This window comes from Paenibacillus sp. GYB003 (assembly GCF_036577625.1).
Taxonomy (GTDB): Bacteria; Bacillota; Bacilli; order Paenibacillales; family NBRC-103111; genus Paenibacillus_AB.
On record NZ_JARBDC010000023.1, the window covers coordinates 1 to 49,704 of the forward strand.

General features: G+C 61.2%; 39 protein-coding genes and 1 riboswitch. Of the genes, 29 read left to right on the forward strand and 10 right to left on the reverse strand.

Features of this window, described 5'->3' with window-relative positions:
* The 8 genes from PV407_RS09485 to PV407_RS09520 form a co-directional block, all read left to right on the forward strand.
* A partial coding sequence (locus tag PV407_RS09485; protein WP_332089676.1) for a 5'-nucleotidase C-terminal domain-containing protein occupies nt 1-1,399 on the forward strand: 1,399 nt, incomplete at its 5' end.
* A gap of 183 nt (nt 1,400-1,582) precedes the next feature.
* Nucleotides 1,583-2,074: a hypothetical protein gene (locus PV407_RS09490; protein WP_332089677.1), complete on the forward strand. Its 492-nt coding sequence runs from the start codon at nt 1,583-1,585 to the stop codon at nt 2,072-2,074.
* A complete protein-coding gene (locus PV407_RS09495; protein WP_332089678.1) occupies nt 2,058-2,213 on the forward strand; it encodes a hypothetical protein in 156 nt (51 codons plus the stop codon). The genes PV407_RS09490 and PV407_RS09495 overlap by 17 nt, the downstream gene beginning before the upstream one ends.
* Before the next feature lie 52 nt (nt 2,214-2,265).
* A riboswitch (ZMP/ZTP riboswitch) is annotated at nt 2,266-2,346 on the forward strand.
* Between the two features lie 84 nt (nt 2,347-2,430).
* Complete coding sequence (gene purT, locus PV407_RS09500; protein ID WP_332089679.1) at nt 2,431-3,591, forward strand: formate-dependent phosphoribosylglycinamide formyltransferase; 1,161 nt, start codon at nt 2,431-2,433, stop codon at nt 3,589-3,591.
* Nucleotides 3,592-4,356: 765 nt separating this feature from the next.
* Nucleotides 4,357-4,797 (forward strand): acetyltransferase, encoded by a 441-nt coding sequence (locus tag PV407_RS09505; RefSeq protein WP_332089680.1) that lies wholly within the window; start codon nt 4,357-4,359, stop codon nt 4,795-4,797.
* 35 nt (nt 4,798-4,832) lie between these two features.
* Nucleotides 4,833-5,384, forward strand: coding sequence for a QcrA and Rieske domain-containing protein (locus tag PV407_RS09510; RefSeq protein WP_332089681.1), 552 nt, complete (start codon nt 4,833-4,835; stop codon nt 5,382-5,384).
* Between the two features lie 165 nt (nt 5,385-5,549).
* Nucleotides 5,550-6,008 carry a GreA/GreB family elongation factor gene (locus tag PV407_RS09515; RefSeq protein WP_332089682.1) on the forward strand — a complete coding sequence of 153 codons (459 nt, stop codon included), beginning with the start codon at nt 5,550-5,552 and terminating at the stop codon, nt 6,006-6,008.
* A 774-nt stretch (nt 6,009-6,782) separates the two neighbouring features.
* Nucleotides 6,783-7,250 carry a hypothetical protein gene (locus PV407_RS09520; RefSeq protein ID WP_332089683.1) on the forward strand — a complete coding sequence of 156 codons (468 nt, stop codon included), beginning with the start codon at nt 6,783-6,785 and terminating at the stop codon, nt 7,248-7,250.
* Nucleotides 7,251-7,284: 34 nt separating this feature from the next.
* Here PV407_RS09520 and PV407_RS09525 read toward each other — a convergent pair whose 3' ends face one another.
* On the reverse strand, nt 7,285-8,097 hold the full coding sequence (locus PV407_RS09525) for a serine/threonine protein kinase (RefSeq protein WP_332089684.1): 813 nt from the start codon (nt 8,095-8,097) through the stop codon (nt 7,285-7,287).
* A 275-nt stretch (nt 8,098-8,372) separates the two neighbouring features.
* On the opposite strand from PV407_RS09525, the gene PV407_RS09530 reads away from it, so the two are divergent.
* Complete coding sequence (locus PV407_RS09530; RefSeq protein WP_332089685.1) at nt 8,373-10,196, forward strand: FAD-dependent oxidoreductase; 1,824 nt, start codon at nt 8,373-8,375, stop codon at nt 10,194-10,196.
* A gap of 34 nt (nt 10,197-10,230) precedes the next feature.
* Complete coding sequence (locus PV407_RS09535) at nt 10,231-11,457, forward strand: Gfo/Idh/MocA family protein (protein WP_332089686.1); 1,227 nt, start codon at nt 10,231-10,233, stop codon at nt 11,455-11,457.
* A gap of 145 nt (nt 11,458-11,602) precedes the next feature.
* Here PV407_RS09535 and PV407_RS09540 read toward each other — a convergent pair whose 3' ends face one another.
* Complete coding sequence (locus tag PV407_RS09540) at nt 11,603-12,958, reverse strand: esterase/lipase family protein (RefSeq protein WP_332089687.1); 1,356 nt, start codon at nt 12,956-12,958, stop codon at nt 11,603-11,605.
* Between the two features lie 273 nt (nt 12,959-13,231).
* Between PV407_RS09540 and PV407_RS09545 the strand changes: the two genes are divergently transcribed.
* The 4 genes from PV407_RS09545 to PV407_RS09560 are packed head-to-tail and all read left to right on the forward strand — an operon-like array spanning nt 13,232 to nt 24,955.
* Nucleotides 13,232-14,326 (forward strand): radical SAM protein, encoded by a 1,095-nt coding sequence (locus PV407_RS09545; protein WP_332089688.1) that lies wholly within the window; start codon nt 13,232-13,234, stop codon nt 14,324-14,326.
* A gap of 33 nt (nt 14,327-14,359) precedes the next feature.
* Nucleotides 14,360-24,241, forward strand: coding sequence for a carboxypeptidase regulatory-like domain-containing protein (locus PV407_RS09550; RefSeq protein WP_332089689.1), 9,882 nt, complete (start codon nt 14,360-14,362; stop codon nt 24,239-24,241).
* Between the two features lie 58 nt (nt 24,242-24,299).
* The gene (locus PV407_RS09555) at nt 24,300-24,785 is read left to right on the forward strand and encodes a hypothetical protein (RefSeq protein ID WP_332089690.1); all 486 of its coding nucleotides are present in this window, start codon (nt 24,300-24,302) and stop codon (nt 24,783-24,785) included.
* On the forward strand, nt 24,740-24,955 hold the full coding sequence (locus PV407_RS09560) for a hypothetical protein (RefSeq protein WP_332089691.1): 216 nt from the start codon (nt 24,740-24,742) through the stop codon (nt 24,953-24,955). The genes PV407_RS09555 and PV407_RS09560 overlap by 46 nt, the downstream gene beginning before the upstream one ends.
* 45 nt (nt 24,956-25,000) lie before the next feature.
* Here the strand turns inward: PV407_RS09560 and PV407_RS09565 are convergent, their stop codons facing one another.
* From PV407_RS09565 to PV407_RS09580, 4 genes are all read right to left on the reverse strand, one after another.
* A complete protein-coding gene (locus tag PV407_RS09565) occupies nt 25,001-25,975 on the reverse strand; it encodes a phytanoyl-CoA dioxygenase family protein (RefSeq protein ID WP_332089692.1) in 975 nt (324 codons plus the stop codon).
* A 139-nt stretch (nt 25,976-26,114) separates the two neighbouring features.
* A complete protein-coding gene (locus PV407_RS09570) occupies nt 26,115-27,014 on the reverse strand; it encodes an AraC family transcriptional regulator (RefSeq protein WP_332089693.1) in 900 nt (299 codons plus the stop codon).
* 98 nt (nt 27,015-27,112) lie between these two features.
* The gene (locus PV407_RS09575; RefSeq protein ID WP_332089694.1) at nt 27,113-27,259 is read right to left on the reverse strand and encodes a hypothetical protein; all 147 of its coding nucleotides are present in this window, start codon (nt 27,257-27,259) and stop codon (nt 27,113-27,115) included.
* A gap of 32 nt (nt 27,260-27,291) precedes the next feature.
* The gene (locus tag PV407_RS09580; RefSeq protein ID WP_332089695.1) at nt 27,292-28,368 is read right to left on the reverse strand and encodes a LacI family DNA-binding transcriptional regulator; all 1,077 of its coding nucleotides are present in this window, start codon (nt 28,366-28,368) and stop codon (nt 27,292-27,294) included.
* Nucleotides 28,369-28,522: 154 nt separating this feature from the next.
* Between PV407_RS09580 and PV407_RS09585 the strand changes: the two genes are divergently transcribed.
* The 6 genes from PV407_RS09585 (at nt 28,523) to PV407_RS09610 (ending at nt 36,242) form a co-directional block, all read left to right on the forward strand.
* Complete coding sequence (locus PV407_RS09585) at nt 28,523-30,082, forward strand: FAD-dependent oxidoreductase (protein ID WP_332089696.1); 1,560 nt, start codon at nt 28,523-28,525, stop codon at nt 30,080-30,082.
* A gap of 20 nt (nt 30,083-30,102) precedes the next feature.
* Nucleotides 30,103-31,401, forward strand: a complete 1,299-nt coding sequence (locus PV407_RS09590) for an ABC transporter substrate-binding protein (protein ID WP_332089697.1) — start codon at nt 30,103-30,105, stop codon at nt 31,399-31,401.
* A gap of 93 nt (nt 31,402-31,494) precedes the next feature.
* Nucleotides 31,495-32,556 carry an alpha/beta hydrolase family protein gene (locus PV407_RS09595; RefSeq protein ID WP_332089698.1) on the forward strand — a complete coding sequence of 354 codons (1,062 nt, stop codon included), beginning with the start codon at nt 31,495-31,497 and terminating at the stop codon, nt 32,554-32,556.
* Nucleotides 32,557-32,640: 84 nt separating this feature from the next.
* Nucleotides 32,641-34,506, forward strand: a complete 1,866-nt coding sequence (locus tag PV407_RS09600; protein WP_332089699.1) for a right-handed parallel beta-helix repeat-containing protein — start codon at nt 32,641-32,643, stop codon at nt 34,504-34,506.
* 333 nt (nt 34,507-34,839) lie between these two features.
* Nucleotides 34,840-35,199 (forward strand): VOC family protein, encoded by a 360-nt coding sequence (locus PV407_RS09605; protein WP_332089700.1) that lies wholly within the window; start codon nt 34,840-34,842, stop codon nt 35,197-35,199.
* Between the two features lie 155 nt (nt 35,200-35,354).
* A complete protein-coding gene (locus PV407_RS09610) occupies nt 35,355-36,242 on the forward strand; it encodes a S1C family serine protease (RefSeq protein WP_332089701.1) in 888 nt (295 codons plus the stop codon).
* 244 nt (nt 36,243-36,486) lie between these two features.
* Here PV407_RS09610 and PV407_RS09615 read toward each other — a convergent pair whose 3' ends face one another.
* The 3 genes from PV407_RS09615 to PV407_RS09625 form a co-directional block, all read right to left on the reverse strand.
* Nucleotides 36,487-37,074: a TetR/AcrR family transcriptional regulator gene (locus PV407_RS09615; protein ID WP_332089702.1), complete on the reverse strand. Its 588-nt coding sequence runs from the start codon at nt 37,072-37,074 to the stop codon at nt 36,487-36,489.
* 37 nt (nt 37,075-37,111) lie between these two features.
* Complete coding sequence (locus PV407_RS09620; protein WP_332089703.1) at nt 37,112-37,567, reverse strand: VOC family protein; 456 nt, start codon at nt 37,565-37,567, stop codon at nt 37,112-37,114.
* A gap of 906 nt (nt 37,568-38,473) precedes the next feature.
* The gene (locus tag PV407_RS09625) at nt 38,474-39,265 is read right to left on the reverse strand and encodes a hypothetical protein (RefSeq protein WP_332089704.1); all 792 of its coding nucleotides are present in this window, start codon (nt 39,263-39,265) and stop codon (nt 38,474-38,476) included.
* Nucleotides 39,266-39,469: 204 nt separating this feature from the next.
* On the opposite strand from PV407_RS09625, the gene PV407_RS09630 reads away from it, so the two are divergent.
* From PV407_RS09630 to PV407_RS09640, 3 genes are all read left to right on the forward strand, one after another.
* A complete protein-coding gene (locus tag PV407_RS09630) occupies nt 39,470-40,192 on the forward strand; it encodes a TioE family transcriptional regulator (protein ID WP_332089705.1) in 723 nt (240 codons plus the stop codon).
* 394 nt (nt 40,193-40,586) lie between these two features.
* Nucleotides 40,587-42,146, forward strand: coding sequence for a lysine--tRNA ligase (gene lysS / locus PV407_RS09635; RefSeq protein WP_332089706.1), 1,560 nt, complete (start codon nt 40,587-40,589; stop codon nt 42,144-42,146).
* Nucleotides 42,147-42,232: 86 nt separating this feature from the next.
* A complete protein-coding gene (locus tag PV407_RS09640; protein WP_332089707.1) occupies nt 42,233-42,775 on the forward strand; it encodes a GNAT family N-acetyltransferase in 543 nt (180 codons plus the stop codon).
* A gap of 18 nt (nt 42,776-42,793) precedes the next feature.
* Here the strand turns inward: PV407_RS09640 and PV407_RS09645 are convergent, their stop codons facing one another.
* Entirely contained in the window at nt 42,794-43,564 is a 771-nt protein-coding gene (locus PV407_RS09645; protein ID WP_332089708.1) for a M55 family metallopeptidase, read from the reverse strand.
* 124 nt (nt 43,565-43,688) lie between these two features.
* Between PV407_RS09645 and PV407_RS09650 the strand changes: the two genes are divergently transcribed.
* The 6 genes from PV407_RS09650 to PV407_RS09675 form a co-directional block, all read left to right on the forward strand.
* Nucleotides 43,689-44,594 (forward strand): AraC family transcriptional regulator, encoded by a 906-nt coding sequence (locus PV407_RS09650; RefSeq protein ID WP_332089709.1) that lies wholly within the window; start codon nt 43,689-43,691, stop codon nt 44,592-44,594.
* Between the two features lie 478 nt (nt 44,595-45,072).
* The gene (locus PV407_RS09655; protein WP_332089710.1) at nt 45,073-46,098 is read left to right on the forward strand and encodes an ABC transporter substrate-binding protein; all 1,026 of its coding nucleotides are present in this window, start codon (nt 45,073-45,075) and stop codon (nt 46,096-46,098) included.
* Nucleotides 46,088-47,128 carry a FecCD family ABC transporter permease gene (locus PV407_RS09660; RefSeq protein WP_332089711.1) on the forward strand — a complete coding sequence of 347 codons (1,041 nt, stop codon included), beginning with the start codon at nt 46,088-46,090 and terminating at the stop codon, nt 47,126-47,128. Before PV407_RS09655 ends, PV407_RS09660 begins: the two co-directional genes overlap by 11 nt.
* A complete protein-coding gene (locus PV407_RS09665; protein WP_332089712.1) occupies nt 47,125-47,934 on the forward strand; it encodes an ABC transporter ATP-binding protein in 810 nt (269 codons plus the stop codon). Before PV407_RS09660 ends, PV407_RS09665 begins: the two co-directional genes overlap by 4 nt.
* Complete coding sequence (locus PV407_RS09670; RefSeq protein WP_332089713.1) at nt 47,931-48,869, forward strand: ATP-binding protein; 939 nt, start codon at nt 47,931-47,933, stop codon at nt 48,867-48,869. Before PV407_RS09665 ends, PV407_RS09670 begins: the two co-directional genes overlap by 4 nt.
* On the forward strand, nt 48,859-49,704 hold an 846-nt coding region (locus PV407_RS09675; RefSeq protein ID WP_332089714.1), incomplete at its 3' end, for an AAA family ATPase. The genes PV407_RS09670 and PV407_RS09675, both read left to right, overlap by 11 nt.

Genomic DNA, 49,704 nt, shown 5'->3' on the forward strand with positions numbered 1-49,704 from the left:
CGACCGGCTGCTGGAGCTCGGCAAGCTGGCCCGATTCCCGATCGTCAGCGCCAACGTGAAGCGGTCGGACGGATCTCGCCTGCTTCCGCCTTATGTCATTAAAGAGGTCGACGGCTTGAAGCTGGGCATCTTCGGGCTGACGACGCCGGAAACCGCGTTCAAGACGCATCCGAACAATGTGAAGGGGCTCGCGTTCGCGAACCCGGCCGAGGAAGCGAAAGCGATCGTCGCCGAGCTGAAAGGCAAAGTCGATGCGATCGTCGCGATCGCCCATCTCGGCGTGGACGCCTCCAGTGCGGACACGAGCCTGAAGCTGGCGCAGGCGGTCCCCGACATCGACGTCATTCTCGACGGCCACAGCCATACGACGATGGAGAAAGGGATGCTGGAAAACGGCGTACTGATCGCGCAAACGGGCGAATATTTGAAAAACGTCGGCCGGGTCGATTTGACGTTCGCAAACGGCAAGCTGACCGGCAAGACGGCGAGCCTGATGACGAAGCAGCTGTTTGTCGATCAGGCGATTGCGCCGGATCGAGAGGTTTCGAGCATCGTCGACGAAGTGAAGAAACGCCAGGAAAGCGTGCTGCAGGAAGTCGTGGGCTACACCGGGGTGAAGCTGAACGGCGAACGCGAAGTCGTCCGCAAGGGCGAATCCAATCTCGGCAGCTTGATCGCGGACGCGATGCTCAGCGAGACGGGCGCCGACGTCGCGATCACGAACGGCGGAGGCATCCGCGCCTCGATCGAGGCGGGACCGATTACGAAAGGCCAAGTGATCACGGTGCTGCCTTTCGGTAATTACATTCAGACGAAGCAAGTAAAAGGCTCCGACATCCGGAGCGCGCTTGAGCTCGGCGTGTCCGCTTATCCGGAATCGCTCGGCGGCTTCCCGCAAGTGGCCGGCGTCGAATTCGAATTCGACCCGTCGCTTCCGAAGGGCGAACGCATCACCTCGATCGCGGTCAAAGGCGAGCCGCTCGACCCGCAGCGGACGTACGTGCTCGCCACCAACGATTTTATGGCGGCCGGCGGCGACAATTATACGATGTTCCAGCCTTACCCGATCGCCAACGATTTTTCGTCCCTGGAAGAATCGCTGATCGCCTACATTCGCCAGACCGGCGAGCTGCAGGCGAGTGCGGCGGGACGAATCCGGGTCAAAGCCGCCGAAACGGCGTCCGCTCCGGCTCCTGCTCCGGCTCCTGCTCCGGCTCCTGCACCGGCACCGGCACAAGACGCCGCGCCGCAGACGGGGGGCGTCTATGTCGTGAAACCGGGCGATACGTTGACGAAAATCGCCAAGCTGTACCAAACGACTTGGCGCGAGCTGCACCGTCTGAACCCGATTCCGAATCCGAATCTGATTTTCCCCGGGCAAACGATCGAGCTGCCTTGAGGGCAGCGCTACTCGATTCGCCATTCTCGTTAAAAGTCGCCCTGTAGCTGGCGGAGCGAAAGCTCCGCGCTATGGGGCGTTTTCTATTTCGACCGCTTCGCCGTTGCGCCGGCGCTCAGATCGGGTTATGCTTGTACAGGAAGGGTAGCAACTATTTTCCATTTATGGAATGGGAGGGTGCCGATGAAGAGCGAACGATTTGCAAGGATCGACGCGGAAAGCTTGAACATCGTCGATCGGGACGGGACAATCCGAATGACCTTGTTCAACAATGCCAACATCCCGCCGGCCATGATGGACGGGAAAGACTTTCTACCCGGGCACCGGCAGGATTGGCCGATTTCGGGCATCATGTTTTACAACGGCGAAGGGGACGAATGCGGCGGGCTTATTTTCGGCAGCGAGCGAAGGGAGGACGGAACGTATACGTCGACCGCGTCGTTAACGTTCGACCAATACAAGCAGGATGAAGTCGTCTCCTTGTCGTACGACAACGAAAATGGTGTGCTGAATTACGGCATTACGCAAAGACAGGCCCCATATCCCGCTTACGGAGCAAATCGCCGCGGTGAAGCGAATCGACGAATCGGATATGGACGAGGCCGGGAAGAAGAAGGCGATCGCGAAGGTGTGGGAAGGGAGCACGCGGCGCGCGTTCATGGGGAAGAACGATAAAGGCGAAGTGACCGTTTGCTTGATGGACCGGAAAGGGAAGCAGCGAATCCGCATGAAGGTGGACGAGGACGACAATGCCGTCATGGAATTTTTGGACGGGAGCGGCAACGTGATCTATAAGCTGCCCCCGGAGCAGTAGCTTTGTGTTGCATTTCTCCGCATCATTCAGTATGATCGTATCTAGCAGAACAACGTTTGCGTGTAACTGGCGGAACATGGGGAACCATGAGGGAGCACGCGGATAAACGCAGCCGTACGCCTGGGCGGAGGAAGTAAGGATCGCAAGCGCTCCTTGCTTCCTTTTCTTTTGTCGCGAACGGATCCGTACGATTAACGATGAAGCGGGGGACGAAACGATGTGGAAATCGACGAAAATGATGCTGCTCGGCTCTGGGGAATTGGGGAAGGAAGTGATCATCGAGGCGCAGCGATTGGGGGTGGAAACGATCGCCGTCGACCGGTACGCCGATGCGCCTGCGATGCACGTAGCCGATCGCAGCTACGTGATCGATATGCTCGATGCGAAGCGGCTGCGCGAAGTCGTCGAACGGGAAAAGCCGGACCTGATCGTCCCTGAAATTGAGGCGCTCGCCACCTCCGAGCTGGTCGAGCTGGAGGCGGAAGGGTATCGCGTCATACCGACGGCCCGGGCGGCGAAGCTCACGATGGACCGCGAAGGAATCCGCAGGCTCGCCTCGGAGAAGCTCGGACTGCCGACGGCCGGCTATACGTTCGCCGAAACGTTCGAGCAGTTCGAGCGCGCGGTGAAGGAAACCGGCTTTCCTTGCGTCGTCAAGCCGCTCATGAGCTCGTCCGGCAAAGGACAAAGCGTTTGCCGGGGAGAGAACGATATCGAGCGCAGCTGGAATATCGCCATGGAAGGCGGACGGGTGAAAAACGGGCGGGTCATCGTCGAGCAGTTTATCCGGTTCCAGTCGGAAATTACGCTGCTTACGGTCCGTTCGGTAAACGGGACAAGCTTCTGCGCTCCGATCGGGCACATTCAGGAGAACGGGGACTATATCGAATCGTGGCAGCCGCACGCCATGTCCGAGCGTCAGCTGGAGGAAGCGAAGCGCATCGCCAGGACGATTACGGACGAGCTGGGCGGCTACGGCTTGTTCGGCGTAGAGCTGTTTTTGACGGAAGATACCGTCTACTTCAGCGAAGTATCGCCGAGGCCGCACGATACGGGACTGGTGACGCTCGTAACGCAAAATTTGTCCGAATTCGCGCTCCACGTACGCGCCATTCTCGGCTACCCGATTCCGGAAATCGAGCTCGTAACGCCCGGAGCGAGCCGGCCGCTGAAAGCGGATCGCGAACTGGAGCATTACCGCATCGACGGCGCAGGCGAAGCGCTGGCCGTCCCGAATACGCAGCTTCGCCTGTTCGGCAAGCCCGTAACGAAGGAAGGCCGTCGCATGGCGGTCGCTCTGTCGTCGGCGGCAACGGTGGACGAAGCGCGGGCACGCGCGAAGCGGGCGTTGGACGCGCTGTCGATCGAAGAGGCATAAACGATAAGACGACGAGATGGTCGGTCCCGTCCAGGGCCGGCCTTTTTAATATTAAAGCGAGCGGCGCCTTTCGTATCCACGTCCGGGGTATCCTTATCCTGCCGGACCGCTGGAGTAGAACGAACTGGAAAACCTCCAGTTAATTCGCTCTCCTATAGGCGTCGTTTCGAAATACCGGGAGAAGCTCCGGTTATAATGGCGCTGTATCGGCGAAATGCACGGTATGGGCGAATATATCGGGAGGTTTTCCCGTTGTTTTGTCCAGAAACGGGAAACAACCGAAAATAGCGGGAACATTTCCATCTCGTTTCCCGCTTCGCTGCCGTTTCGGCATGCAATAGGTTCGGTTTGCGCCGAAAAGACCGTCAGTTCCGACGGTTTTTTTATACCGGATGTTAAAAATCCGGACGCTCTCAGACAACCGAGCGGAGCCGGGTAGACGGCTAACGAATCGTATCGTTCTTATGTGCGGAAAAATGATCGTTTTTCCAATCTAACGAATTCAGGTATCGTTATCGAGCCGAAAGTGGAAGTAAAGATCCGATTTGCCGCAAATAACGATACTGGAGTTCATCACAATTTTAAACCTCCGCATTCGGCTCCCATAGCGATAACAGAGTTCGTTAGGCGTATGTCGGAAGCCACCCGTGCGCTGATTTGATTCAACGAACCTTGCATGAAGACGAATCGGCGCGTTTTTGCTATAATCGATTTACGGATATGTAAATAGTTGGCAGGTTTCACGTTGACAGGGAGGAACAAACGGTGGCGAACAACATTGTCGCGTACGAGGAAAAGGATCACGACGCATTGGTAAGCATATGGCACAGAGCCGTTCGCGGCACCCACGACTTTTTGTCGGAGGACGATATCGCGTTTTACTATGACATCGTGAAAAACGGAGCGCTGCGCGATGTCGAACTTTGGGTCGAACGAAACGGGGAGGGCGTTCCGATCGGATTTATCGGTCTTCAAGACGACAAAATCGAGATGCTGTTCGTCGATCCCGAGTACCACGGGAGAGGGGCCGGCAGTCGGCTGATCCGGCACGCCGAATCGTTGAAAGGCTCCAAGCTGAAAGTCGACGTCAATGAGCAAAACGAGAAGGCTTACGCTTTTTACGTTCGGCAAGGCTTCGTCAAGACCGGACGTTCCGAATTGGACGGTTCGGGGCGGCCGTTTCCGCTCGTGCATATGGAACGGTAAGCGGACCCATGTTCGCCAAGCCAAGGAGGCATGCAATGAACGAACGGTTTCCGAAAAAAGTAACGAGAAGAACGTTCTTCGGCACATCCGGCAAGCTGTTGCTCGGGGCGGGAGCGGTGCTGGCGGGCAGCGCCGGACTGTTTTATGCCGGCGCCCGAAGCGAAAAAGAGCGCAAACTCCACGATCGCGAACGGCCCGGCAATTTTGTGGAAATCGGCGAGCTCGAGCGATTGGCGTCGATCCGGGACGTCGAAAAAGTGAGCTATAAAACGACGATCCGCGACGCATGGGTCGAGAAATCGGTCGAGGGCTTCGTTTACGCCAGAGGCGGGCCGGACGGAAAGCCGTTGATTATGTCCCCGTTGTGCACCCATTTGGGCTGCACGGTCGAGCCGGCTCCGGAAGCGGAACGGTCTTCGGGGAAAGAGCTGTATTTCCGATGTCCGTGCCACGGCGCCGAATTCGACGGCCGAGGCAATTCGATCGGCAAAGCCTCGCTGCCGGGACTTGCGACGTATAAACCGATGATCGCCGACGGCAAAGTGTACATCGATCTATTGTCGCCGTTGAAGCGCGCGCCCATTTGAAAAAACCGTCCGGCGGAACGGCTGGACTTTCGGCACACATTTGATACAATGGCTGTAACGGCCTCCTTTGCGGGAGGCCTCTATTTTCATAAGGAGTGATTCGGATGAATGCGGTTCAGCTGATGGTGAAACTCGGTGCTGTACGGGAAGGCGGGGTGATCTACCATGAACCGTAGTTATTTGCAGACGTGCCGGGATCAGTTGGTGAATCAGCTCGTGTTTTTTGACGAAGAAAAGACGAATTTCCTCAATCAATATTTTCCGGTCATTACGCCGGAACGAAACAAAATCGATCGCACGATAACCGCGTATGCGGCGGCCGTCGAGAAGCTGTTCGAGGATTACACGGACGAAACGTTACATTCCGTCGTGCTGATCGGCAGTCAGGTCGACTTGCTGTATACGGACGACGGGTCGACCGAGTCATATACGATCGTTTTTCCGCATCAAGCCGATGCGAATCAAAATCGGGTCTCTTTTTTATCCCCGGTTGGGTCCCAGTTGCTGCTGACGCCCGTGAACGAAACCCGCCGGCTCGGCACGCCGTCGGGGGCGATCGAGGTGAAGCTGGAGCGAATCCGGTACACCTTGTGCGGCGACGTCCATTCCGCCCACCATCTGTAGCGAATACGACGCAGCCCGTTCGAAAGAGGGGCTGCTTTTTAAGTTTATAGCGCGCTGCGCGGAGGAGGCGCCGTTCGTCACGAGGGCGAGCTTCGTGCCGACGCTTTTCAGCCCGGTCAGCGTTTCGATCGCCCCGGGAATCAGATGTACCGCCCGATCGCGTTCGATCCCGTAATCGATGGCGATACGCCGGCATAGATCGGGGGCCGCCGGAAGGGACGGGCCGAGAGCGGCCGTCACGATCCCGGTTCTCGCCCGATCCAGGTCGAGCCTGCCGACGCGGTGCCGTTCCGGATCGCTCCAATACCGGCCGGCCGTTTCGCGTATCGAGGCGATCGCTTCTTCAATGCGGGCATCGTCCCAATGCGGGAGATGCTTCGAGCATACCCGGGTCCAGCACCCGTTCAGATCGAGACCGTGATCGAAAGCGACTATCGTATCGTCCAAATCGATCAGCATCGCTTCAAGCAACATCCATGTGTCACTCTCCCGTCCTTATATACGAACCATTTTATTAATGCAGTTAAATATTTAACGCATTAACCAAATAGGCAAATGACCCCAGTCAAACATCTTTTGAAACCTTCCGACCGCTTTTCCGTAGAAGAAGGTAAAGTCAAAGGAGGAATGATGACATGCTCAAACATTTGATTCACAAATTGTTAGGGTCCCTTTCGCATTCCAAACATCGACACCACCGCTACAGTTCCGATGCGCCCATGCATCATTACGGTCGCCGCCATTCGTCCGACCGGGGCTACGGGCACAACCGTCATGGCCACGGTTATTACAAAAATAAATATAAAAGCTCCTCCTAGACCAAAAGCCGCTGCCAGCGGCTTTTTTTCTGCGGTGGCGCGATCGGTCACTGAAACGTATTTGATGGAAGCGGAGGCAGTCGTTGTGAGGAGCATGTTTCGTTATATATTCGGTTATTCGGTTTATTTGGCCGTTCTATCAGCTGCATCGTTCCTGTTCTACCAAGTTCTAAAGATATGGATACAGATGGGGCGTTTTACCGCGGCTGACGCTCCTCCGGGCGACATTAGTATAGCGGAAAAGGTCGTATACAGTTATGTTGTCCCTATTGGCTTCGGTATTATCATGATCGTTTTTTCATTGGTGTTTCGTCGGTTATTAATGAATTATTCGGTTCATCTGAGCGCAATAGCGATATTCGCAATCATAGTACCGGTAATTGTATATTTCATTACACAATTCAGAGTTTTAGCGTTTCCTTGATTTAGATGCTTTTTTCTTCCGATGCGACGCCGCATCAACCGTTCAACGATAGGTCCACATCGCGCGCGAACTGCCGCGTATTCGAATACGGCGAATCGATCCGCAGCAGCTTGCGGAGCATGCGTCTCGTCGCCGGAGATAACGTCAGCTCGTTCTCCCAGCTCGCATCCCGAACGGCTTCGGAGCTGCGCGGCTCGAAACCGGAGTACAGCATGAACAGCATAAAATGGCCGATCGCATACAGATCGTCGGCAGGCTCCGCGGACTTGTTCGGGGCGGCCGCCGACGAGTCGAATGCGGTTTTCCGCAAAGCGGGCTCCCCGATTCGGCAGGCCAGGCCGAAATCGATCAGATGGATCCGGTCGTCGTTCAATATGACGTTCGGAATCCGGATATCCGAATGTACGAATCCTTGTTCATGGACATAAGCGACAATATCGACAAGCCGGCGCACGAAACGAAGCGTCTCGAGCTCCGAAAAGACGACCCCGCGCTCGAAAATGAAATCTTCCACCGTCTGCCCCCGCACAAGCTCGGTTGCCATATACGCCCCGTTGTTATATTCGAACGACGCCAGCCATTGCGGAATCGACGGATGCCGCAGCCGGGTCAAAACGTCGGCTTCCCGGCGCAACGCTTGCCGTCCGGCCGCCCGCTTGCTCGGCTTCGCTTGTTTCAGGACGACCTCGCGACCCGAATCCGCGTCGACGCATACGTAGGTCAGGCCGTAGCTGCCGATGCCGAGAAACCGCAGGATCCGGTATTGGCCGGCGATGACGGCGCCTTCCCGTTTCGGATAATCGATCCACGCTTCATATACGCTTCTCCAATAAGCGAACAGCTTCATACCGCCTCCCGAACTCCGTCTTGGCCTCTCTTTCAGTTTACCAGCCGCCCGCTGCAATTGGCAGTAAAAAAATGCGTGCAGCCGCCGCCGTTTTGTTCGATCGATGACGGCGATGCGGATATTGACGAGCTTCGGCGAGACGGCGAATGCCGCCGCGGCACAGAAAAAACGGATATATCGCCGTAAAAAATATGCATTTTAAAACGGATGCCGATCCTCTATGATGAAACTCGAAACAAACCGATTTCAGAATGGAATACGAGGGAGAAGCCGAGATGATCAACGGTTCGAAAGCAGATCGCAAGAAGCTGAAAACGGACGTGCTCGTTGCGGGAGGCGGTCCTTCCGGCGTTATGGCGGCGCTGGCCGCGGCGCGCAACGGAGCGAAAGTCATTTTGTGCCAAGACCGTCCCGTCCTGGGCGGCAACGCGTCGTCGGAAATTCGCATGCACATTATGGGGGCGGCGCCGCGCGGCAAGGAGCTGGCGACCGAGGCGAGGGAAACCGGCCTGTTGGAAGAAATCATGCTGGAGTGCGCGGTACGCAATCCGCAGCGTTCCGCCAGCATGCTCGATTTTGTGCTGTACGAAAAATGCCGCGAGGAACCGAATTTGACGCTGCTGCTCAATACGACCGTCGTCGGGGCGAAAATGGACGGCGACCGCATCGCGGCCGCATACGCCGTCCGGGAAAGCACGGAAGATCATTTCGAGATCGAAGCGGACATTTTCGCCGACTGCAGCGGCGACGGCCGTCTCGGCTACGAGGCGGGCGCGCTGTTTACGGAAGGGCGGGAATCGACGGAGCAGTATAACGAATCGGCGGCGATGGCGAATCGCGACGCTTACCGGCTCGGCTCGTCGCTGCTGTTCACGGCGCGCGACATGGGGCGGCCGATGCCGTTCATTGCGCCGAAGTGGGCACGCAAATTCAGCGAGGAAGATTTGAAGTTCCGCAGCCATAATTCGTGGGAATACGGTTACTGGTGGATCGAATTCGGCGGCATGTTGAACACGATCAAAGACAACGAAACGATTCGCGACGAGCTGCTGGCGATAATGATGGGCGTCTGGGATCATATCAAAAACAGCGGCAACCATCCCGAATCGGCGAACTGGGCGCTCGATTGGTTCGGTTTCGTTCCGGGCAAGCGCGAGTCGCGCCGGTTCATCGGCCAGCACGTGCTGACGCAAAACGACATCGAGCAGGCCGTCGACTTCGACGACGTCATCGCCTACGGCGGCTGGTCGATGGACACGCATCCGCCGGGAGGCATCGACGCGAAGGACGAGAAGCCGTGCAATCAGCCTTACACGCCGTACATTTACGGCATTCCGCTGCGCTCGCTGATCAGCAAAAACGTCGCCAACCTGATGTTCGCCGGCCGCAATATGTCGGCGACCCATATCGCGTTTTCGAGCACGCGGGTTATGGCGACCTGCGCCGTCATGGGCGAAGGGCTCGGCACGTTCGCGGCGACGGCGGTGAAGCGCGGCGTTCCGCTCCAGGACGCCTGGAAGGACGAGCGTCTCGTTCGGGAGGCGCAGCAGCAGCTGCTGCGGCAGGGGGCTTATTTGCCGGGCCGGCTCCTTGAGGACCGCAACCTGGCGGCGGAAGCAAGCATCGTCGCCTCGTCGGAGCAGCCGATCGGCAAAGCGGCGAACGTGGTCGACCGCCATACCCGCACCGTGGACGGACCGAGAGGCGTGCGGCCGGACTTGACCGAGCCGGGCACGCACCGCTGGATGGCGGAGCCGTCCGACCGCTCGCCTTGGCTGGAGCTGCAATGGGATCGTCCCGTCGACCTTAGCGCCATTACGCTCGTGCTCGACACCGGGCTGCACCGGCATTTGGTGCTGTCCCACCAGCATGCGGTCATGAACAAAATCGAATGGGGCCCGCAGCCGGAAACGCTCAAGGAATTCAAGCTGATTGCGGAAACGGAGGACGGGGTGGAGACGATCGCCCACGTTCGCGACAATTACGCGCGTCAGCTCGAGTTCGGCGTACGGCTGGCGAACGTCCGCCGTCTCCGGCTGGAAGCGATCGCGACCAACGGCCTCGATCACGCCCGAGTCATGGAAATCCGCTGCTCGTGAGCAAGCGATCGCACGCAAAGGGGGAAGACGACAGATGATCAAAATCGGAATATGCGGGGCCGGCTCCTTCAGCGAGGCGTTCATCCCGCTGTTCAAGGCGCACCCGCTCGTCAGCGGCGTCGTGCTCGCCGACCTCATTCCCGAGCGGCTGCAGAAGGTCGCCGCGAAGTACGGCATTACGGAAACGTGCGCCTCGCACGAGGAGCTTTGCCAAAGCGACGTCGATGCGATCGCCATTTTCGCGCAGCGCCATTTGCACGGTCCGCTGACGCTGAAGGCGCTGGACAGCGGCAAGCACGTGTACTGCGCGGTGCCGATCGCATCGACGCTCGAGGAGATTCGGCAAATCGTCGACAAGGTGGCGGGGACGCGGCTGGTCTACATGAACGGGGAGACGTGCTACTATTACCCGCATACGATCTATTGCCGCGACCGTTTCCGGAAAGGGGACTTCGGCCATTTCGTCTACGGCGAAGCCGCGTATTTGCACGACATGTCGCACGGCTTTTACCAGGCGTTCCAGCATTCCGGCGGCGCCGATTGGAAGCGGGTGGCAGGCTTCCCGCCGATGTTTTACCCGACGCATTCGACCAGCATGATTCTCGGCGTCACCGGCGCGCGCATGACCCAGGTGTCGTGCCTCGGATACGTGGACCGGTCGGACGACGGCATTTTCAGCGTCGGCGGCAACAATTGGGACAATCCGTTCAGCAACCAGACGGCGCTCATGCGCACGTCGGACGGCGGCATGGCGCGCATCAACGAGTTTCGCCGCGTCGGCTGGTGGGGGCGTTCGAGCAGTAACCCGGTCAGCATATTCGGCACGCTCGGCAGCTTCGAAGAGAACAGCGGCGGACAATTTTGGACGGAGCTCGAGCCTAACAAAATCGAAGATTTGACCGAGCTGCTGGACTGTCCGCGCAATCACGTCCCGAAGGAAGACCGGCATTTGCACGAAGTGCTGCAAAAAGATTTTCACAGCCTGTTTTCAAAAATTCAGCCGGTCGAGCGGCTGCCCAAGCAGTTCGCCGGCTTGCGCAACGGCCATCTCGGCTCGCACCAGTTTCTCGTCGACGATTTCGTCAAGGCGGTCGTCACCGGCCTGCTTCCCCCGATCGACGTATGGGAGGCGGCGAAATATTGCGCGCCCGGGCTCGTCGCCCACGAATCGGCCAAACGCGGCGGAGAGCGGCTCGACATTCCCGACTTCGGCTCGGCGCCGTCCGACTGGGAGCGGCTCGACCCGGACAAGCCGTTATAATGCGAACGCCAGCAAGGCTGCACCCGGCAAAAGGTGCAGCCTTGTTGGCGTTGCGGCGCAGACGAATCGAAACGCGGGTGCGCCGGACCGAGCCGCCATGCCGTCCGCCCAGCCAAACGCAGACCGCGGATCGCAGAGCTACGCCTCAGTCCGAATCGTCGAACCAGCATACTTTGTTCGGCCCGGAGAGCGGAAGCGGCTCTCGGTTCAGACGCAGCTCGACGAGCGTCGTCGTAAACGGATAAAAGAAGTTGACGTCGTTATCGCCGAGCAGTCCGGACAAATCGAGCGACGCGTTCCAGGTCCCATCCGTATCGTAGGCCGTCTGTCCGTCGTCGCAAGCTTCGTCCGCGATTCCGTGGTAAGCGACGAGCGACGAACCGGAGGAGGCGATGACGCGCAGCATCAAGCTTTCCAACGAGCCGGGATCGAGCGCGCTCAAATTGACGTGAAAATTGCGGAAGCTCGTATCGCCGCCGTACGGATGCACCTCCAGGTCGAATACTTGCAGCTGCTCGATGCCGCCGTCCCGGCGTTTGCCTTCGAGCTGCAGGAAGTAGTCCGGAATCGGCTCGCCCCGTTCGTCGACGACGCGAACCAAGAACTGCTGCCATTGCGTCAGCGCCGCTAGGACGCCGCGGCTGCGCTCGCTTACGTCCGCGTACCAGGCGGCCATCTCCCGCTCGCTTTCGACGCCGAGCGCCTCGTGCACGAGCCGGACCAATTCGTCGGAAGGGTCGCTTAGAATCGTTCCGTGATCCGCCCCTTCGACCGGAATGAACGGGATATCGACGTTGCTCCACGGCGAGAACGAGATCCGGTCCGTCTCCTCTTTGTTTTTGGTCAAATTCAGGACGATTTTCCGGGAATTGAGCGAACAGCCCGCCCAACGCACCGTGCCGTCCGTTCCGGGATCGCTGATCAGCCGCTTGATGCCGCTGTAAGCCTCCGTGCCGCAAAACGTAAACACGTAAGGCGTATCGCTGTTCGGGCCGAAATACGGCCGCTCGCCGAGCAAATCTTTTTCCGCCAGCTCCCACGTAAACCGGCTCCCGAGCTCCAGCCCGTCCAACACGCGGTCTCCCGCTTCCAAGAAATCCGGTCCGAACTGCTTCCTCCCTTTGAAAATGCCTCCCAGCCAGCTGCGCCCTTTATGCGCGAGCGGCGAACCGAAGCTGGCCGGCGCAAGGCCGATCAAATGCTTGAGCCGGCTGCGCCGTTTCGCGTACACCGTCAGCCACGACCGGATGACGAGCATCCCGGTCGAATGGACGATCGCGTCGAATTCCTCGTCGCCGTCCAGGCCGATTTTTTCGCGCAATGCCCGGTCGAACCCTTCGGCGATATCCGGAATCGTCACCTCGTTCGTCAGCGTCTCGTACGAGCAGACGTGAATCGCCCGCGGATCGCGCCCGAGCTCGCGCAGCTTCTCGGTCCAAGTCCGGAACGACTTCCCTTTGTCCGAATAGCCGTGAATCAAAACGATCGGCCGTCGCGTCATCCTGTGTTCCTCCCATCGATGCGTCCGGACGAAACGGCCTTGCGGCGATCGAATCGTTTCCCCCGGGGGCAATACGAGCCTTTCGGCGCACGGGCCGCGTCCTTCTTCGTTAAATATAGGCCAGATCATCGGGCGAAAAGAAGCGCTAAAGCGACGATTTCTACGAAAACGAATAGGAATAAAGTACCATTTTTTCCATGCGTGGAGGAATTATCTGCCATCGGCAGAATAGTTATTCGTCATCAACTCGGTACAGATCAGGAGGAACCGAACATGCAGCCCAGCATTTTAACCGTATTGGCCACTTACAAATGCACGGCGGCTTGCAAAGAATGCTGCTTCGAATGCTCGCCCCAGGTGCAGGGACGCATTCCGCTCGACCGGATATTGGGCTATATCGAGGAAGCGTGCGATACGGTTCCGACGCTGCGGCTCGTCGTGTTCTCGGGCGGCGAATGTTTTTTGCTCGGGAAAGATTTGGACGCCGCCGTCGCCTGCGCGTCGCGCCGCGGCAAGCTGACGCGAACGGTAACGAACGGGTATTGGGCGCACAGTCCGGAAGCGGCTCGCAAACGAATCGGGGCGCTCAAGGAAGCGGGTCTTGGCGAGCTGAACATCAGCACGGGCGACGACCATCAGGAGTTCGTGCCGTTCGAGCGGGTCGTGAACGGAGCGATCGCCGGCGCCGAGCTCGGACTGACGACGCTGATCGTGGTGGAAGGGTTCGAAAATTCCAGGTTTACGATTTACGACGCCCTGGCGCATCCGAGGCTGAAATCGTTTCGCGAGACGCATCCGAACGGACATTTGCTGCAAATTATGCGCAACATTTGGATGCCGTTCCATCAGGAGCGGGAGCTTCGGCATACGGATGAGATATACCGCAAGCCGGAGCGCATTCCGCTGCTCGGAGGCTGCGACAACGTGCTCCACAACATGGTCGTGACGCCGGACGAGCATTTGGCCAGCTGCTGCGGGCTGACGATGGAGCATATTCCCGAAATGAAGCTGGGCAAGCTGGGCGAGCATTCGATCGCCGAGCTGGTATCGCGGGGGCTCGACGATTTTTTGAAACGGTGGATATGGCTGGACGGACCGGACGCGGTGCTTTGGTTTGCCCGCCAAAAAGATCCGCGCGTGCCGTATCCGGAAAAAAACGTGCATCCGTGCGAAGCGTGCGCGCAGTTTTATTTGAACCCGCTCGCCCGCGAAGCGGTGCGCGACCATTGGCGCGAAATCGCCGACGACGTGCTGCTCCGCTACGAATTGAAGGTGCGCATGCTCGCGAGGCGCGATCCGGCCGATGGCGGCCGAGCCGCGGCGCAGCCGTCGGCGGACCCGGCCGCAAGCCGGGTCGGACACGGTTGAACGGATAACGACGAAGGAGGGACTATGACGATTATGAACGAAAACGACCGAAAATCGCGTCTGTACGGCATTCCGGAAAGCGTCCGGCCCCGGCCCCGGGAGGCGAAGCCGGAACGGCTGGAGCTGTTTTTGCGGGAAGGCGGCGCACAAGGGGCTTCCGGACGGGCGAAGGCGATTCAGTCCGCGATGGAGCGGCTGTTCGACGATCCGCAGGCGGCGGCCGCGTTCGGCCGCGACCCGAAAACGTTTTTGCGGGAAGCCGGCTTGGCGGAGGCGGACATCGCCTGGGACCGGATCGAAATCAAGCTGGCGCAAGCGCTCGGCGACGAGCAGCTGAAGCGGCTGGCGGAGGTGGGGGACGCCCGGGCGTTCGTCGACCGGCTGCAGGAGACGGGCGTGCTGCCGCCTTCGATGAACGTCGCGCTCGGCCAAGCCGAATCGATGGGATTTACGCCGGTATTCGCGGTAGCCGTCCTCGTGGTCGCCGCCGTATGGAGCATGGTCGGAGTCGGCGCGACCGTCGTCGCCGCCATTCAGGCGCTCGTCGCGGTTTCGCACGCCGTCTACTTGTACATCTGGGTAACCGGTCCGGGCAGCGACAATCCGGACGAATCGAACGACGCCGCTTCGCACGTCCCGCGCATGCCGAATTTGAACACGCCGCACGTCGCCCGGCTGCTGAACAAATATTTGAATGCGGAATTGCTGCAAAAGCTGGCCGAGCGGCTGCACGACAAAGGGTTCGGCGCGGAGGTGACGGGCGAGCTGGTGAAGCGGGCGATTTTGGCCGCGTGGAAAAAGGCGACGTCCGGGGAGACGAGCGATCCGGACCGCGAAAAAGTATACATGGACATCATTCAGGCGCTCGGCGACAAGCAGCTGATCGAGCAGCTCCCCGAGTTGGCCGGCGCTTCCCGTTATGCGATGCTGGCCGCCGGCTTTGCCGGAGTCGCCTTCGATCTGATGGTCAAGCTGCACGAGCCCGTCCGCTTCGTTTCGATCGATTTCAATCCGCGCGATTTGCTCGCATATCAAAAGGTGCTGATCATTCCGACCGGCGGCTTGTACGGGCTCGACAAATCGGGAACGTTCAAAGACCGTCTCGGCGAATATATCCGTCTCGGCGGTACGTGCATCTGCATGTCGCAGCAGCACGGCTACGATTTCGGCGCGCTGCCCGGCGGCGTCGAAGGGTACGGCTGGGCCGAGGATCAGTCGTGCCACGCGCACTCGGTCGTCATCACCGCGCCGCATCCGGTGTTCGCCGGACAAGACGGCGACGCGATGGACGTGGCGGTCGACGGCTTTTTCACGGCGTGGCCGGACAACGCCCAAGTTTTGCTTCGGCGCCGCATCAACGGACAGCCGGCCATGCTGACGTACCGGTACGGCGAAGGGCGGGTCATCGTCACTTCCGCTTACGCCGACTGGGGCATCGGCTTCAACCAGCTGACCCGGGACGAACGGCTGCTCATGCGCGACACGTTCGCCTGGGCCCGGCTCGCCGGCTCGGACGTGCCGGAATACGACCCGGACAACAAGCCGTTTCGCATCCGGCTATCGCTGACGAACCGGTCGACCAAGGAGGTCGCGTCCGTCAAGCTGCACGCGGTCGATCCGGACAAACACGTTTTTACGGACCGTTATGTACTGAACGCGGCGATCGCCCCCGGCGAAACGAAGGAGCTGGCGTTCGAGGCGGGAGATATCGACGCGCTCGGCTATTGGAGCTTCGACGCGACGCTGCTGGACGCCGCGGGAGAAGTCGCCGACCATCAGTACGACGCGGCGACGATTCTCGTCAACAACTTCGACGATACGCTGGACGGCGTCGGCTACAAAGCGGAAGCGATCTCGTTCAGCGCCGTCTCCGATCAGGAGCATTTGCTCGAAGGCGAAACGGCGAGAGTGCGGCTCCTGATCTGGAACCGGTCTCCTTATGCGCGCACGCTTACCGTCGCCACCCGCCTCGGCACGCAGCGGCCGATGACGCAGACGGTCACCGTCGAAGCCGGCAAAGAGCGGGAGCTGCCGTTCGCGTACGATGCTTTGGAGAAAGGCGGCTACCGGTTTTGGGCGTTTCTGAGCGACGAAAACGGCAAATCGCTCGGATCGACGAACAAAGGCATCAACGTCCATATTCCGCAGGCGCAGGCCGAACTGACGATCGATAAAAAGCAGGTTCGCCCCGGCGAAGCGATCGACATTCGCGTCCGGTACGCCAACGCGACCGGCGCCGTTTTCCCGGCGGACGTCATCGTGACCGTAAGCGACCCGGGCGGGGCGACGCTGTTCGACGAACGGATCGCCCTGGAGCTGAGGCCGAGCGTTCCCGGCGAGCAGCAGTTCCGGTTCGTGCTGCCGATGTCGGTCCGGTACGGCAACTGCAAAGTGTCGTGCACGGTCGAGACGAACGGGCAAAAAATCGGGTACCACGAGCAATATTTCGTGCCGCTGCTCGAAGGGAAGCTCGCCGGCCGCGTGCTCGACGCGGTCAGCGGTTTGCCGGTCGCGGACGCCAAAGTCCGGCTGGACGGCGGACCGGAAACGGCGGCGGACGCCGGGACGGGAAGCTTCGAATTTACCGCGGACGCGGGAGGGCATTGGATCGGCGCGACCGCTCCCGGCTACAGGGACGTTCGCGTCTATACGGTAGCCGCTCCGGAGCGGACGGCGACGGTGGAGCACGTATACTTGACGCCGGTAAGCGGAAGCTTGAAAGGCATCGTCATGGACATGATGACGAACGAGCCGATTCCGGACGCGATCGTTTCCGTCGACGGCAAACAGCCGCTTCCGCTCGACGGGCAAGGCTTTTTCGAAACGGCGCACGCGCTCGGCGAAGCCCGTTTGTCCGTCAAAGCTCCGGGCTATTCCGGCGAGCAAAACGCCGCCCTGCAAATTTACGCGGGGCGAACGACGCAGGTGACGCCCGTCTTCTTGTCCCCGGTCTACGGCCGGGTCGAAGGGGCCGTCTTCTGCTCGAGCTCGGGCTTACCGGTCGGCGGTGCCCAAGTCTCGATCCGGAACGGACCGTCCGCCGCATCGTCGGAGGAAGGAACGTTTTCGCTGGAAGTACCGGCCGGCGCCGCGCAGCTGACGGTGCGGGCGGAAGGCTACGAGGATGCGGCCGTAACCGTGTTCGCCCCGGCCGGCCGCGCGGTTCGCGTGGAGCGCGTCTATATGCGCAAAACGACCGGCGAGGCGGCGGGCGTCGTCCGCGACAGCGTAACGGGCGAGCCGATCGCCGGAGCGAAGGTGTCGGCGGGCGGCGCGGCCAAGGCGGAAACGGCGGCGGACGGACGGTTCCGGCTATCGCTCGCGCCCGGCAAGCATTATATCGCCGCGGAAGCGCCGGGGTATGCGAGCGTCCGCGCGGCGATCGTCGTTCCGGCGGGGATACAGCTGGACGATATCGACCTGCATCTGGTTCCCGCGACGGGCAAACTGAGCGGCGTCGTCGTCGGATGGGACGACAAGCCCGTGCAGGGCGCGCAGCTGACCGTTGCGGGCGAGGTCAAGCCCGCGACGGGCGAGGACGGGGCGTTCGAGGTGGAAGCGGCGACAGGTCGGACCGGCGTCGCGATCAAAGCGCCCGGCTACGCCAGGGCAAGCTTAGACGCCGACGTGTACCCGGGCCGAACGACCGGTCTCGGACGGATCCGGTTGACCGCCGAACGCGGCCGGATCGCCGGGCGTGCGGTCGAGGCGATAACCGGGAAGCCGATCGCCGGCTGTCTGATCAAGGCGGGCAGCGGCGAGGAGGCGCGTACGGGCGAAGACGGATCGTTCGAGCTCGAGCTGGCGGTCGGATCGGGCACGCTGCGCGCCGAAGCCGAGGGCTACGCGGACGCACGGAATATGCAGGCGGATATCCATCCGGGGCGGACCGTCCGGTTGGGCGACATCGCGCTGCCTCGGCGAACAACTGTCATCGAAGGAATCGTTGCGGACGCCGGGGGTTCCGGCGTGAAAGACATCCGCATCTCCGCGGACGGAGCCAACCCGGCGCCGGAAACGACGACGGGCGAGAACGGGGCTTGGAGGCTGGAAGTACCGGCCGGAACGCGCACCGTCTATTTCAAAGGCGCAGGCTTGGACCGCACCGTTCGCATCGACGCCTATCCGGCCCGGACGGCGCGGCTCGATTTGACGTTGGCGGGAGGGGAGAGCGGGCGTATCGGCGGCATCGTGAGCGCGGTCGTATCCGGCTCTCCGGCTGTCGGCGCGGTCGTCGGCTTCGGCGACCGCAGGCTGGCGCGGGGCGCGCTGCGGCAGACCGGCTCCGTTTATGTCGACGACAAGCCGCCGTTTTTCGCCACGCAGGCGGTGACCGGGGACGCCGGCTGGACCGATTACCGGTTCTCGTTTCAGGCATCGGCCCGTTCGCAAAACGCGTGGGGAGCCGTGTTCCGCTATAAGGACGCGCAAAACTGCTACCGCTTGTTCTGGCTCGGAAACCGCGATTCGGGCGGACCGGTCCGCCGTCTGGAGCGGATCGAGAACGGCCGCGTCACGACGCTGGCGGAAGATTACGTCCATTTCGGCTACGATCAATGGGCGGACATCCGCATCGAGGCGGTCGGCGGCGAGTTGGCCGTCTACGCGTACGGGAGCGAGCTGTTTCGGGTACGCGACGACGCCTTCGCGGGCGGAAAAGCCGGCTTTTACTGCTGGAAGAGCGACCTGCTCGTCCGGGACATCCGCGTCGAACGGCCGGACGGCGAGCCGCTGTTCGTCGAATCGTTTACGAACGGATTGGCCGCCTGGACCGTCGAGGATGCCCCGGGCGTACGCGCTCCGTCCGCCTGGGAGGCGGTCGAGCCGACCGAAATCCGTCTCGGCGACGACGGAAGCTTCGTCTACGATTCGTTGCCCGCGAACACGTACCATTTGTACGCCGCCGGGGAGCGGATTCGCACCGGCTCGGACAGCGGGGCGCTGCTGTCGGTGCAAGTCAAAGCGGGAGACAGCTGGCGGGTGGGCGCGTACGTCGCCCCGGCCGAAGCGGAGCTCGAAGCCCGGCTGCTGGACGCCGTTACGCTTAAGCCGCTGGAAGGAGCGGCCGTTTGGACGGCGGGCGGCGAGAGCGCGCCTGCGCGCACGGATGCGGAAGGCTGCGTCCGCTTGCCGGTCCGGGCGCCTTCCTTGTTCGACGCGGTTGCCGGAGAGGCCGTCTATATGGCCAAACCGGGCTACGCCGCCGGCGGAGCGAAGACGGTGCAAATGCGGCTGCCGGTCCGCCGGGCGGGCGGGGAAGCGCCTGTGCTGTACGTCGGTCCGGCGAAGTCGGCCGTCTCCGGCACGGTCGCGAACGCGGCGAACGGCGAGCCGCTGTCCGGCCTGCGCGTCCATTGGGGCGAGCCGGACTATGCGTTCGGGGCCGTCTCGCTCGTCCGATCGCGCTGGCACGGCGATCCGCTCGCCGGGCTGCTGCACGGACCCGAGCTCGTTTGCGCGGCCGGCGTATGGGCGGATGCCGCGGTCTCCGCGGAGATGAAGGCGTCGCGCCCGGGCGGGCTCGGCCTCGTGCTGCGGCGGAGCGGTTCGCTGCGCTATTACCGGGCCGTCGTCGTCCAAGAGAGGGAGGCGGAGCCGTATCCGATCGTAAACGGCGTCCTGGACGGAGACGACGTCGCCTTTACCCGCCAATACGGCAGTACGGCGGAAGCTTTTGCCGGACGGCTGCTGCCGGACGGGACGATGTCCGGCACGTGGCGCCGATCGGGCGACCGGACCGTCCGCTTTACGGCGCGCAGACGGTTTCCGGGCGGCAGCGACCGTATTTCAGGAGAGTGGGCGCTGTACGACGGCCGAAGCTGGCTGAAGCTCGAGCTGGAGACGGCCGACCGGGCGGACCGCTTCGCAGGGAGCAGTACGGCGACGGAATACGGCGGGGAAACGGCGCGCATCGAGCGCTGGGAGAACGGGCGGCTCAAGGTGCTCGCGGAAACGCCGGTCCGACTGCAATCGATGGACAAGTGGACGCGCATTCGCTTCGCCGCCTTCGGCGCGACGCTGCTTTTGGAAGCGGGAGGCGCGACGCTTTGCGAGGCGACCGACGCGGAGCCGCTCCCCGAAGGACGCGCCGCCGTCCAGCTCGTCGGCGGGCAGGGCAATCTGCTGCGGCATATCCGCGTCGAGCAACGTTCCGGCGAGCTGCTGTCGGGCTGCGAGCCGACTGCGGCCGGTGCGGACGGCGGAGACGATCCGGTATGGGCGGGCGGGCCGAAGCCGTCCGGCTGGGAAGCGGCGCCCGGTTGGGGCGCGGCCGGCGGCTCGGGGTACCGGCTGGACGAGACGGTCGCGATCGACGGCGACGACCTTCTGCTCGCCACCCACGTCCGGTACGGCCGGGAGCTGCAGTACGTGTTCCCGCTGCCGCCGGGCGAATATGCGGTCGAGCTGTCGTTTTGCGAGCATGAAGGGAAAGCGGCCGGCGAACGGCAGTTCGACGTCACGCTGAACGGCGAACCGCTCGATCCGGCGCTCGATATCGGCGCGTTGGCCGGACCGAACCGGCTGCTGCAGCGCACGTACCGGGTCGCGGCGGGGGCGTCCGGCCTGCGGCTGTTCTTGCTCGCGCGCAAAGGCAATGCGCTGATCAATCATATCCGCCTTTGGCCTTCCGCGGCGAATCCGCAGCGGGACGCGCCGCTGTACGCGGTCCGCTGCGGCCATGACGAGGCGGATTCGAGCCTGTTTCTGGCGGCGCCCGTCTTCGGCTACGAAGAAGGCGAAGCGACGGCGGCTTCCGCCGGCGCCAAAGTGCGCGGCGCGGCGGACGAGGAGCAGCCGTCGCTGCTGACGGCGCGGCGCGGACGGTTCGGCTACCGGTTTCGCCTCGCGCCGGGCCGGTACGACGTCGAGCTGAGCTTCGCCGAGCTGGCCGCGCCGGAGCAGGTCGGAGCGAACGTATTCGACGTGCTGGCCGGCGGCAAGCCGTTATGGACGGCGATCGACATCGCCCGAGCGAAGGGTGACGCGCTGCTGCGCGTTCGTCCGGCGGTCGACGTCGGCGCGGACGGCGAGCTGCATTTGCGATTCGAGCCGCGCCAAGGCCGGGCGACCGTCAATCGGATCCGGCTGTTCCCGGCCGGATCCGAAACGCCGCTCGTCGACGCGGACGCGGGCGGCGGCAGCGACCAGCCGTGGGCGGGCGGAGAGCCGGCCGCGAAAGTATGGGACGTCCGGCCGCCGCAAGGCGCGGACACCGACGCCGAAGGCCGGTTCGAGCTGGCGGACGTGCCGTTCGGCAGCCAGACGCTGTCGCTCCGCGGCGACAAGCTCGAGACGCTGCGCTCGAGAGGGGAAACGGCGCAGCTGCCCGTGACGGTCTATCCGTCCGCCGGCCTTGCGCTTTATGCCCGCCCGTCTTTCGCCGCCGTTTCCGGCACGGTCGTCAGCGCCGCGGACGGCTCGCCGATCGCGGGCGCCGAAGTTTGGGTCGACGGCGCGGCGTCGCTAACCCAAACGTCGGAAGCCGGGCAATTTACGCTTCGCGACGTCCCCGTCGGGGAACGGGAGCTGCATGTGCGCGCACCGGGCTTCCGGGCATACGACAAGAATGGCTACGTCATGACCGCCTGGCTCGTACACGGGCAGCAGGCGCAGCATCGCCTGTACGCGACGCCCGCTTACGCGACGGTCGAAGGCGTGCTGCGCGACGCGGTGAACGGCAATCCGCTGGACGGCGCGCGGGTATGGCTGCCCCATTACAAGCGAACGATCGTCTCCGGAGCGGACGGACGTTTCGTCGTCGACGATTTTCCGGCCGAGCGGGACGTTTCCGTTCATGCGGCGTCGGAAGGTTACCGGCTGCCGAATGGGGACGAAATCGCGGCGTTTCCCGCGTCGCCCGGCAGGACGGTCGCGTTCGAAGCGTTTCTGAAGCCGGTTTACGGCATATGGCGCGGCAAAGTGCTGGACCACGTCACCGAGCAGCCGCTAGCCGGAGCGCTCGTGTATGTCGACGCGGGGGAAATCAGCACGACGACGGACCGGCTCGGCCAGTTTCAGCTGCGCGTGCCGGAAGGGAATCATCGCTTGTACGTCGAGCTCGTGGGCTACATCTCCGAACAGGGACATAACCCGTCTGTCACGGCGGCCGTCACGCCCGGCAAAACGGTCGACTTTACGCTCTACTTGAAGGCGATCAGCGGCGCCGTCGAAGGGCAGGTGCTCGATTCCGTCACGATGCTTCCGATCCCGGGGGCGCTCGTCTATGCCGACGAAGGATTCGCCAATACGGTAACGGACGAAGAAGGCCGGTACCGGCTGTCGCAGTCGAACGAAGAGCATCGCATTTACGTCAAGTCGGTCGATTACGCCTCCGACCGCGAGGACGGCTGGATGGCCCAGACGCCCGTTTCGCCGGACCGGTCGGTGAAACTGAACCATATGCTTCGTCCGACGCTTCAATTGGTCTCGTTCGAGATGGTCCGGCTGCCGGAGAAGGTCGAGCTCGTCGCCGGCCGGCAGCAGACGGTATCGTGCCGCGTCCGCAACAGCGGCAAGCGCGAGGGCGGGGCGACCGTCCGCCTCGTCATTCCCGGATTCGTCGAGCAGAGCAATACGGAATGGCTCGCTCCCGGCGAGGAGAGCGACGTCGGGTTTACGTTTACGATGCCGGACGACGCGCTGACCGCCGCGCACCAGGAGCTGTTCTTCGACTTGAAGGGGGAGTCGCGGCATAAATTGAACGCTTCGATCCGCGGCGCGGAGGTGTTCGTCGAGGCATCGCTGGACAAACGGCTGTACGCGCCGGGCGACACGGCCGTGCTGAAGCTGACTGTCGAGAACCGTTCTGGCGGCTCCTACCCGGTCTATACCCGGGCGCAGCTCGGGGATGCGACGTTCGTGTCCGCCGTGCGCACGCTTACCGACACGCTCGAAGCCGTGCACGAAATTCCGGTCGACGCCGGGGCGAACAAGCTGTTTTTCGGCGTTTATTTGGAAACCGGCCGATCGTTGTTTTTGGACGCGTATTACGTGCCGAGGCAAGATCAGCTGGCCGCCCTGTCGGCCGACAAGCAGGCGTACGAGCCGGGCGAAACGGTGACGGTCCGGTTGGCGCTGACCGAAAGCGGGCAAAGCTTGTTCGCGGGGGCCGAATCGGTCGACGCGGAGGCGAGCCTGCTGCTCGGCGAAAACCGCGCCGTCGTCATCCCGCCGAGCCGGCGGTCGATCGCCCCGTCCGAAACGGCGGCGTTCGATTTTCCGCTGCCCGTCCATCTGAAGCAGGGCACGTATGTCGCGCTTTGGACATTATCGGCGGGGGACAAGTCGGCGGAGCTGACGTTTCCGATCGACGTGCGGGGCTACAAAGCCCGCTTCCTCGAGTTTTTGACGGACCGGTCCGAGTATTTGCATACCGACCGGATCGCCGTCCGCGGCGAGCTGGAACGTTCGCACGCCGTGCGCTGCCTGCTGGAGCTTACGCTGATGGACCCCGACAACGAAAAGCTGTCGGTCGTCCGGCACGAGATCGAGGCGGCTGCGGGACGAACGGCGTTCGAACTGGAACTGCCGCTGCAAACGGGCAAAGCCGGCCATCATACGATCCTGTACACGCTTTACGCCGCACCGGACGGCGTCGAGCCGATCCTGCTGTCGGCTTCGGTGCAAGGCTTCGACGTGGCCGGGCCGGTGCTGCTGGCGCTCAATACGGACAGCCGGTTGTACCGTCCCGGACAGCCGGTTCGCGTTACGGTTACCGCCCGCGGCAGCGGTACGGTACCTCTGCGACTCGCGTGGGATAGCGGCGAAACGGCGCTCGATACGATGATCGTGCTCGACGGGCTGAAGACGATGGAGTTCACCGTGACGGCGCCGGCGCAAGCGGCGGCCTTGGAAGCGGTGCTGCCGGGCGAAACGGTAAGCCGGCTTGCGGCGTATGCGAGGGTGAGGGCGTAAGCCGGGGCGCGCCGCCGGCCGGGCCGCCGCGGCGAATTTGAACGAAGGAGAGAGGCGAATGTTCGAGCAGATCGTGCGCATGTCGAGGAAAGGGCGGCTGTTCATGTACGGCATCGCGGCAATCGCGCTTATCGCCGCCTTGCTGCCGTTCGCCTTCGTTCCGGAAGCGAAATTGCCTTATCCGGCATTGGCCGTTGCCGCCGTCATCGGGCTGTGCGCATTGATCGCTTTGGTGCGCCCGTTTACCGTATTGCGCGTTCGCGTCGACGCGGAGACGCTGACGATCCGACTCGGATGGATGCGAAAGCGGGTCGAGCTGGGGCGGATCGTCAGCTGCCAATCGGCGACGTACGACTGGAGGCATTGGGGCGGCTGGGGGATTCGCACGAAGCCGGGCGCAACGCTGTACAACGTGATCGGCGACGAAGGCGTCGCCGTGCAGTTGAATCTTTCGAACGGCAGCCGCCTGCTGTTTTCGTCGACGGAGCCGGAGGCGGTATGCGCGGCATTGCGGCGGCAGCGGCCCGAAATCGTGCGGAAATAGAAAAGGCATGGCTGGACCCCGATAACGAACAGCATTTGAGGGAAGATTTCCGTTTCGAGGCGGAGCAAATCCGCGAGCTGCGTGCCGAGATGAAGCAAGGCGGCGTAGTCGTTACGGACAATAACTCCATTGAAATGAATCTCGGGGGAGGGACCGTACCGTCCCAGTAAAAAAAGGAGCTTGCAAAGGCGCAAGCTCCTTTTTCGCGATCCCGCTCACATGTCCATCTTACCCATATCGCCATCCGGCATCGCGACCATCATCGCCCCTTTGTCGCTTCCGCCGTCCGCAGGCTCCGGCGACAGCTCGACGGGCGTCCCCAGCTTGGGCGACGCATAGGGGAGGTGCGTCCGGCCCCTGGCGAGAATATGGTTCTCGTTCGAGCCGTTCCACGGCACCCTGGAGCGCGCGTTGCAATAATGAAGCACGTAGGCTCGGCGGAACCGGTCGGCGGTTTCGTTGCGGTACGACCGGTGAAGCAGGTGCGAATGGAAAAACAGGACGTCTCCCGGCTCCAGCACGATCGGCACGGCTTCCCCGTACTTGGCGGCGATCCGCGACAAATTGTTGATCGAATCGTCCATATGGCTCGGGGCGGTTACCGGGACGAGCCCTTGAATATGCCGCTCGTCCGCGTGCACGTACCCTTTCCGCGCCTCCGGCGGCGGATAAATCGGCTCGCAGTGCGATCCCGGGGCGATCCAGAGGCAGCCGTTTCGCTCGTCGGCCCGATCCAGGGCGACCCAGGCGCCGATCAGGCTGTCGGGCTGGGTTTGAATATAGAACGAATCCTGGTGCCAGCCTTGACCGCCTTTCCCCGGCGGGTTGAAAAACAGCATCGACTGCAGCGCGAGAACGTCCGGGCCGATGAGCGCTTCCAGAACGTCGAGCAGCCTCGGATGCAGCAGTCCCCATTCGGCCGTCTCGTTATGCAGGTGGGGCATATGCATCCGGGCGGAGGCAAGACGCTCCGCCTTGTTCGTTCCTTCCATCCAGGCGTGTTCGCGCGACAAATGGTCCAGCTCCGTCACCCGGCCGTAAAATATATCGTCCGTCCAGCTTTGCAGCCGCGATACGTCGTCGGCCTCCAGCAGCCCCTTCACGATCAAATACCCGTCTTTGTGATACGCCGCATACTGCTCGATCGATACCGGATACCGTTTGCGCCCGCTTGCGACCGTTTCGTTCATCCTCAGCCTCTCCTTTCGTATGGACACCTTTATTGTCGCGGATGAAGGGGAGGCCGGCAATGCACGCAGCCGAATCGATGATGGACGGATGTGATCCGGGAGATTTTCCGGCTGGTGTCAAGCTCCGCCGGAACGGCTCCTAAACGTCCGGCTTCCGTTTTTCCAGAATGAAGAAATGGTTCAACGGGTAAAAGCGGCCCCAGTCGTCCGGGGGAGCCAGCTCGCGCATGCGCGCGTCGCCGTATTTGCGCCGGTATTCGGTGGCGGTCATGCCCATCGTTTTGCGAAACAGCCGGTGAAAATAATATTCGTCGGCGAATCCGACGCCGCGCGCGATTTGCTTGACGCTGTCCGGGCGCTGCAGCAGCAGCTGGGCGGCCAGCTCGATTTTCCGCCTCATGATCCACTGCTTCGGCGGGTGCCCGACATGGTGCTGGAACGTGCGCGTGAAATGCTCGCGGCTCCATCCGGCGTTTCGGGCCAACCGTTCGACCTCGATCGGCTCTTTCGCGTGCGCCTCGATATAGTGGAGCGCGTCGGAAATTTGCGGAGGGAGCGTCTGCTCGTCGAAATCGGCTCCGGCCGGCTCCAGCGCGCTTTCCAGCTCCTCCAGCATATAAAGCAGCAGCTTTTCGGCAAGCGATATCCACCGGGGCGGGCGCTTATGGAACAAGTAAAGCAGCTGCTTCATGAGCTGCGGAACGAGCGAGCGGTCCTCCAGCGGGAATACGCAACATGTTTGTTCCTCGAGCAGACGGTAGTCCATCAGCCCGGATTGACGGCCGATATCGAAATGGACGAACATATGGCGGCAAGGCCGATCGGGATCGAACCGGTATTCGTGCAGCTCGTTCGGCCTGGTGAACAGCACGCAGGGCCGGTCGAGAACGTGCTCGGAGCCGGAAACGGTATAGCCCGATTGCGTGCCGACGGGAAAATAGACGAGCTCGTAGTCGTGCAACCGTCTGGGGGCGATCCGTCTCCCGGCTTTCACGGTGACGTCGCCCGCATGGTGAAATCGGATCGCGCGATCGTCCATGATCGGCTCCGCCTCCTAGTTCGAATCATCGTACTTTATATTATACTTCAACATTCGATAAGCCGTAGCGCGACCGAGCGCTCGTCTCGACGCATCGTTCATTGACGTCCTGGAATCGGTGCAGCTTTTCGTTTGGACACCAGCATCACAACACACAGCAGAACGGGGATGGCGATTTGGAAGACGGTAAACCATTTCAGGCTTGCCGTAAATCCGAGCGAAACGTGATACGAGAAGTCCGGCAAGAAGAAAGCCCTCCTTGCCGGGGGGCTTTTGCTCATCGCGGCGTACGGACGGTCCCGGCTTCGCGTTCGGCCGGAGGCCGAACCGTCGCGCCTTCGTGGAAGCCGCCCTGGAGCAGCGTATGCTCGTACGGCAGGTGCGGGTTCGCCATCCGCCACAGCATCCGTTCCGCGGCGCGAACGGCGGATTCCCGGATCATCAGGATCGGCCGCGTCAGCTCGGGAACGAAGGCGTTCTCGGCGTGGGCGAGGCTGACGATCGAGATGTCTTCGGGAATCCGTTTCCCGAGCCGGCTGCAAGCGTTGTAAATCCAGACGAGGTCGTTATGAACCGCGTTCACGATCGCGGTCGGCCGAGCTTGCCGCAGCTTGTCGACGAGCTGATCCAGCCAGCCCTGCTGACCGCCGAGTCCCCCGGTCATATGGTCGTCCGGATCGACGTCCAGTCCGCCTTCCTTCATGGCGGACAGAAACGACTGCCAGCGCAGGATGAATCCGCGGTGAATGTGAATGTTTCCGATGTACATGATGCGGGTATGTCCCTTGGAGATCAAATATTGCACCGATTGGTGGATCGCCGTTCCGACGTCCCAGGCGACGCTGTCCACCTTGGCGGCCGGACCGGGGAAATTGATCAGGACGCGCGGAATCGGGTATCCGAGCAAAAGCGCTTCCTGCGCCTTTCCGATCATCGGCGTAATGAACACGCCGTCGCAATATTCCAGCTGTTGGATGTTCGACCAATGCCGCAGTGTCGAATCGTCTTCGAGCCGGTACGGAATCGTCGCCGTTTCGATCGTATGGCCGTACGCCGACAGCTTTTCCTGCAAGCCGCTCAGGATGAACAGGATCATGTCGGACGTTTCGGTTTTATCGGAGACGACCATCTTGAACCGCGCCGGTTTTTGGGGATGGAGCGGGATGCGTTCGATCGCGTGGACGCGCTCCTGATCTTTCGTCCGGTAGCCGATTTCCCGCGCCGCTTTATGGACGAGATTGCGGGTTTCCTCGGACATGCCGGGCAATCCGCGCAGCGCCTTCGATACCGTATGGACCGACAGGCCGGAATGCCGGGACAAGTCCTGCAGCGTTACCGATTTCTTTTTCCGCATGCTGGCAGCTCCTTTATCCTTCAACGTTGCAACTTGATTTTAAATAAAATGAAAGTATTCTTCAACTAGAAATGAAGTTTCAATTTGAATAAAATCGGAATTGAAATCGGATACAAACCAAAACGACAGCGAGACGGATGCGGGGAGGAGAACGATGGGAACCATCGATTTTAGCAAAATCAAGTACGATACGGGAGCGGCTTCCGGCCGGGAGGAGCTGGCGATCGATGCCGATTTGTGCGTTTTCGGCGCGACTTCGGCCGGAATCGCCGCGGCCGTCCAGGCTCGCCGCTTGGGGATGAGCGTCGTCGTCGTCGAATTCGGACGCCATTTGGGCGGACTGACGACCGGCGGGCTCGGCGCGACCGATATCGGCAATAAAGCGGCGATAGGGGGGATTGCCCGCGAATTTTACGGCGCGGTCGGGAGCCATTACGGCAGCACCGAGCCGGACGGCACGAAATGGACGTTCGAGCCGAGCGTGGCGAAGCGCATTTACGAAAGCTGGCTGCAGGCGGCGGAGGTGCCCGTTTATTACAATCGGCGGCTACGCCGGGTGGAGAAAAAGGGAGGACGCATTTCGCGCCTGCTGATGGAGGACGGCAGCTCGTTCGGCGCCTCGGTCTTTATCGACGCATCGTACGAAGGGGATTTGATGGCCGGCGCCGGCGTCGAATACCGTGTCGGCCGCGAAGCGAACTCGGAATACAAAGAAACGCTGAACGGCGTCCACTACGGCCATCCGAACCATAATTTCAAGGCATGGGTCGACCCGTTCGTCGTTCCGGGCAAGCCGGACAGCGGCTTGATCGCGGGGGTTGCCGATGCGCCCGTCCTGCGGCAGGGAGACGGCGACGCGAGCGTGCAGGCGTACAATTTCCGCATCTGCCTGACGAACGTGCCGGACAACCGGATTCCGTTTCCGGAGCCGCCGGGCTACGATCCCGAGACATATACGCTGCTTGCCCGTTACATCGAAGCGGGCGTCTGGGACGCGATGCGCCTGCACAAAATGATGCCGAACGGAAAAACCGATCTGAACAATTTCGGAGCGGTGTCGACCGACTGCATCGGAGGCGCCGACAAATGGCCGGAAGGCGACGCGGCCGCCCGGGAGCGGCTGTTTCAGGAGCACCTCCGGTATAACTTGGGGATGCTTTATTTTCTCGGCAACGACGAACGGGTGCCGGAGGCGATCCGCCGGGAAGTCTCGCAGTGGGGGCTTCCGGCCGACGAATACGCGGACAGCGGCCGGTTTACCCCGCAGCTGTACGTTCGCGAAGCGCGGCGCATGGTGTCGGACGTCGTCATGACCGAGCGTCACTGCCGCGGCTACGAAGTCGTCGACGATTCGGTCGGCCTGGCTGCGTATACGATGGATTCCCACAATTGCCGCCGGCTCGTCATCGACGGCAGATGCGTCAACGAAGGGAACGTGGAGGTGGCCGTCGGATCGCCTTATCCGATCTCGTACCGGGCGATCGTGCCGAAGGGGGAGCAGTGCGTCAATTTGCTCGTTCCCGTCTGCTTGTCGGCTTCGCATATCGCCTTCGGCTCGATCCGGATGGAGCCGGTGTTCATGATATTGGGACAATCGGCGGCGTCGGCGGCCGCGCTCGCCCTGGAGACGGGCTGCGCCGTGCAGGACGTAGAGTACGCGAAGCTGCGGAAGCGGCTGCTGGAAGACAGGCAAGTGCTCGATTGGAGCAAATGAATGCAAATGGGGGATTAGAGATGGCAGTTACCGCAAAATGGAGCCGGACGGCTTGCGCGGTCGCGGTCGGCGCGGCGCTTCTGTCCGCCTGCGGGACCCGAACGGGCGGGAACGGCACCGGTACGGGCGACGGCGGCGAGGCCGCAGGCGCATTGTCGAAGCCCGTCACGCTGCATTATTACACGAACGACAATACGAAATGGCTGGAGCTGGAGCAGCAGCTGATCGCGAAAAAATATCCGAACGTGACGCTGAAGGTGACGCTGGAAAAAGATTTGAAGCTGGATCAGCTTGCCGCGGTTGGGGACATTCCGGATTTCATCTCGTTCAGCCTCGGCTCGTTTTGGGATTTGAAAAGCTACGGCCTCGTCTCCGACATGACGCCGCTGATGAACAAATACCGGTTCGACGACAAACGGTTCCTTCCCGGCGTCATGGAAAGCGTTCGCTCTTATTCCGATAAAGGCGAGGTGCTGCTGCTGCCGTTCGAGCTGAACAGCAACGTGCTGTTTTACAACAAGGCGATATTCGACAAATTCGGCGTATCGTATCCGCGCGACGGAATGACGTGGGAGCAGGTGTACGACCTTGCCCGCAAAGTATCGAGAAGCGAAGGCGGCACCGAATACCACGGCTTTTTGTTCCAGCATCAAAATCTCGTTTGGAAAAACCAGCTCGGTTTGCCTTTCGTCGATCCGAAAACGAACAAAGCGGTCATTCAGACGGCCGAATGGAAAAAATGGCTGGACACGATGGGCGGATTTTATTTTATTCCGAACAACGAGTACAAAAACTTGAACTTTTACAAAGATCAAAACGTGGCGATGTGGACCGGCGCCAACATCGTCTCGTCCGTCGTCGAAGCGGCGAAAACGACCGGGCTGAACTGGGACGTCGTCTCGCTGCCCCAATTTTCCGACAACCCGAGCGGCGGGACGCAGATGATCGCGCCGTTCTATACGATTCCGCCCGGCAGCAAGCATAAGGACGAGGCGTTTCGGCTCATTTCGTATTTGCTGTCCGAGGAGGTGCAGGTCGCGAAGGCGAAAGCGGGCAAAGTGCCGATCGTCGTCTCCCAGGCCGCGAACGAAAGCTTCGCCGCCGATTTGCCGGGAGTCGCCGGGAAAAACATGGGCGCGTTTTTGAAGGACAAAATCGGCAAGCCGGCGCCCGTTACGAAATACGACGGCATCGCCAAAGACGTCTTTTACAAAACGGCGCTCGGCAAAGATTTTTACACGCAGACGAAGGACGTCAACACGATCCTTCGCGAGGTCGAGGAAGAAATCAACCGCAAAATCAAGGAATCGCAGCAATAAGACTGGAGCAAATCATCAACAATCCATTCGCGGGCGAACGCGGGCGGCCAATGAAGCAGCGCAATCCGCAACGAAAAAAAAGGCGGCGAAACTATGACGGAATCGATCCTGTTCGCGACGGACCGGTACATGGACAACTTGAGGTCGAACGTGGCGCGCGAATTCGATTATACGCGGGCGCTCGGAACGAGCGGCTGGTCCGAGTGGCAGCGGACGTTTCGCGAGCGGCTGGCGGAACTGACCGGTCTGGCGCATATCCGGAACCATAACGTCCAACTTCCGTTATCCCCGAGAACGGTCGAAGTCGTCCGTTTTCCGGGCTATACGAGAGAGAAGCTATATATCGCCGCGGAGCCCGGCGTCGAGATCCCGTTTTACCTGCTGCTGCCGGACCGGGGAGACAAACCGTTCCCGCTCGTATTGACTCCCCACGGCCACGGGAGACGGGGAAAAGAAACGTACGCGGGCAACTTCGCAGACGAGAAGGAACGGGAGCAAGCGATGGCGGGCGAACGCGATATCGCCGTTCAGGCTGTCCGCAACGGTTACGCCGTCATCGCGATGGACGTGCGCGGCTTTTGGGAAATGTCCAGAGAGGAGGAATTCGCCAAAGCGAAAACGAGCTCCTGCGACGAGCTGCAGAAGCGCGCCTTCATGTACGGGCGCACGCTGATCGGGGAACGCGTGTACGATATGGGCCGGCTGATCGATTATGCCGCCGCGCGCCCCGAAATCGACGCGAGCCGGATCGCGATAACGGGAAATTCGGGAGGCGGCACCGTCTCGTTTTTTACGGCGGCGTTGGACGAACGCGTTTCGGTATGCGTCCCGGGGTCGTACTACAGCACGTTTACCGGGTCCTTGATGCACGTTCCCCACTGCTGGTGCAACTTCATTCCGGGCGTTATGAGGCTGGGGGAGCTGTACGACATTTCGGCGCTCATCGCGCCGCGTCCGGTACTGTTCGTACACGGCGCCCTGGACCGGGATTTTCCGATCGAGCGGACGCGGGAAGCTTTCGCGCATACGCGGCGCATATACGAGACGGTCGACGGCGATCGGACGGACCGGTGCGAGCTGTACGAAGGCAGCGGCGGACACCGGTATTACAAGGAGCGCGTTTGGCCGTTTATCCGGCATCATTTCGGACGATAACCTTCAATTTTCCGGGACGGCGCGACCGCGGGTCAAGTCTATTGTAAGCACTTCCACTTACACGGAAAAAGGAGCGAATGCCACATGTCCGACGTACGCAAAATCAGCAGAAGAAAGCTGTTGGCCGCGTTAGGCGCGTCCGGCGCGGTTGCGGCGATGTACGCCGCTTCGATCGGCAATGCCGACGGAAGGGGCGAATCGGTCGGCCAATCGGTATACGGCAAAGGCGGCAAAGGAGGCAAAGCCGAGCCGCTGCTCGCGAGTCCGAGCTATGCGGCGACGATCGCCGATTTGCGGGCGGAAACGAATCCGGAGGCCGGCGTCGTCTACTATGTGATCGACCCGGGGCAGGAAGGACCGTTTCTGTACGACGCGTCCGATACGACGTCCGCCGACAACACCGGGACGGTGCTCGTGTCCGTCTCCGGCGCGCGGTTCAAACGGATCCGCGAACCGGCTTATGTCGACGTGAAATGGTTCGGGGCGAAAGGCGACGGAGTGGCCGACGATACGGAGGCGATCAACCGCGCGATCGGGGACGGCGGCGTCACCGTATACATTCCGCAAGGGACGTATTTGATCAACGCCGACGCGACGTCGGCCGGACAGCTGAACGCCGGCATCCAGGCGAAAAACGATACGACGATCGTCATCAGTCCGAACGCCGTGTTGAAGGCGAAACCGACCGCTTCGCAGCGGTATACGATCATCAACGTATTCGGCAAATCGAACGTGACGATCGAAGGCGGCGGCCGCATTGTCGGCGACCGGAACGAGCATCTCGGCACGACCGGGGAATGGGGATACGGCATCGCCATCGGCGGATCGGAGCGGGTGCTCGTGCGCGACATCCGCATCAGCGATTGCTGGGGCGACGGAGCGGTTCTCGGCTCGTACCAGGTCAAAACGAACGTCGCCCGCAGCGTGACGTTTCACAACGTTCGCTGCGACAACAACCGCAGGCAAGGAATGAGCATCATCGCGGCGCAAGGCGTTCGGATCGGCGAATGCTACTTCGGCAATACGAACGGAACGGCTCCGCAGGCCGGGATCGATATCGAGCCGGACAGCGGCACCGCCGTCACCGGAGTCGTCATTACCGGCTGCCTGTTCGAAAACAACGCGGGCGGCAACCTGGTGCTGAACGCGATGAACGGTCCGGTTCGGGAAATCGTCGTCGAATCGAGCCGTTTTGTTGGCCCGAACGGCGGCATTTATTCGCAGTCGGCGAGCGACGTCCGGTTCGTCGGCAACTGGATCGACACGCCGGTCCGGGGCATCCATATTTACTTGTGCAGCAACCATGTCGTCGAAGGGAACCGTATCGCGAACAGCGCCGACCGCGGCATCGATATCCGCTTTTCCGATTCCGTCGCCGTGCTGAACAATTACTTGACCAACATCCAATCGAACAGCATGCGTCTCAGCCAGTCGAACCGCTGTACGATCCGGGGCAACGTCATCGAGGATTGCGGCAGAACGGCGAACAGCTGCGACGTGATCGTGACGTCTTCCGCCAGCTTCAATACAATTCAAGACAATACGATCCGCAACCGGCTGAAGCTCGCCGGCAATGCGGTATCGGGCGGCGGCGCTTCGATTGTGCTCGCCGCCGAAGCGTCCGCCGTCAACGACGAGTACACCGGGATGCTGATTACGATTACCGGCGGAACAGGTGTCGGCCAACGGCGCAAAATCGCTTCGTACGACGGCGCGACCAAGACGGCCGTCTGCTCGGCGAACTGGACGATCGCGCCCGACTCGTCGTCGAAGTACGAAATCCGCTACGGCTCGGCGAACGCGATACTCGTCACGTCGCCCGCGGAAACGTACAACGCGATTCACGGCAACGATCTGCTGTTCGGAACGACGCTTCCCGATTCGGACGGAATTGTCGATTCCGGCACGGGCACGTCGATCCAGAACAATATCGCATTTCCGGTCCTGTAACCGCATACTGCAAGCCGGTATCGCGAAAAAGCCGAGCCGTCGTCGACACGACAGGCTTGGCTTTTTTCCGTGCAACGGAGTTTGGCGCGGTGTCTTCCGCCGTTGCTGTTTCCGCTGCGGGACGGAAGTTTAACGCAATCCGCTCGGCTTCGCTCGCTCCGCACGGACTGAACCGCTGCGGGAGCGCATCGACTTTCGGCCTTCTACAAAATGAACGCGAACCAACCGGCTTCGCCCCTCCGCGTTCCGTCCATACCTTGCAAGCAGGGTTGGACGGACGGCAGGAAAGTCTATATGATGAAGGAGGGAAACGATCCGAAAAGGAGTGGGCCGATGAAGGTCAAACGAATCGTCGCCAATATCGGTACGGACCGTATCGAGGCGGCAAAACGGTTTTACGAAGACGCGCTCGGACTCGTGCTGCTGATGGATCACGGATGGATCGCCACCTACGGCTCCGGCGAACGGATGGGCGTCCAGATCAGCTTCGCTTCGCAAGGAGGCTCCGGCACGCCTGTGCCCGACTTGTCGATCGAAGTCGACGATGTGGATGCCGCGCTGGAGAGGATGAAAGCCGCCGGCTTTCCGATCCGGTACGGGCCGGTCGACGAGACTTGGGGCGTGCGGCGCTTTTATGTGCAGGACCCGTTCGGCAAGCTCGTCAACATCGTCGCGCATCGTACGTCCGAATGACCTTTCGCGGGCGTCCCGACGACCCGGCGGGGCAGGCGCTGCCATGGTATAATGGTGCAAAACGAGCAGGTCGTGCGAGCGGAACGCATGCGAGCCCGAACGGCATGCCGGATCGGGCAAGCGGCGGACGTCGGACGTCGGGTAGGAGGGTCGACTTGAAGGATCGAGAGGAACGAGAGGATCGAGAGGACCGGCCGGAGGAACGGAAGGAGCGGGAAGCCGCCGAAGCGGAGCATGAATCGGCGGAAGAGGAGACGGACCTCGAACAGGTCGATGAGGCGGACGAGGAAGAGGACCGGATCTATTTCGAGCGGAAAGCGAGAACGAGACGACGGCTGCGGAAAGCGATCGCCGTTTTCGTCGTCGCGGCTCTGCTCGTCAACGGGCTGGCGTTTTGGCCGACGCTTTACAATTTGCAGGCGATCCGGTTTCTCGCCAAATCGAGGGAGCTTTCCCAAAACGAAGCGGTCGCGGGCTACAAGCAAGCCGTCGTCGTCGTCGGCACGGACGAAGGGAAAGGGACCGGATTTATCGTATCGCCGGACGGCTATATCGTCACGAACCGGCATGTCGTCGAAGGAAAAACGAACGCTTTCGTTCGGCTCGCCGACGGGAAAAATTACGGCGCGAAAGTTATGGCAAGCGAGGCTGCTCTCGATTTGGCCGTCTTGAAAATCGAGGCGGGCGCCCAGCTGCTGGCGCTGCCGCTTGCGCGGACGAACGACTGGCGGGCGGGCGACCCCGTTTACGTTATCGGCAACCCGCTGATGTTCAGCCATATCGCCAACGAAGGGACGATCGCCGGGCAAATTCCGGTGCGGGGCTTGGACGTACCGGCCGTCGCTTTGCAGGCTCCCGTTTACAAAGGCAATAGCGGCAGTCCGGTCATTAACGCCGAAGGCGAGGCGATCGCCGTCGTGTTCGCCACCGCCGAAGTCGAGCTGGACGGAGACCTACGCCATGTCGGTCTGGCCGTACCCGTCGTTCATTTGCTCCCCATCTTGGACAAAATCGGCGGAATCAATATGGCGAAGCAGCGATAGAATTCGCCGAGTCCCGGCATTGAACCTATCGAAGGCAAATAGGGGAGGACCATCGACGGCATTCCGGTAGGAGCACTGCTGAGCCAGTATCGATCCGTCCCAAATCGGACGGAGTGAACCGTGGTTCAGAATCAATATCGGGCATTGCGCGTGCGCCGACCCGATCGGACGGCGGCTCCGGAAAGGGCCGCCGTCCGCCGCATTCGAGCGGCTTGCCGGCATGTCCGCGCAGTAACGGTCGCCGTTACTTTTTGAAGCCTTCGCATAAAAGGGCGATCGCGGCGACGCTTTCCTCCAGCGCCTGCCGCCGGTCCGGCGATTCCGCGATCCACAGAACGGCTTCGTTCATCGCGCCGGACAGCAAATGCGTCAACGCTTCGACGGATACGGGCTTCAAGCAGCCTTGCCTCCGCATCAGCTCCAGCTGCTCCCGAAGCAGACGCATCGCGTTCTGCTCATCCGTCCGCCGCCAGGCGTCCCAGCCGAGCACGGACGGACCGTCCAGCAGCAAAATGCGCCGATTCCGCGGCTCGACCGCGGCCGTCATGAACGCGCGGCAGCCGAGGAGCAATTGCTCCCACGGATCGCCGCTTGACGCCGCTTCCGCCTCGACGCGCTCCGCGATTTCTTGCTGGACGGATTCCAGCACGGCCAGAAACAAGCCTTCCTTGCTCCCGAAATGGTGATACAGCGCTCCCCGGGTCAGCCCGGCCGTTTTGACCATGTCCTCCATCGGCGCCTCGGCATAGCCGTGCTCGGAAAAATGTTCCCTCGCCACTTCCAGCAGCTTTTGCATCGTAGCCTGCTTTTGCTCGGCTTTCGTCCGTTTCATCGTCATGCAGCCCCTATCCGCCTTACGTTCGAGCCTTTCATCCGTTTGCTCCGTCATTCCCGCCATCCGACCATACGTTCTCGACATATTGCTCGCTGAACGATTCGGACGGCGGAATGATCGTAATGACATCGATGAGCGTACCGCCCGGATCCGAAGTAATGAAATGCCGCTGGCCGAACGGCTCGTCGCGGATGTCCAGATGAAGCGGGAGCTTCGCCTGCACGATGAGTCTCTCGTACTCCGCATCGACATTATCGACTTCGAAGTTGACGATGACGCCTTGAACCGGCTTGCGGAACGGCTCCGGAACCGTCGGGTGGGCGGCGTCCATGATGGCGAGCTCGAACGGGCGCGACCCGCAGTCGTTTTTCAAGCTGACGTACCAGTCGGCTTCGAACGCGGGAGCAAAACCGAAATATTGTTTGTAAAACGCGGCGCAGGCGGCAACCTGCTCCGTCAAAAGCACGGGATACGAACTCGTAAGCTTCAAAACGAACTCTCCTTTACGGGAAAATGTGGAATCGGTTCACGATTACATCTTAACATACATACAGAATGTATGTGAAGTGTTTTTTAGTATTAAAGATTTATTTCTGTTCGGATTTCTTCTTGATGCTCTCGTGGCATTCGGATGACTGAACATGTTGACTTTATCGAGCTGCGGGCGAGGGACGGGAGAGTGGGTCTTCTTACAGTTTTGTAAACGGAGAGTGCGCTAAAGGATGCAGCGAGCAGCGCCTTTCGTTATCTGCAACCGGCTTAACCTGATCCTGCCGAGCGGATGGAATCGAATATCGAACGAACGGGAAAACCTCCTGTTCACTCGCTCTCGAATAGGCATCGTTTCGAAATACCGGGATAAGTTCCCGATAAAATGGCGCCGAATCGGCGAAAAGCGCGTTTTGGACGAATGTAGCGGGATGTTTTCCCGTTGTTTTACCCGGAAACGGGAAACGACCGAAAATAACGGGAGCATTTCCATCTCGCTTCCCGCTCCGCTGCCGTTTCGGCATGCAAAAAGGTTCGGTTTGCGCAGAAAAGACCGTCCGTCCCGACCTTCGCATAAGCGTCAAAGCCGGAGCGGGATTCCTGCTGCCGGCGGCAGGACATGGCGATACCGGCTCGGATGACCCGCGCCGGCGGGGAGTTGGAGCGGGGGGGGGGGGGGGGGGGGGGCGAACATGCGGCGGCGGGAGTGGCCTAAGTTCCAAGTATCTAGCGGACATGGCGGCCGCTATCGAGCCTCATTTCGGCCTATTTTTTTGTAACGGACACAGGCGCGGCTATTTGGCGAAAAACCTTCTTTTGGACGGCGGTTCGGAGCAAATGAGCACAGATGGTGTCCGTTACGATTGGAAAACGGCCGATTTTCGCGAAATAAGCGCCGTGGCGTCCGTTACGTTTTCGAAGCCCAGCCGCCGGCGCCATATTGCGCCAAAAGGCCGGCGCGCTCCGAATCGCTCACGATCGGGCAGTAGTAGCATTTCGTCCCGTTTTCCCGTTTGTCATACATGCAGCAGGCCGATCGGATCATAATCGGTTTGTCCGGTTGAAACGGATTGGGCGCGTATCTCGGCGTATGCCGAAACGGATTGCTTCTCCGGTTGAACACGCTTCCGGGCAGGCCTCGCAAAATCGCGAAATCGGCTTCGCAGCGTTCCAGCTCTTCTCCGGCCGGTACCGTCTCGCGGATATAGTCCATGTAAAAAGCCGCGGTGGAGCCGTACTGGTTCCAAATGAGGCCCGACTTCAATCCGGCGGCGGAGGCGGCCGATTCGACGAGCGGGTTCAGCTGTTCCTGAAAATACCGGACCCATGCTTCCTCGACAAAGGCCTCGCGGCGATTTTCCGGCAAATCCGTCCAAGCGGCGTCGCCGAGCTTGAATACGAATTGGCCGCCATAGTCCCGGACTTCCAGTTGAACCGTTAATTGGACCAGCGACAAATCGGGCAGCCGGCCGCAACGGGACATCGCCCAATGGTTTGCGGCGACCAAACCGAACAAGCCGACTCCGAAAAACGAGACGGCCAGCTCCAAGCCGTGCGCCTTCATCATCTCGCCGTACCGGGTCAACAGCCCGAGCATCGGTTCCCGTTCCAGCAAATCGATAGCGCGAACGGAACAATCGGGGTTGTCCGCCCCTTTGGCGGAAATGTGAAACAATTGCTCGATCGGCGTCCCATTCATTTGCATTCCTCCCTGGCTCGTTTGCTTACGCCCTCATTGTACAACATGGATGCAAGTGAGAAGGGAAGGGCGAATCCGCTCTTGACACCCGTGCCAGGAGGCGGTCAAACCTTGGCAATGCACTTTAAACATTTTAGATAAAGTTTGAAACAGTCGGACGCATTTGATATAGTAAAAATCGATTTAACGGAGGGAGCGGACGACATGCGCCATTACAAGCCGATCGAAATCGCCAGACAGCTGCACATCAGCACAAGCGCGCTGCGGCATTACGAGTCGTGGGGAGTCGTTCCGATTCCCGAACGAGGAGCAAACGGTTATCGGCTTTACACCGACGTCCATTTGGCTTACTTTCGCTGTCTTCGCGCCATGTTTCCCGGTTTCGGCGTCTCGGTCACCTGCACGGCGCTTCGCCACGTTCAGAACGGCGATATGGACGCGGCCCTCTGGCTCGTCAACAAAGAGCAAGCCGTTCTTCAACAAGAAAAAACGGCCGCCGACCACACGCTCGAACTGCTTCGCAACCCGGACTTGCCGGTTGCCCCGAGCAAAAAGCAAAAAAACCGGATGACGATCGGCGAAGTCGCCGACATCACCGGCGTGCAAACGTCCGCCATCCGGCATTGGGAAAAGGAAGGGCTGCTGGCGCCGGAGCGCGATCCCGAGAACGGGTACCGGATTTTTACGCCGGTGCACGTGAGACAAATTTTGCTCATCCGCACGCTGCGGAGAACCGTTTATTTTTTGGACCAAATGAAAGAAATTGTGCACGCCGTCGAGCATCACAGCATCGAGAAAGCGAAAAAGGTGGCGGAGGATGCGCTGCTGAGCATCCATCGGCGCAACCGCCGGCAATTTTACGGCGCCTACCAGCTGGTCGAGCTGTGCAAGGTGCTCGGGCTGATGGACGATCCGTCGATATGTTGAATGCAATTGACAATCGGAAGCTGCCGAGTTAAGATGGACAACAATAACGAATCGGAAACAAAGGCGATGAAGAGAAGAGTAGTCCGGAAATGCCGCTCGCAGAGAGCTCCAGGCGGTGGGAATGGAGCAGCGGCGTTCCGAACGAAAAAAGACTCGGAGCCGCGTACGGAATCGGGCCGGTGTGCGCTCCGAGGATGGTGCGACGGGATCTCCCGTTACAGAGATAGGGTATAAGCAGCGACTGCCGTACCCGAAGAGGCGGCCGTGGCGACATGTCCGCGAAACGGAAGGTGGTACCGCGAAGCTTGCAAAGCTCTCGTCCTGAAGATGCGAATCTTGAGGACGGGAGCTTTTTTGCCTTTAATAAACGGGTAACGAAGAAAGGATGATACGGATGCATTGGGCGCAAAACATAGCGAATCGACTGATCCAAAACGATCCGAGCCGGCAGACGTTCGTATGCGCGTCGGGGGTCAGTCCGTCGGGGTCGGTCCATATCGGAAATTTTCGCGAAATCGCGACGACCTATTTCGTGGCCAAAGAGTTGGAGAAAGCCGGCAAACGGGTACGGTTCATTTTTTCGTGGGACGATTTCGACCGGTTCCGCAAAGTTCCGAAACGGATCGATCCCGGCTTCGCAGCCTATATCGGCATGCCTTACTCGGAAGTTCCGTGCCCGTTCGGCTGCCACCGTTCCTACGCAGAGCATTTCGAGAAGGAATTCGAACAGGCTTTGGCGGCATTCCGGATGAAGCCCGAGTTTATTTACCAGAGCCGGGAATACGCATCGAAGCGGTACAACCCGTCCATCGTTCATGCGCTGAAAAAAAGAAAAGAGATTTACGACATCCTGATGGATTTTAAGACGGGGGAAGCAAGCGAGGAACAGAGAGAGTCGTTTTTTCCCGTACACGTCTACTGCGAAGCATGCGGAAAAGATACGACCGTCGTGCAATCGTTCGACGAACGGACGGAGAAGCTGACATACCGCTGCATATGCGGCAATCGGAACGAGCTGCCCGTGCCGGAGGCGACGAACGTGAAGCTGCATTGGAAAATCGATTGGCCGATGCGGTGGTCGATCGAGCAGGTCGCCTTCGAGCCCGGGGGCCGGGACCATTCGTCGGAAACGGGCAGCTACAACGTCTCGAAAGTCATTTCCGAATCGATATTCGGCAATCCGCCGCCTTTTTACGTGCCGTACGAATTTATAACCATGAAAGGCAGCCACGCCAAAATGTCCAGCTCATCCGGCGACAATTATACGCCCGCCGACCTTTTGAACGTGTACGCCCCGGAGCAGCTTTTGTTTATGTTCGCCAAATACCGGCCGGACGCCGCTTTTCATATCGGCATGGATGACGACGTGCTGCGAACGTACGCGGAATACGATAGGGTGCGGGACGCCGCCGCGTCGGAAAGCTGGAGCGACGAGATCAAGGAAGCGCTGGAGCTGTCCCGGGTGACGGATACGCAGGAGAAGACTCCGAGATTCGGTCTGGTCGCGAGTTTGCTGCCGCTCGTGAACTTCGACGGAACGCTGCTGCGGGACGTATTGTCGCGCATGGGCGAAACGTACGATCCGGACCGGCTGGAGACGGTCGCGAGACGCGCGGAGCATTGGATCAGGCATTGGAATCCCGAAAAGCAAATAACCGTGAATGCGAACCCGAATGCCGCCTATTACGGGACGTTGTCACGGACCGAGCGCGAATGGGTGAAGGCGTTTCGCGATTTGCTCGAGACGGGGACGATCGACGAGGAACGGCTGATGAGCGACATATACGCGATCTGCCGGGACGAGGACAAAAAAACGATGAGAAATAATCAAAAGAGGCTGTTCCGCATCGTATACCGGCTTGTACTGAGCAGGGACGAAGGTCCGCGCATTCCGCTGCTCGTTCAAGGAGTCGGCCCGAAAAAGCTGCAGACCTTGTTGGATTTCCGATCGTAGTTTCGGCGGCGCGAATCGTTATAACGAATTGTTCGCTGGGGGAGCCCGCTTCCGATTTGATATGCTGGCATAAAGGAGAGGGTTCCATGGAGATCGCGATTCGCGTAAATGATATCGAATTCCGGCTCGTTCAAGGCACGAAAGACGACAAGCCGGTCTTTCGCCATTTGATGCAGCTGTACAAGCACGACGAGAGCGAGCATAACGGCATCGCTCCCGATTCGCACGGACTGTTCGATTACGATTATTTGGACCATTACTGGACGAAGCACGGGATCGAACAAGAAGGCAGATTGGCGTTCGTCGTCAAAGCCGCCGGCGAGATCGCCGGGTTCGCCATGGTGACCAATTACTCGTCGTTCCTCGAACGCGGCGATCATACCCGCTCGCTCGCGGAATTTTTCATCATGCGCAAATGGCGTCGGCGCGGGATCGGCAAAGCCGTCGCTCACGCGCTGTTTCGCCACTTCCCGGCACATTGGGAAGTGAAGCAGGAGCGGACGAATACGGCGGCGCAGCGATTTTGGCAAAACGCGATAAGCGAATATACAAACGGTAGCTTCAAGCATATCGAGTCGACCCCGCCCGGCCATGACGGATACATCCATTTGTTCCAGTCTCGATCTTGACCTAGAAGCGCATATCGGTTAAAAAAACGGCAGCTCCCGGTATTCGCTCGTTTCGATCACATAGGTCCGCTCGTCGATCGGACGGCCGTTTGCCGGAACGCCGCTCGAGGCCAGCGGCTCGTAATGGCGGGCTTCGAACCGGTACGGCGGCTGAAAACGGACGAACGGCGGAATGTCTCCGATTCGCCGGGCCGCCTTCGCCGCGGCAAGACGTATGGCCGCGCAGGCGTCGGCCGAGGACAGATGGTCGGCCGCTTCGATGCCTTTGCCGCGCTTCGTGACCGCCGTTTCGATCGCCGGTACGAACAGCTGCGCTTCGAGAGCGGCTTTGTCGTCCCCGGCCAAAAAAACGGCCGGCACGCCGTGCATGCCCGCCCATTGGGCAAACGCGGCGAATTCGCCGATGAAGACGCCGTTCAGCCGGTAATACTGCACGCGCAGCGACGAATACGTATGGCAGAGCGGCGCGTCGATCGTTCCCGCCATCGCGTGCTGCCCGACGAAGAACAGCCCCGCATACGAAGGCAGCGTCTCGTGCCGAAAATCGCGGTAGCGGACGTAATCGCCGTAAGCCAAATCGTCCGGAAGCAGTCCGCCGGTGCCGTGGCCGTCGATGACCGTCACCTTCGCCGAACCGTCCGCTTCGCGAATCCCTTCGATGCACGCGTTCGTTTCCCGCGCCAGCTGCTTCATCGCTTCGCCTTTATCGGCCATGTCGTACGTTCTCGTCTGCCGGAAGCGGTCGACGCCGGCGACCCCCTCCAGATCGGTCATGATCAAATAGTTCATGCGGATCGTCTCCTTTTCGTTTCCGTTCGTTTACGGATGCTCCCAATCATTTTATAATAGGCTGGGCGAACGGACGCGACAAAACCGAACGGCCGTATGCCAATTCGGAAAAGGAGGACGGTTTATGCGCGGCATGCCGCAGTTTCAGCAGTATCCGATGAACAAGCCGATCCCGGCCGGGGAACCGCCGCTGTACGTCGGGATTCACGGCGGCGGCGGAAACGTGCAGTCGCACTATCATCCGTTTGCCGAGCTGACGTATGTCCGAAGCGGCGGCGGCTATAAAACGGTAAACGGCGTCACGCACCGGATGAAGCCGGGAACGGCATGCTTCTATCTCCCGAACCATGTGCACGAAAGCGCCCACGATCCGGAGCGGCCGCCGCAGGTGTATTGCTGCATGTTCGATCTCGAGCTGATCGACCGGGCCGCTCTCGATTCCGCCTGCCTCGAGCTGCTGTCGCGGATCGGCGGTTCGCTCCCCTCCTATGTATATATGGAGGGAGAGGAGGCCGACCGGTTCGAAAGCGCGCTCGCCCGGCTCCGCGACGAGTACGGCCGGCGTCCCGAGACGCTCGGACGAAACGGGCTGCTGCGCAGCCTGCTGACCGAAGCGCTGCTGTTATTTTTGCGCGAAATGGCGGCCGCCGAACGGGCGTCCGACCGGCACGGTTCGCCGGATGCGGCAGCCGCGGCGTTTTGGCCGGCGCTTCGCTACGTGCACGTCCATTTCGCGGAGCCGCTTTCGCTCGGTCTCGTCGCGGCGGCCGCCGGCGTCAGCGAGCCAGTCGTCAGCCGCATGTTCCGGGAGCATACGGGAACCAGCTTTTTGCCGTATTTGCATCGTTTGCGCGTGGAAAGCGCCGCCCATATGCTCGCTTCGACCGACAGGCCGGTGTCGGACGTTGCGCTCGCCGCCGGCTTCGAATCGTTCCGCTCGTTTTCCCGCGTATTCGGCCGCATGAAGGGGATGACGCCGTCCGCTTACCGCAGCGAGCATCGAAAAGCAATTCCCGACGGTTCGATATGAAAAGAGCTTCGTGCGTGCACGTACCGGTACGCGCGGGGCTCTCTTTTTCGATATTACCGAGCCTTTCGATTCCGCGTCGGCGTATCCTTATAGCTGCCGGGCCATTTGAACAAAACGAACGGGAAAACCTCCAGCAGACTCGCTTTCGGGTATTCTTCGTATCGAAATACCGGTAAAAGCTCCGGTTAGAAATGGCGCTGTATCGGCGAAACGCATGGTATGGACGAATGTAGCGGGATAGTTTCCCGTTGTTTTGCCGGGAAACGGGAAACGACCGAAAATAGCGGGAGCATTTCCATCTCGCTTCCCGATCCGCTGCCGCTCGGCGTCCAATAAGGATCGGTTTGCGCGGAAAAGAACGTCCGTACAGAAAGACAGACGTTCTTTTTTTATTTGACGAAAAGCGGATGCTGTATTATTATTTATTCGTAATAATTACAATCGTAATAATTACTAATAAGAATGGGGAGGAAGCTTCATGCAGTCGCTTAAACGCGCATTTCAATGGATCGCCGGAGGCGTCCTGCTGGCGGTTATGTCGGGCTGCGGCGCCGCGGACGTCTCGAAGGGCGAGCCGCCATCGACGACCGCGGAGCCGAGGCAGGCGTCGTCGCCGTCCGGCCCGGCGTCGGAGCAGGCGAAGCCGTTTCTGACATTTCAAGACGACGCGGGCCGAACGGTAACGGTTCCATCGAAGCCGCAGCGAATCGTCGCGCTGTCTCCGCAGCTGCTCGACCTGCTTTACGAAGTGGACGGCCGGGCGATCGCACGAACGACCTCGCCGGGGACGGCCGTGCCCGATAAAGCGAAAGACGTCGAAGCGATCGGCGGCATTACGTCGGTCCATACGGAGAAGCTGCTCGCCTTGAAGCCGGACCTCGTCGTCGGCTCTCCGTCGTTTCACAAAAACTTGGCCGAGCTGATGGACCGAAGCGGCATCCCGTTTGCGATGCTCGGTCTCGGTACATACGAAGATTTGCGGCAAAAGGCGGCGTTGTTCGGCAAGCTCGCCGATTCGGAAAGCAAGGCGGCCGAAAGGCTGGCGAAGCTGGAGCGGGACATTGCGGACATTACCGCCAAAGTGCCGGACAAAACGCCTTCGTTCGTCATGCTGAACGTAACGCCGACCAGCATCTCGGTACAGCGGGCGAATACGGTCGGACTGGAAGCGGCCGGCATGCTTCGCATGCGCAATGCGGCGGAGACGCTCGAGCCAACGCAAAACAGCCCGACTACGGCGCCCTTCAGCATGGAAAAGCTGGTCCAGCTAAACCCGGACTACGTCTTTATCCTGATTCACGGAGCCCGCGCGGACGGCGAGAACAAAATCGAAGCCGATCTCGCGGCGCAGCCCGCTTGGGCGTCGCTTCGCGCCGTTAAAGAGAAGCGGATGGCGGTGCTGCCGTCGGACCTGCTGCTGTCGAATCCCGGCTTTCGCCTGAACGAATCGGTCGCCTACTTGGCGAAGCTCGTCTACCCGGAGATTTACGGCAATGGCGGCTGATACGGCGCAAGCGAATGCGAAAGCGAAAGCGGAAACGGAACGGGATCGAACATCCGGCGTCCGAAGCGCTGTCGTCCTCGCGGCGATGCTGGCCGCCGCTTTCTTGGCGGTCGCGTTCAGCATCGGCTCCGGCGCCGTATCGATATCGCTCGCGGATATTTGGAGCTATTTGTTTCGCGGCCACGACGGACCGATGAAGGAGATCGTTTGGAACATCCGGCTTCCGCGCACGCTCGTCGCCGCGCTCGTCGGGGCGAATTTGGCGCTGTCCGGCGCGCTGCTGCAAGGGGTCATGCGCAATCCGCTCGCCGATCCGCACATTATCGGCGTCTCGTCGGGGGCGGGCCTGTTCGGCATCGTCGTCTTGATCCTGTTCCCGCATATGTCCGGCTTGCTTACGCCGGCCGCCTTCATCGGCGCTACCGGCGCGGCGGCCGTCATTTATATGCTCGCCTGGAAGCGTGGCGTCCAGCCGGTACGGATCATATTGGCCGGGGTCGCCGTTTCCGCCTTTCTCGGCTCGGGCATTTCGGCGCTGCTTACGTTTTACAGCGACCGGGTCAGCGGCGCGCTCGTCTTTCTCGTCGGGGGGCTGGCGGCGAAAAGCTGGCCGCAGCTGTACACGATGCTGCCGTACTCGGCGGCGGGCATCGCGCTGGCCGTTGCCGGGGCGACGCACATGAACGTACTTTCGCTCGGCGACGGCAGCGCCAAAGGGCTCGGACTGCGGGTCGAAGCGACCCGGTTCGTCATGACGGCGGTCGCCACGCTGCTTGCCGCCAGCGCGGTCAGCATCGTCGGGCTGCTCGGCTTCGTCGGGCTGATCGTCCCGCATACGGTCCGGCTGCTGATCGGCGGCGATTACCGCTTTTTGCTGCCGGCTTCGGCGCTGTTCGGCGCGGCCGTCGTCGCGTTTTGCGATACGCTGGCGCGGCTCGCGTTCGCGCCGATCGAGCTGCCGGTCGGCATTATGATGGGCATGCTCGGGGCGCCCTTTTTCCTATATTTGCTCAGGAGGGAATCGGCATGACGGCACTGCAGGCGGAAGACGTGACGTTGCGGTACGACGGACGTCCGGTTATCGAGCGGCTGAACTGGCATGCCGAATCGGGACGCATTCATACGATCGTCGGCCCGAACGGCTGCGGTAAAAGCACGCTGCTCCGGGCGGTCGCCGGACAGCTGAAGCCGCGGAGCGGCGGCATCCTGCTGGACGGAAAACGGCTGAGCGGCTTCGCGCCGCGCCGATTGGCGCGGGAGCTGGCGATGCTCGCGCAAAGTCCGGACCGGCTGCCGGACATGACCGTTCGCATGCTGGTCGGCTTCGGCCGATTTCCGCACAAGCCGATTTGGGGGGCGAGCCGGCCGGAGGACGAGGAAATCGTCGATCGGGCGATGGAGCAAACCGGCACGAGGCGCTTCGCCGGACGGAAGCTGGCCGCATTGTCGGGCGGCGAACGCCAGCGGGTATGGATCGCGATGGCGCTGGCCCAGCAACCGCGCGTGCTGCTGCTCGACGAGCCGACGACGTATTTGGACGTCAGCCACCAGCTGGAAATTATGGAGCTGATCGCCCGCATCAACCGGTCGAACGGGGTGACGATCGTCATGGTGCTGCACGATATGAACCACGCTTCCGCCTATTCGGACGAAATCGCGGTCATGAGAAGCGGCGCTTTGTACGCATGCGGCCGGCCGGAGGAGACGATCACCGAAGCGACGCTCGCCGACGTTTTCGGGGTGAGGGCGACCATCGGCCGCCATCCGCTGAACGGACGCCCGTATTGTCTCGTTACGGGGCTGCTCAATCCATCGGACAGGGGAGAGGAACGATGACGGTTATTCAACGCCCGTTTCCGTTTACGGCGATTGTCGGGCAGGAAACGATGAAAAAGGGGCTGCTGCTCCATTTGGTCGACCCGAGACTGGGAGGCGTGCTGATCCGCGGCGAAAAAGGGACGGCGAAGTCGACGGCGGTGCGGGCGCTGGCCGATCTGATGCCGGGTCTTCGCGTCGTCGATTTGCCGGTCAGCGCGACGGAGGACCGGGTCGTCGGGTCGCTGGACATCGAGCACGCCATCCGTCACGGCGAAGTGCGCTTCGAGCCCGGGCTGCTGGCCGCGGCCCATGGACACATTTTGTATGTGGACGAGATCAACCTGCTCGAAGACGCGATCGTCGACGCGCTGCTCGACGCCGCCGCGATGGGAGTCAACACGGTCGAACGCGAAGGCGTGTCGCATTCGCATCCGGCCCGGTTCGCGCTCATCGGCACGATGAATCCGGAGGAAGGGGAGCTGCGTCCGCAGCTGCTCGACCGGTTCGCGATATCCGTCGACGTATGCGGGGAACGCGACGTGGCGAGCCGGATGGAAGTCGTGCGCCGGCGGCTCGCCTTCGACTCCGACGCGGACGCCTTCCGGCGGGTATACGAGAGGCGGCAGGCGGAGCTGCTCGAGCGGATCCGGCAGGCGCGGACGCTGCTTGCGCAAATCGAGCCGACGGAGGCCATGCTGGAGCAAGCCGCCACGATCGGCATCCGGCTGGAAGTCGACGGCCACCGCGCCGACATTACGCTGATGAAAACGGCGATGGCGCTCGCGGCGTTCGACGGAAGGACGCGCGTTAAGCCGGACGATATGACGGAAGCGGCGCTGCTCGTCATGCCGCACCGGATGCGCAGACGTCCGTTCGAGGACGATGCGGGAGGCGTCGAAGCCGTAAGGCGTCTGCTCGGCGAACTGCCGGCGGAGGGCGTCCATGCGAAGTGACGTCCCGCCGCCTTACCCGTTTTGCGCCGTCGTCGGGCTGGAGGCGGCGAAGAAGGCGCTGCTGCTCCACGCGGTTCAGCCCCGCCTGAACGGCGTGCTGCTATGCGGGGAGGCGGGGACGGCGAAAACGACGCTCGTGCGCGGTCTGGCCGAGCTCGTTCCGCACAGAAGGCTGTTCCGCATCCCGCTGCACGCGACGGAGGACCGTCTGCTTGGCGGATTGGATACCGGCTATGCGGTCCGGCACGGGGAACGGCGACTGTCTCCGGGCTTGCTGGCCGAAGCCGACGGCCATACGGCCGCGCTCGACGATCTGAATCTGATGCCGGAAAGCGTACTGAAGACGATTGCGCATGCGGCGGAAGACGGCTCGTTCGCCGTCGAGCGGGAAGGATTGTCCGGGCGTCGGCAGTCCCGGTTTCTTCTGTACGGGACGATGAATCCGCTGGAAGGGATGCCGGCCGGCGCCATTCTGGACCGTTTCGGGCTGTTCGTCCGCGTCGAGGCGGCGAAGGACGCGCGCGACCGGGCGGAAATCGTGCGCCGGCGGCTTGCGTTCGAGCGCGATCCCGACGCCTTCCGCCGCGAGTACGATACGGCGACCGCGGAGCTGCGGGAGAGGGTCGAGCAAGCCAGCCGGCTGCTGCCGGCCGTTCGCGCGAGCGAGAGCGCGGTCCGGCTGTGCGGCGAAATCGCCCGCGAGGCCGGCTGCCCCGGGCACCGGGCGGAGCTCGGGCTGCTGCGCGCGGCGCTGGCGATCGCCGCCTGGGAAGGCGGGGCCGAGGCGCTGCCGGAGCATGTGCAGGAGGCGGCCGGCTACGTGCTGCCGCACCGG

Excerpts from the sequence above, each read along its gene's own strand:
- PV407_RS09490 (WP_332089677.1), top strand. The coding sequence starts at position 1,583 with ATGAAGAGCGAACGATTTGCAAGGATCGACGCGGAAAGCTTGAACATC.
- PV407_RS09495 (WP_332089678.1), top strand. The coding sequence starts at position 2,058 with ATGGGGAAGAACGATAAAGGCGAAGTGACCGTTTGCTTGATGGACCGG.
- purT (WP_332089679.1), top strand. The coding sequence starts at position 2,431 with ATGTGGAAATCGACGAAAATGATGCTGCTCGGCTCTGGGGAATTGGGG.
- PV407_RS09510 (WP_332089681.1), top strand. The coding sequence starts at position 4,833 with ATGAACGAACGGTTTCCGAAAAAAGTAACGAGAAGAACGTTCTTCGGC.
- PV407_RS09515 (WP_332089682.1), top strand. The coding sequence starts at position 5,550 with ATGAACCGTAGTTATTTGCAGACGTGCCGGGATCAGTTGGTGAATCAG.
- PV407_RS09520 (WP_332089683.1), top strand. The coding sequence starts at position 6,783 with ATGGCCACGGTTATTACAAAAATAAATATAAAAGCTCCTCCTAGACCA.
- PV407_RS09525 (WP_332089684.1), bottom strand. The coding sequence starts at position 8,097 with ATGAAGCTGTTCGCTTATTGGAGAAGCGTATATGAAGCGTGGATCGAT.
- PV407_RS09530 (WP_332089685.1), top strand. The coding sequence starts at position 8,373 with ATGATCAACGGTTCGAAAGCAGATCGCAAGAAGCTGAAAACGGACGTG.
- PV407_RS09535 (WP_332089686.1), top strand. The coding sequence starts at position 10,231 with ATGATCAAAATCGGAATATGCGGGGCCGGCTCCTTCAGCGAGGCGTTC.
- PV407_RS09540 (WP_332089687.1), bottom strand. The coding sequence starts at position 12,958 with ATGACGCGACGGCCGATCGTTTTGATTCACGGCTATTCGGACAAAGGG.
- PV407_RS09545 (WP_332089688.1), top strand. The coding sequence starts at position 13,232 with ATGCAGCCCAGCATTTTAACCGTATTGGCCACTTACAAATGCACGGCG.
- PV407_RS09550 (WP_332089689.1), top strand. The coding sequence starts at position 14,360 with ATGAACGAAAACGACCGAAAATCGCGTCTGTACGGCATTCCGGAAAGC.
- PV407_RS09555 (WP_332089690.1), top strand. The coding sequence starts at position 24,300 with ATGTTCGAGCAGATCGTGCGCATGTCGAGGAAAGGGCGGCTGTTCATG.
- PV407_RS09560 (WP_332089691.1), top strand. The coding sequence starts at position 24,740 with ATGCGCGGCATTGCGGCGGCAGCGGCCCGAAATCGTGCGGAAATAGAA.
- PV407_RS09565 (WP_332089692.1), bottom strand. The coding sequence starts at position 25,975 with ATGAACGAAACGGTCGCAAGCGGGCGCAAACGGTATCCGGTATCGATC.
- PV407_RS09570 (WP_332089693.1), bottom strand. The coding sequence starts at position 27,014 with ATGGACGATCGCGCGATCCGATTTCACCATGCGGGCGACGTCACCGTG.
- PV407_RS09580 (WP_332089695.1), bottom strand. The coding sequence starts at position 28,368 with ATGCGGAAAAAGAAATCGGTAACGCTGCAGGACTTGTCCCGGCATTCC.
- PV407_RS09585 (WP_332089696.1), top strand. The coding sequence starts at position 28,523 with ATGGGAACCATCGATTTTAGCAAAATCAAGTACGATACGGGAGCGGCT.
- PV407_RS09590 (WP_332089697.1), top strand. The coding sequence starts at position 30,103 with ATGGCAGTTACCGCAAAATGGAGCCGGACGGCTTGCGCGGTCGCGGTC.
- PV407_RS09595 (WP_332089698.1), top strand. The coding sequence starts at position 31,495 with ATGACGGAATCGATCCTGTTCGCGACGGACCGGTACATGGACAACTTG.
- PV407_RS09600 (WP_332089699.1), top strand. The coding sequence starts at position 32,641 with ATGTCCGACGTACGCAAAATCAGCAGAAGAAAGCTGTTGGCCGCGTTA.
- PV407_RS09605 (WP_332089700.1), top strand. The coding sequence starts at position 34,840 with ATGAAGGTCAAACGAATCGTCGCCAATATCGGTACGGACCGTATCGAG.
- PV407_RS09615 (WP_332089702.1), bottom strand. The coding sequence starts at position 37,074 with ATGAAACGGACGAAAGCCGAGCAAAAGCAGGCTACGATGCAAAAGCTG.
- PV407_RS09625 (WP_332089704.1), bottom strand. The coding sequence starts at position 39,265 with ATGAATGGGACGCCGATCGAGCAATTGTTTCACATTTCCGCCAAAGGG.
- PV407_RS09630 (WP_332089705.1), top strand. The coding sequence starts at position 39,470 with ATGCGCCATTACAAGCCGATCGAAATCGCCAGACAGCTGCACATCAGC.
- lysS (WP_332089706.1), top strand. The coding sequence starts at position 40,587 with ATGCATTGGGCGCAAAACATAGCGAATCGACTGATCCAAAACGATCCG.
- PV407_RS09640 (WP_332089707.1), top strand. The coding sequence starts at position 42,233 with ATGGAGATCGCGATTCGCGTAAATGATATCGAATTCCGGCTCGTTCAA.
- PV407_RS09645 (WP_332089708.1), bottom strand. The coding sequence starts at position 43,564 with ATGAACTATTTGATCATGACCGATCTGGAGGGGGTCGCCGGCGTCGAC.
- PV407_RS09650 (WP_332089709.1), top strand. The coding sequence starts at position 43,689 with ATGCGCGGCATGCCGCAGTTTCAGCAGTATCCGATGAACAAGCCGATC.
- PV407_RS09655 (WP_332089710.1), top strand. The coding sequence starts at position 45,073 with ATGCAGTCGCTTAAACGCGCATTTCAATGGATCGCCGGAGGCGTCCTG.
- PV407_RS09660 (WP_332089711.1), top strand. The coding sequence starts at position 46,088 with ATGGCGGCTGATACGGCGCAAGCGAATGCGAAAGCGAAAGCGGAAACG.
- PV407_RS09665 (WP_332089712.1), top strand. The coding sequence starts at position 47,125 with ATGACGGCACTGCAGGCGGAAGACGTGACGTTGCGGTACGACGGACGT.
- PV407_RS09670 (WP_332089713.1), top strand. The coding sequence starts at position 47,931 with ATGACGGTTATTCAACGCCCGTTTCCGTTTACGGCGATTGTCGGGCAG.